Source organism: Serratia bockelmannii (assembly GCF_051803255.1).
Taxonomy (GTDB): Bacteria; Pseudomonadota; Gammaproteobacteria; order Enterobacterales; family Enterobacteriaceae; genus Serratia; species Serratia bockelmannii.
Genome location: NZ_CP196512.1, coordinates 229964 through 286486, shown reverse-complemented (window position 1 = coordinate 286486; position 56523 = coordinate 229964). Strand labels below are relative to the sequence as shown.

At 60.2% G+C, this 56523-nt stretch carries 53 protein-coding genes, 1 tRNA gene and 2 rRNA genes (2 of these 56 only partly in view); 12 read left to right on the top strand and 44 right to left on the bottom strand.

What is annotated here, in order from left to right; genetic code table 11:
* The 8 genes from ACSJLU_RS01335 to ACSJLU_RS01300 form a co-directional block, all read right to left on the bottom strand.
* Positions 1–525: ribosomal RNA gene (locus tag ACSJLU_RS01335) — 23S ribosomal RNA — on the bottom strand (it extends 2383 nt beyond the left edge of the window).
* A 234-nt stretch (positions 526–759) separates the two neighbouring features.
* Positions 760–835, bottom strand: a tRNA-Glu gene (locus ACSJLU_RS01330).
* Positions 836–974: 139 nt separating this feature from the next.
* Positions 975–2516, bottom strand: a 16S ribosomal RNA gene (locus ACSJLU_RS01325).
* The 16S and 23S rRNA genes sit together here with 1 tRNA gene alongside, the layout of an rRNA operon.
* A 399-nt stretch (positions 2517–2915) precedes the next feature.
* Positions 2916–3449 (bottom strand): menaquinone-dependent protoporphyrinogen IX dehydrogenase, encoded by a 534-nt coding sequence (gene hemG, locus ACSJLU_RS01320; protein WP_043137471.1) that lies wholly within the window; start codon positions 3447–3449, stop codon positions 2916–2918.
* Between the two features lie 21 nt (positions 3450–3470).
* Complete coding sequence (gene trkH / locus ACSJLU_RS01315; protein ID WP_025304932.1) at positions 3471–4922, bottom strand: Trk system potassium transporter TrkH; 1452 nt, start codon at positions 4920–4922, stop codon at positions 3471–3473.
* Between the two features lie 35 nt (positions 4923–4957).
* Entirely contained in the window at positions 4958–5572 is a 615-nt protein-coding gene (locus ACSJLU_RS01310; RefSeq protein ID WP_016929437.1) for an IMPACT family protein, read from the bottom strand.
* Complete coding sequence (pepQ, locus tag ACSJLU_RS01305; protein ID WP_025304931.1) at positions 5572–6903, bottom strand: Xaa-Pro dipeptidase; 1332 nt, start codon at positions 6901–6903, stop codon at positions 5572–5574. Before pepQ ends, ACSJLU_RS01310 begins: the two co-directional genes overlap by 1 nt.
* A gap of 112 nt (positions 6904–7015) precedes the next feature.
* A complete protein-coding gene (locus ACSJLU_RS01300) occupies positions 7016–8212 on the bottom strand; it encodes an MFS transporter (protein ID WP_043137482.1) in 1197 nt (398 codons plus the stop codon).
* A 233-nt stretch (positions 8213–8445) separates the two neighbouring features.
* Between ACSJLU_RS01300 and fadB the strand changes: the two genes are divergently transcribed.
* Both fadB and fadA read left to right on the top strand, forming a co-directional pair.
* Positions 8446–10635, top strand: coding sequence for a fatty acid oxidation complex subunit alpha FadB (fadB, locus tag ACSJLU_RS01295; protein WP_049203622.1), 2190 nt, complete (start codon positions 8446–8448; stop codon positions 10633–10635).
* A gap of 10 nt (positions 10636–10645) precedes the next feature.
* The gene (gene fadA / locus ACSJLU_RS01290; protein WP_025304928.1) at positions 10646–11809 is read left to right on the top strand and encodes an acetyl-CoA C-acyltransferase FadA; all 1164 of its coding nucleotides are present in this window, start codon (positions 10646–10648) and stop codon (positions 11807–11809) included.
* A 172-nt stretch (positions 11810–11981) separates the two neighbouring features.
* On the opposite strand, the gene fre is transcribed toward fadA, so the two are convergent.
* The 3 genes from fre to pepE form a co-directional block, all read right to left on the bottom strand.
* Complete coding sequence (gene fre / locus ACSJLU_RS01285) at positions 11982–12683, bottom strand: NAD(P)H-flavin reductase (RefSeq protein WP_025304927.1); 702 nt, start codon at positions 12681–12683, stop codon at positions 11982–11984.
* 50 nt (positions 12684–12733) lie between these two features.
* Positions 12734–14230 carry a 4-hydroxy-3-polyprenylbenzoate decarboxylase gene (gene ubiD, locus ACSJLU_RS01280; RefSeq protein WP_025304926.1) on the bottom strand — a complete coding sequence of 499 codons (1497 nt, stop codon included), beginning with the start codon at positions 14228–14230 and terminating at the stop codon, positions 12734–12736.
* A gap of 86 nt (positions 14231–14316) precedes the next feature.
* On the bottom strand, positions 14317–15042 hold the full coding sequence (gene pepE, locus ACSJLU_RS01275) for a dipeptidase PepE (protein WP_025304925.1): 726 nt from the start codon (positions 15040–15042) through the stop codon (positions 14317–14319).
* Between the two features lie 246 nt (positions 15043–15288).
* Here pepE and rfaH point away from each other — a divergent pair, with 246 nt between their 5' ends.
* On the top strand, positions 15289–15777 hold the full coding sequence (gene rfaH, locus ACSJLU_RS01270; protein WP_025304924.1) for a transcription/translation regulatory transformer protein RfaH: 489 nt from the start codon (positions 15289–15291) through the stop codon (positions 15775–15777).
* Positions 15778–15822: 45 nt separating this feature from the next.
* Here the strand turns inward: rfaH and hemB are convergent, their stop codons facing one another.
* The 12 genes from hemB to udp form a co-directional block, all read right to left on the bottom strand.
* On the bottom strand, positions 15823–16845 hold the full coding sequence (gene hemB, locus ACSJLU_RS01265) for a porphobilinogen synthase (RefSeq protein ID WP_025304923.1): 1023 nt from the start codon (positions 16843–16845) through the stop codon (positions 15823–15825).
* Positions 16846–16859: 14 nt separating this feature from the next.
* Positions 16860–17642, bottom strand: a complete 783-nt coding sequence (gene tatD / locus ACSJLU_RS01260; protein ID WP_197781277.1) for a 3'-5' ssDNA/RNA exonuclease TatD — start codon at positions 17640–17642, stop codon at positions 16860–16862.
* 53 nt (positions 17643–17695) lie between these two features.
* On the bottom strand, positions 17696–18466 hold the full coding sequence (gene tatC / locus ACSJLU_RS01255) for a Sec-independent protein translocase subunit TatC (RefSeq protein ID WP_004934456.1): 771 nt from the start codon (positions 18464–18466) through the stop codon (positions 17696–17698).
* A 3-nt stretch (positions 18467–18469) separates the two neighbouring features.
* Positions 18470–19015, bottom strand: coding sequence for a Sec-independent protein translocase protein TatB (tatB, locus tag ACSJLU_RS01250; RefSeq protein WP_025304921.1), 546 nt, complete (start codon positions 19013–19015; stop codon positions 18470–18472).
* 3 nt (positions 19016–19018) lie between these two features.
* Positions 19019–19282 carry a Sec-independent protein translocase subunit TatA gene (gene tatA, locus ACSJLU_RS01245; RefSeq protein WP_004934452.1) on the bottom strand — a complete coding sequence of 88 codons (264 nt, stop codon included), beginning with the start codon at positions 19280–19282 and terminating at the stop codon, positions 19019–19021.
* 80 nt (positions 19283–19362) lie between these two features.
* Complete coding sequence (gene ubiB, locus ACSJLU_RS01240; protein WP_025304920.1) at positions 19363–20994, bottom strand: ubiquinone biosynthesis regulatory protein kinase UbiB; 1632 nt, start codon at positions 20992–20994, stop codon at positions 19363–19365.
* Positions 20991–21599 (bottom strand): ubiquinone biosynthesis protein UbiJ, encoded by a 609-nt coding sequence (gene ubiJ / locus ACSJLU_RS01235; RefSeq protein WP_197813044.1) that lies wholly within the window; start codon positions 21597–21599, stop codon positions 20991–20993. Before ubiJ ends, ubiB begins: the two co-directional genes overlap by 4 nt.
* A gap of 13 nt (positions 21600–21612) precedes the next feature.
* Positions 21613–22368 (bottom strand): bifunctional demethylmenaquinone methyltransferase/2-methoxy-6-polyprenyl-1,4-benzoquinol methylase UbiE, encoded by a 756-nt coding sequence (gene ubiE / locus ACSJLU_RS01230; protein ID WP_025304918.1) that lies wholly within the window; start codon positions 22366–22368, stop codon positions 21613–21615.
* A 78-nt stretch (positions 22369–22446) separates the two neighbouring features.
* Positions 22447–23994: a DNA recombination protein RmuC gene (gene rmuC / locus ACSJLU_RS01225; RefSeq protein ID WP_342096814.1), complete on the bottom strand. Its 1548-nt coding sequence runs from the start codon at positions 23992–23994 to the stop codon at positions 22447–22449.
* A gap of 140 nt (positions 23995–24134) precedes the next feature.
* Entirely contained in the window at positions 24135–24665 is a 531-nt protein-coding gene (locus ACSJLU_RS01220) for a DedA family protein (RefSeq protein WP_342096813.1), read from the bottom strand.
* A gap of 79 nt (positions 24666–24744) precedes the next feature.
* A complete protein-coding gene (locus tag ACSJLU_RS01215) occupies positions 24745–25527 on the bottom strand; it encodes a tyrosine-protein phosphatase (protein WP_025304916.1) in 783 nt (260 codons plus the stop codon).
* 294 nt (positions 25528–25821) lie between these two features.
* Positions 25822–26583 carry a uridine phosphorylase gene (udp, locus tag ACSJLU_RS01210; protein ID WP_004934432.1) on the bottom strand — a complete coding sequence of 254 codons (762 nt, stop codon included), beginning with the start codon at positions 26581–26583 and terminating at the stop codon, positions 25822–25824.
* Positions 26584–27072: 489 nt separating this feature from the next.
* On the opposite strand from udp, the gene ACSJLU_RS01205 reads away from it, so the two are divergent.
* Positions 27073–27900, top strand: a complete 828-nt coding sequence (locus tag ACSJLU_RS01205; protein WP_025304915.1) for a dienelactone hydrolase family protein — start codon at positions 27073–27075, stop codon at positions 27898–27900.
* A gap of 84 nt (positions 27901–27984) precedes the next feature.
* Here the strand turns inward: ACSJLU_RS01205 and metE are convergent, their stop codons facing one another.
* Complete coding sequence (gene metE / locus ACSJLU_RS01200; protein ID WP_072070321.1) at positions 27985–30273, bottom strand: 5-methyltetrahydropteroyltriglutamate--homocysteine S-methyltransferase; 2289 nt, start codon at positions 30271–30273, stop codon at positions 27985–27987.
* Positions 30274–30363: 90 nt separating this feature from the next.
* On the opposite strand from metE, the gene metR reads away from it, so the two are divergent.
* Complete coding sequence (gene metR, locus ACSJLU_RS01195; protein WP_016929455.1) at positions 30364–31308, top strand: HTH-type transcriptional regulator MetR; 945 nt, start codon at positions 30364–30366, stop codon at positions 31306–31308.
* Between the two features lie 15 nt (positions 31309–31323).
* Here the strand turns inward: metR and ACSJLU_RS01190 are convergent, their stop codons facing one another.
* Positions 31324–32184 (bottom strand): carboxylate/amino acid/amine transporter, encoded by an 861-nt coding sequence (locus tag ACSJLU_RS01190; protein ID WP_025304913.1) that lies wholly within the window; start codon positions 32182–32184, stop codon positions 31324–31326.
* 151 nt (positions 32185–32335) lie between these two features.
* Here ACSJLU_RS01190 and ACSJLU_RS01185 point away from each other — a divergent pair, with 151 nt between their 5' ends.
* Positions 32336–32665 (top strand): hypothetical protein, encoded by a 330-nt coding sequence (locus tag ACSJLU_RS01185; RefSeq protein ID WP_127146909.1) that lies wholly within the window; start codon positions 32336–32338, stop codon positions 32663–32665.
* Here ACSJLU_RS01185 and ACSJLU_RS01180 read toward each other — a convergent pair.
* The 12 genes from ACSJLU_RS01180 to ACSJLU_RS01125 form a co-directional block, all read right to left on the bottom strand.
* Positions 32646–33602, bottom strand: coding sequence for an AEC family transporter (locus ACSJLU_RS01180; protein ID WP_025304911.1), 957 nt, complete (start codon positions 33600–33602; stop codon positions 32646–32648). The genes ACSJLU_RS01185 and ACSJLU_RS01180 overlap by 20 nt on opposite strands.
* A 60-nt stretch (positions 33603–33662) precedes the next feature.
* Entirely contained in the window at positions 33663–34400 is a 738-nt protein-coding gene (gene ugpQ / locus ACSJLU_RS01175) for a glycerophosphodiester phosphodiesterase (RefSeq protein WP_025304910.1), read from the bottom strand.
* A complete protein-coding gene (locus tag ACSJLU_RS01170; RefSeq protein ID WP_043137521.1) occupies positions 34400–35470 on the bottom strand; it encodes a sn-glycerol-3-phosphate import ATP-binding protein UgpC in 1071 nt (356 codons plus the stop codon). Before ACSJLU_RS01170 ends, ugpQ begins: the two co-directional genes overlap by 1 nt.
* Before the next feature lie 5 nt (positions 35471–35475).
* On the bottom strand, positions 35476–36321 hold the full coding sequence (ugpE, locus tag ACSJLU_RS01165) for a sn-glycerol-3-phosphate ABC transporter permease UgpE (RefSeq protein ID WP_025304908.1): 846 nt from the start codon (positions 36319–36321) through the stop codon (positions 35476–35478).
* Positions 36318–37205 carry a sn-glycerol-3-phosphate ABC transporter permease UgpA gene (ugpA, locus tag ACSJLU_RS01160; RefSeq protein WP_015376293.1) on the bottom strand — a complete coding sequence of 296 codons (888 nt, stop codon included), beginning with the start codon at positions 37203–37205 and terminating at the stop codon, positions 36318–36320. The genes ugpE and ugpA overlap by 4 nt, the downstream gene beginning before the upstream one ends.
* 78 nt (positions 37206–37283) lie before the next feature.
* Positions 37284–38603: a sn-glycerol-3-phosphate ABC transporter substrate-binding protein UgpB gene (gene ugpB / locus ACSJLU_RS01155; RefSeq protein WP_049209367.1), complete on the bottom strand. Its 1320-nt coding sequence runs from the start codon at positions 38601–38603 to the stop codon at positions 37284–37286.
* A gap of 187 nt (positions 38604–38790) precedes the next feature.
* Positions 38791–39978 (bottom strand): PLP-dependent aminotransferase family protein, encoded by a 1188-nt coding sequence (locus tag ACSJLU_RS01150; RefSeq protein ID WP_025304906.1) that lies wholly within the window; start codon positions 39976–39978, stop codon positions 38791–38793.
* Positions 39979–40022: 44 nt separating this feature from the next.
* The gene (gene livF / locus ACSJLU_RS01145) at positions 40023–40724 is read right to left on the bottom strand and encodes a high-affinity branched-chain amino acid ABC transporter ATP-binding protein LivF (RefSeq protein ID WP_025304905.1); all 702 of its coding nucleotides are present in this window, start codon (positions 40722–40724) and stop codon (positions 40023–40025) included.
* Between the two features lies 1 nt (position 40725).
* Entirely contained in the window at positions 40726–41496 is a 771-nt protein-coding gene (livG, locus tag ACSJLU_RS01140; protein ID WP_025304904.1) for a high-affinity branched-chain amino acid ABC transporter ATP-binding protein LivG, read from the bottom strand.
* Positions 41493–42776, bottom strand: coding sequence for a high-affinity branched-chain amino acid ABC transporter permease LivM (locus ACSJLU_RS01135; RefSeq protein ID WP_025304903.1), 1284 nt, complete (start codon positions 42774–42776; stop codon positions 41493–41495). Before ACSJLU_RS01135 ends, livG begins: the two co-directional genes overlap by 4 nt.
* Positions 42773–43699: a high-affinity branched-chain amino acid ABC transporter permease LivH gene (livH, locus tag ACSJLU_RS01130; protein WP_342096812.1), complete on the bottom strand. Its 927-nt coding sequence runs from the start codon at positions 43697–43699 to the stop codon at positions 42773–42775. Before livH ends, ACSJLU_RS01135 begins: the two co-directional genes overlap by 4 nt.
* A gap of 117 nt (positions 43700–43816) precedes the next feature.
* Positions 43817–44932 (bottom strand): branched-chain amino acid ABC transporter substrate-binding protein, encoded by a 1116-nt coding sequence (locus ACSJLU_RS01125; protein WP_025304902.1) that lies wholly within the window; start codon positions 44930–44932, stop codon positions 43817–43819.
* 405 nt (positions 44933–45337) lie between these two features.
* Here ACSJLU_RS01125 and panM point away from each other — a divergent pair, with 405 nt between their 5' ends.
* The 3 genes from panM to ACSJLU_RS01110 are packed head-to-tail and all read left to right on the top strand — an operon-like array spanning position 45338 to position 49006.
* Positions 45338–45730, top strand: coding sequence for an aspartate 1-decarboxylase autocleavage activator PanM (panM, locus tag ACSJLU_RS01120; RefSeq protein WP_049209366.1), 393 nt, complete (start codon positions 45338–45340; stop codon positions 45728–45730).
* Positions 45727–46944, top strand: coding sequence for a DUF3142 domain-containing protein (locus tag ACSJLU_RS01115; protein WP_342096811.1), 1218 nt, complete (start codon positions 45727–45729; stop codon positions 46942–46944). Before panM ends, ACSJLU_RS01115 begins: the two co-directional genes overlap by 4 nt.
* Before the next feature lie 43 nt (positions 46945–46987).
* Positions 46988–49006, top strand: coding sequence for a hypothetical protein (locus ACSJLU_RS01110; RefSeq protein WP_342096816.1), 2019 nt, complete (start codon positions 46988–46990; stop codon positions 49004–49006).
* 63 nt (positions 49007–49069) lie between these two features.
* Here ACSJLU_RS01110 and rpoH read toward each other — a convergent pair whose 3' ends face one another.
* The 4 genes from rpoH to ftsY form a co-directional block, all read right to left on the bottom strand.
* Entirely contained in the window at positions 49070–49927 is an 858-nt protein-coding gene (gene rpoH, locus ACSJLU_RS01105) for an RNA polymerase sigma factor RpoH (RefSeq protein WP_004934345.1), read from the bottom strand.
* 317 nt (positions 49928–50244) lie between these two features.
* Positions 50245–51198, bottom strand: a complete 954-nt coding sequence (gene ftsX / locus ACSJLU_RS01100; protein ID WP_025304898.1) for a permease-like cell division protein FtsX — start codon at positions 51196–51198, stop codon at positions 50245–50247.
* On the bottom strand, positions 51188–51859 hold the full coding sequence (gene ftsE / locus ACSJLU_RS01095; RefSeq protein ID WP_004934337.1) for a cell division ATP-binding protein FtsE: 672 nt from the start codon (positions 51857–51859) through the stop codon (positions 51188–51190). Before ftsE ends, ftsX begins: the two co-directional genes overlap by 11 nt.
* Before the next feature lie 5 nt (positions 51860–51864).
* The gene (gene ftsY, locus ACSJLU_RS01090; protein ID WP_439041050.1) at positions 51865–53445 is read right to left on the bottom strand and encodes a signal recognition particle-docking protein FtsY; all 1581 of its coding nucleotides are present in this window, start codon (positions 53443–53445) and stop codon (positions 51865–51867) included.
* A 242-nt stretch (positions 53446–53687) separates the two neighbouring features.
* On the opposite strand from ftsY, the gene rsmD reads away from it, so the two are divergent.
* Positions 53688–54308 (top strand): 16S rRNA (guanine(966)-N(2))-methyltransferase, encoded by a 621-nt coding sequence (rsmD, locus tag ACSJLU_RS01085; RefSeq protein ID WP_042783457.1) that lies wholly within the window; start codon positions 53688–53690, stop codon positions 54306–54308.
* Positions 54298–54570, top strand: a complete 273-nt coding sequence (locus tag ACSJLU_RS01080; protein WP_004934327.1) for a DUF1145 family protein — start codon at positions 54298–54300, stop codon at positions 54568–54570. The genes rsmD and ACSJLU_RS01080 overlap by 11 nt, the downstream gene beginning before the upstream one ends.
* Positions 54571–54573: 3 nt before the next feature.
* Here ACSJLU_RS01080 and ACSJLU_RS01075 read toward each other — a convergent pair whose 3' ends face one another.
* The gene (locus ACSJLU_RS01075; RefSeq protein ID WP_025304895.1) at positions 54574–54930 is read right to left on the bottom strand and encodes a DUF2500 domain-containing protein; all 357 of its coding nucleotides are present in this window, start codon (positions 54928–54930) and stop codon (positions 54574–54576) included.
* A 159-nt stretch (positions 54931–55089) separates the two neighbouring features.
* On the opposite strand from ACSJLU_RS01075, the gene ACSJLU_RS01070 reads away from it, so the two are divergent.
* Positions 55090–55716: a lysoplasmalogenase gene (locus ACSJLU_RS01070; RefSeq protein WP_380827907.1), complete on the top strand. Its 627-nt coding sequence runs from the start codon at positions 55090–55092 to the stop codon at positions 55714–55716.
* A 40-nt stretch (positions 55717–55756) separates the two neighbouring features.
* Here ACSJLU_RS01070 and ACSJLU_RS01065 read toward each other — a convergent pair whose 3' ends face one another.
* Together ACSJLU_RS01065 and ACSJLU_RS01060 are read right to left on the bottom strand one after the other, a co-directional pair.
* Positions 55757–56134, bottom strand: a complete 378-nt coding sequence (locus ACSJLU_RS01065) for an AprI/Inh family metalloprotease inhibitor (protein WP_025304893.1) — start codon at positions 56132–56134, stop codon at positions 55757–55759.
* 54 nt (positions 56135–56188) lie between these two features.
* On the bottom strand, positions 56189–56523 hold the 3' end of the coding sequence (locus ACSJLU_RS01060) for a serralysin family metalloprotease (protein WP_025304892.1). It continues 1129 nt past the right edge of the window; 335 of the gene's 1464 nt are visible here — the last part of the coding sequence; its start codon lies beyond the right edge, outside the window; it ends in the stop codon at positions 56189–56191.

Sequence of the window (56523 nt, the reverse complement as noted above, 5' to 3'; positions counted from 1 at the left end):
ACGTACACGGTTTCAGGTTCTATTTCACTCCCCTCGCCGGGGTTCTTTTCGCCTTTCCCTCACGGTACTGGTTCACTATCGGTCAGTCAGGAGTATTTAGCCTTGGAGGATGGTCCCCCCATATTCAGACAGGATGTCACGTGTCCCGCCCTACTCATCGAACTCACGACCTGTGCATTTTAGTGTACGGGGCTATCACCCTTTGCTGCGCGACTTTCCAGACGCTTCCACTAACACACAAGCCGATTCAGGTTCTGGGCTCCTCCCCGTTCGCTCGCCGCTACTGGGGGAATCTCGGTTGATTTCTTTTCCTCGGGGTACTTAGATGTTTCAGTTCCCCCGGTTCGCCTCATGCCACTATGTATTCATGACATGATAGTGTGTCGAAACACACTGGGTTTCCCCATTCGGGTATCGCCGGTTATAACGGTTCATATCACCTTACCGACGCTTTTCGCAGATTAGCACGCCCTTCATCGCCTCTGACTGCCTAGGCATCCACCGTGTACGCTTAGTCACTTAACCTCACAACCCGAAGATGTTTCCATCGTTCGTGCTGCAAACATTTGAGAGACTCTATGACAGGTTACTCTTCATCCCAGTACATCTACGGAGGGATAAATTTCAGCCGTCATGTTTCAATTTTCAGCTTGTTCCAGATTGTTAAAGAGCAATATCTTAAACATGACTCGCAAGTCATCTTTAAGATTTTTTCGGTTATCGCTAACCGGTGATAATGTCTTTCACTCATTATCGGAATGGCGTCCCCAAGGGGATTCGAACCCCTGTTACAGCCGTGAAAGGGCAGTGTCCTAGGCCTCTAGACGATGGGGACACGAAAATCCGATTAAACTGAATAACTTAATCGGTTCGTATCAGCATGAATGACTCATGGCATCAACAGGTAGCGCTTTGCTCGTTACTTTTCATCAGACAATCTGTGTGAGCACGCCACTCGAAGCAATATCTTTAGGTAAGGAGGTGATCCAACCGCAGGTTCCCCTACGGTTACCTTGTTACGACTTCACCCCAGTCATGAATCACAAAGTGGTAAGCGCCCTCCCGAAGGTTAAGCTACCTACTTCTTTTGCAACCCACTCCCATGGTGTGACGGGCGGTGTGTACAAGGCCCGGGAACGTATTCACCGTAGCATTCTGATCTACGATTACTAGCGATTCCGACTTCATGGAGTCGAGTTGCAGACTCCAATCCGGACTACGACATACTTTATGAGGTCCGCTTGCTCTCGCGAGGTCGCTTCTCTTTGTATATGCCATTGTAGCACGTGTGTAGCCCTACTCGTAAGGGCCATGATGACTTGACGTCATCCCCACCTTCCTCCAGTTTATCACTGGCAGTCTCCTTTGAGTTCCCGGCCGAACCGCTGGCAACAAAGGATAAGGGTTGCGCTCGTTGCGGGACTTAACCCAACATTTCACAACACGAGCTGACGACAGCCATGCAGCACCTGTCTCAGAGTTCCCGAAGGCACCAAAGCATCTCTGCTAAGTTCTCTGGATGTCAAGAGTAGGTAAGGTTCTTCGCGTTGCATCGAATTAAACCACATGCTCCACCGCTTGTGCGGGCCCCCGTCAATTCATTTGAGTTTTAACCTTGCGGCCGTACTCCCCAGGCGGTCGATTTAACGCGTTAGCTCCGGAAGCCACGCCTCAAGGGCACAACCTCCAAATCGACATCGTTTACAGCGTGGACTACCAGGGTATCTAATCCTGTTTGCTCCCCACGCTTTCGCACCTGAGCGTCAGTCTTCGTCCAGGGGGCCGCCTTCGCCACCGGTATTCCTCCAGATCTCTACGCATTTCACCGCTACACCTGGAATTCTACCCCCCTCTACGAGACTCTAGCTTGCCAGTTTCAAATGCAGTTCCCAGGTTGAGCCCGGGGATTTCACATCTGACTTAACAAACCGCCTGCGTGCGCTTTACGCCCAGTAATTCCGATTAACGCTTGCACCCTCCGTATTACCGCGGCTGCTGGCACGGAGTTAGCCGGTGCTTCTTCTGCGAGTAACGTCAATTGATGAACGTATTAAGTTCACCACCTTCCTCCTCGCTGAAAGTGCTTTACAACCCGAAGGCCTTCTTCACACACGCGGCATGGCTGCATCAGGCTTGCGCCCATTGTGCAATATTCCCCACTGCTGCCTCCCGTAGGAGTCTGGACCGTGTCTCAGTTCCAGTGTGGCTGGTCATCCTCTCAGACCAGCTAGGGATCGTCGCCTAGGTGAGCCATTACCCCACCTACTAGCTAATCCCATCTGGGCACATCTGATGGCAAGAGGCCCGAAGGTCCCCCTCTTTGGTCTTGCGACGTTATGCGGTATTAGCTACCGTTTCCAGTAGTTATCCCCCTCCATCAGGCAGTTTCCCAGACATTACTCACCCGTCCGCCGCTCGTCACCCAGGGAGCAAGCTCCCCTGTGCTACCGCTCGACTTGCATGTGTTAAGCCTGCCGCCAGCGTTCAATCTGAGCCATGATCAAACTCTTCAATTAAAAGCTTGATTTGCTTCCACTCGAGAAGCGATGCTCAAAGATTTACTGCATGAATTTTACTTCAGTTAGTCACTCTTCAAGACTTGATATTTTTTTGCATCCGAAGATGCTGGATATCGTCTTGTGGAGTGCCCACACAGATTGTCTGATAAATTGTTAAAGAGCAGTGAGTTAGTCGCTTTCGCTTGCTAACTCGAGGTGGCGTATATTACGCTTTTCACCCGGAGAGTCAAGCGTTTATTTCGCTTTTCTCTCGCTGACCCGGCGGCTTGTCAGTCGTTGTTCCCGGTCAGTGGAGGCGCATTATAGGGAGTTCTCGGCGGGCCGCAACCCCTAAATGCAAAAAACTTTTCAAGCGCGGATTTTTTCGGCAAAACGCTGGCCAAACCCGCGTTTTTGTCACTTTTCGTACTGGATCTGGCTAAATTCCTGGGCAAAGCGGTCGACCTGTTGCCAATCTGTGTACTCCACTTCCTTACTGGTATCCGTTTCACCGCCCGTCATACGCATAATGAATTGAATCATGATGCGATCGAACCAGCGATAGCGCGGATAACGCAATGCGCCGGCAAACACCGCGCACTGTTTTGGCTGCCACGGCGAAGCCAACAGGAACTTGCGGGTATAGGCGTTGGTTTGTGGCGAACGCTTTTCCGGTTTGCGCGCGGTCAGGTTGACGGCAAAGAATGCGCTCGGCATCCGATTCAACTGCTCAGCATGACGCTTGACGAATTTATCCAGCGCCGGGTTAAAGTGCCCGTAACGGATAGAAGCGCCGATCATCACCTGCTGATACTGGTTAAGATCGACCTGTTCTGCCTGCAGCAGATCGATCACCTCACAACGCAGCGTGTCCTGCAACTTGCTTGCTATATAAGAAGCGATAGCACGTGTTTGCCCGTCACGGCTCGAATAAAGTATCAATGCCTTCATGGCCTACTCCTTATATCAGGCTTACTCACGCCAGAAGGTTGGCGTGAACAGCACCAGCAATGTAAACACTTCCAGGCGCCCGAACAGCATCGTCACCACCAGGACCCATTTGGCCGCCGCCGGCATCGTGGTGAAGTTATCCGCCACTACGCCCAGACCGGGGCCGAGGTTATTGAGCGTTGCCGTCACTGCGGCGAACGCGGAAAAGTCGTCAACGCCGGTGGCAATGATCGCCAGCATGCTGACGATAAACACCAGCGCATAAGCAGAGAAGAATCCCCACACCGCCTCCAGAATGCGTTCCGGCAGCGCACGGTTGCCCAATTTGATGGTATAGACCGCGTTGGGGTGCACCAGCCTTTTCAACTCGCGCGAACCTTGCAGGTACAGAAGCAGGATACGGATCACCTTCAGGCCGCCGCCGGTCGAGCCGGCGCAACCGCCGATGAACGCCGAGCACAGCAACAACATCGGCAGGAACAGCGGCCACTTGGCGATGCTGTCGGTCGTGAAACCGGCCGTAGTCGCCATCGATACCACCTGGAAGAACGCCTGATTGAGCGTTTCCATACCGCTCTTATAGACGCCATGTCCCCAGAGCACCAACGTACACACCACCACCAACGTCAACTGAACGAAGATAAACATGCGGAATTCAGGATCGCGCCCATACACCTTCAGGCTGCGGCCGCTCAGCAAAGCGAAGTGCAGGCCGTAGTTACAGCCGGAAATCAGCAGGAACACGGCGATGATGGTGTTGATGGTCGGGCTGGCGTAATAACCGATACTGGCGTCGTGGGTAGAAAAACCGCCGATGGCGATGGTCGAGAAACTGTGGCCGATGGCATCGAACACCGACATCCCAGCCCCCCAGAGCGCCAGCGCACAGGCGACGGTCAGCAACACATAGATTAGCCACAGGGTTTTAGCGGTTTCGGCGATGCGTGGACGCATCTTGTTATCTTTCAGCGGCCCGGGCATTTCCGCCCGATACAGCTGCATGCCGCCGACGCCGAGTATCGGCAGTATCGCCACCGCCAACACGATGATCCCCATGCCGCCCATCCATTGCAGCATTTGGCGATAGAAAAGAATAGCCTTCGGCAACGAGTCCAGCCCCACCAGCGTCGTTGCGCCGGTGGTCGTCAATCCCGAGAAGGATTCAAAGAAGGCGTCGGTCAGCGACAAATTGGGCCGTTCCGAAAACAGGAACGGCAATGCCCCCACGCTGCCCAGCACGGTCCAGAACAGCACGACGATCAGGAAGCCTTCACGCGGCTTCAGCTCGTGTTTTTGCTTGCGGTTCGGCCACCACAGCATCAGCCCGATGGTCAGCGCCACGAAGAACGTTTGGCTGAACGCGCGCCCCGCCCCATCGCGATAAATCAATGCCACCAGGCCGGGAATAAACATCGTCCCGGAGAACAGGATGACCAGCAGACCAACGATACGGGTTATGGCGCGAAAATGCATTTCAGCACGATCCTTAGCAATTCAATTGGGAGGAATTATTGCGAAATGGGGGTTAATTGCAAATTACCGCGACTGAGATCACGCAATTTATTCCCAAACAGCTCGACCTCGGTGGCCGGCAACGCCAGATGCAGCACGACGGCGGCACCGTATTCGCCCTGCAGGATCCGACCTGCGGTTTGCTGCAGCAAGTTCTCCACCAGCGCCAACTGCGCATAGTCGCACTGCAAGATATATTCGGCTTCCGGCACCTTTTCTACCAACACCAGCTGCTTCAACGCCTGTTGAACACCGTTGCCATAGGCTTTCACCAGCCCGCCGGTGCCCAACTTGACGCCGCCATAGTAACGAACGACCACGGCGGTCACTTCGCCGATACCGCTGCCCATCAGCTGCGCGAGGATCGGTTTGCCAGCGGTGCCCGACGGTTCTCCATCGTCGGAGAACCCCAGCTGCTGTGAGTCATCGGGGCTACCGGCGACGAAGGCCCAACAATGGTGCCGCGCCGCCGGGTGCTCATCCCGCACCTGCTGAATAAACGCCTTTGCCGCTTCTACCCCGCTGGTTGGCGCCAGCAGGGTGATAAAACGGCTCTTCTTTATTTCTTCGGTAAAGCGGGTTGCTTCCGCCGGTATCGGGTACGGCCGCATCAGGCCAGGTTCAGATCGCGCGTCATGTTCTCGATACGCTTTTCATGGATCACGATGTTGTCTTCGATGCGAATACCGCCATACGGTTTCAGCGCATCGATGCGATCCCAGGCGAAGTGCTGCTTGAACTCACCGCTGCGCCACGGCGCCAACAGAGATTCGATGAAGTACAGACCCGGCTCGATGGTCAACACCATGCCCGGCTGCAACACGCGGGTACAACGCAGGAACGGATACTTGGACGGCGCCGCCAGATGGGTGCCTTGCTCATCCTGCATAAAGCCAGCGGCGTCGTGCACCTGCAGGCCCAACGGATGGCCCAACCCGTGCGGCAGGAACGGCGTGGTGATGCCCGTTTCAACCATCGCCTCTTCGCTGAGGCCATTCACCAGTTTGTGATTCTTGAGCAACTTGGCGATGCGCTGGTGCATCTGCACATGGTAGTCGGTATAGCGCACGCCGGTTTTAATGGTGTCGATCAGCGCCAGCTGTTCACTATTGAGATCTTTCACCAGATGAGCGAACTCGCTGCCGCTTTGCGCCGCATAGGTACGCGTCAGATCGGCGGCGTAGCCGTTATATTCCGCCCCGGCGTCGATCAGAAAACTCAGGGACTCGGCCGGCGGCTGATGATCCAGCTTGGTGTAGTGCAGCACCGAAGCGTGCTCGTTCAACGCCACGATGTTGTCGTAAGGCACATCGGTATCGCGGTGGCCGGTCGCCGTCAGGTAGGCCAGATTGATGTCGAATTCGCTCATGCCGGAGAGGAAGGCCTCATGCGCGGCACGATGGCCGGTTACCGCCGTCTTCTGCGCTTCGCGCATGCAGGCCAGCTCATAGCCGGTTTTAATCGAACGGTGGAAATCCAGGTAGTTCAGCACCGCTTTCGGGTTGATGTTTTCCGAAGGGATGCCGAGATCGCGGGCGCGCTGTTGGGCATAACCGATATAGCCGACACGCTCGCGCTGCGGCGGCAGCTGCTGGGCGATGGCGTCGGCGTTGGCCAGCGGCATCAATTCAAGGGATTTGGTCCAGAAACTGTCCGGCAGCGGCTCTACGCTGTGCCAGTAGTCAACCGGGGAGTAGAACCACAGCTTCGGCTTGTTGACGCCATCTATCCACAACCAGCAGTTCGGCACCGACGTCACCGGCACCCAGGCTTTGAAATGCGCGTTCACTTTGAACGGATAGCTATGGTCGTCCAAAAATACCTTTTGCAGTTCCCCGGAGTGAATCAGCAGCGCATCCAACTTGTTGCGCTCCAGCACTTCGCGCGCGCGTTTTTGCAGCTCTGCCAGGTGGTCGTTATACAAAGAAGCCAGCGTTTCCATCACAGTACCCTTATGCCTTAGCACGAAAGAAGTCATCTTAACACAGCGCTCCGACGCTCCAACCTCATCGCGTTGGGCATGCGGAGCAGCTCGCAATTCCCTGCAAATGCCGTTACATCCGCAGCTTAACCATTAACCAGCCGCCCAAACCGAGCAGCGCTATCGCCAGCGCCCACAGGCCATGGTGTTCCAACAACACCGCACCGGCCGCGGCGACGCCCGCCAGACACTGCTGCAGAAAGCCGCACAGCGCCATCGCATAGGCACCGTACTCTTTGGCGTCGCTGACCGCCATCGCCATGCTGTTGGGAAACAGCACCGCCTGGCCAAAAATGGTCAGGCAATACAGCGCAATGAACAGCGCCATACCGGAAAGGCCGGCCAGGACGCCGCTCCACCACAGCAGCAGGATCGCCGCCGTCGCCAGCGCCACGATGCCGCTGCCGGCCTGCATCAGTTTTTTCCCGCCGAGACGCGCCACCGTACGGTTCACCGTCAGCGCCCCGCTGAAGTAGGCGACGCCGATCACCAGCCCCAGGGCGCCGAACGCCGTGACGTTGAGACCAAACCCCTGCTGCATGACGAACGGACTCACTTCCTGCAGTGTCACCGTGGTGGCAAAACCCAGCCCACCGACGCAGGCCGGCCAAAAAAATCCCGGCCGCCGCAGGATGGCGAAGTAGGTGGCCGCCATCGCCGGACGTGGCCCACGAGCGCGCCCTGCCTCCAGCGGCAGCGTCGCCATCAGCGCCAGAATGGCCAAACCGGTGGCGCCCATCAAGACGAAGCCCATCTGCCAGTGTGAATATTGGCTGAGCAGGCCGCCGACGAACTGGCCGCCGCCCAGCGCGGTGATAAAAGCGATGGAGAGCACCGACAGCCGTCGCGCCAGCTCGTCACCGCTCCAGTTATCCCGCACGATGATACGCGCGATGATCGCCGCACCGCCGGCACCCACGCCCTGCAGCGCACGCAGCGTCAGCAATTGGGCGCCGTTGCTGCACAGCGCCAACAGCCCGCTGCAGCCAATGAAAAGAAACAAAGACAGCGTCAGGGGCGCGCGGCGGCCAAAGCGATCGGCGGCCGCGCCCCAAAACAGCACCGGCAAGGCGGCGCCGATGACGAAGATTGAAATGGACAGCTCGGTGGCACGCCGGCTCATCGCCAGCTCCCGCATCACCGTTGGCAGCGAAGGCAAATACACGGTCGTCGCCATTTGCGCCATAAACACCAACAGACACGCCAGCGCCATGGTTCTGGCGGGAATGCTCCACAAGCCGCTGCGTTTAACACAAGCCGCCTTAGTCATGCGTAACCTCGTCTGAATGTTCATTCGCTGCGAGCAAGTGTATGAGTGCCGACACACTCCAGCAAATGCCGATAGCACATAAAATATAACTTCGTTTCAAATCAAAAAACTAACTTGGCGACATGTGATCCGACCAGCAAATATGCAATCTCTCATTTGCATATTTTTAACATAAAAACCACACTCCTCTTCATCTGGTCATACCAGATCATACGCTGATTCAGGAGATAGACATGCTCTACCAAGGCGAAACATTACAACTGCACTGGCTCGATAACGGCATCGCCGAGCTGGTGTTCAACGCATCAGGCTCGGTCAACAAGCTGGACACCCGCACCGTCGCCAGCCTGGGTGAAGCGCTCACCGTGCTGGAAAACCAACCTGAGCTCAAGGGGTTGCTGCTGCGCTCCTCCAAAGCCGCGTTTATCGTCGGCGCCGATATCACCGAATTCCTTTCTCTGTTCGCCGCACCGGCTGAAAAGCTGCACGAGTGGCTGGTATTCGCCAACAACGTCTTTAACCGGCTGGAAGATTTGCCGGTACCGACCATTTCGGCCATTAACGGCTATGCACTCGGCGGCGGTTGCGAATGCATTCTGGCGACCGATTTCCGCGTCGCCTCACCGGACGCGCGCATCGGCCTGCCGGAAACCAAATTGGGCATCATGCCGGGCTTCGGCGGTTCCGTCCGCCTGCCACGCCTGCTGGGTAACGACAGCGCGCTGGAAATCATCGCCGCCGGCAAAGACGTCAGCGCCAAAGACGCGTTGAAAGTCGGCCTGGTGGATGCGGTGGTAGCACCGGAAAAACTGGCCGAAGCGGCGCTGAAAATGCTGCAACAGGCGATCGACGGCAAGCTGGACTGGCGCGCCGCGCGTCAACCTAAGCTGGAGCCGCTGAAGCTCAGCCCGATCGAAGCGGCAATGAGCTTCACCACCGCCAAAGGCATGGTGCTGCAGACCGCCGGTAAACATTACCCGGCACCGATGACCGCGGTGAAAACCATTGAAGCCGCCGCCAAGCTGGGCCGCGATGAGGCACTGAAACTGGAAACCGCCAGCTTCGTGCCGTTGGCACGATCCAACGAAGCGCGTGCGCTGGTCGGCATCTTCCTTAACGATCAGTTCGTGAAAGGCCAGGCGAAAAAGCTGGCCAAGAATGTGGACGCGCCGAAACAGGCGGCGGTGCTGGGCGCCGGCATCATGGGCGGTGGCATCGCCTACCAATCGGCGCTGAAAGGCGTGCCGGTGATCATGAAGGACATCAGCGACAAATCACTGACGCTGGGCATGAACGAAGCGGCCAAGCTGCTCAATAAGCAGCTGGAACGCGGCAAACTGGATGGCCTGAAAATGGCGCAGGTGCTGTCGACCATTCAACCAACGTTGGACTACGCCGGCATCGAGCGCGCGCAGGTGATCGTCGAAGCGGTCGTGGAGAACCCGAAGGTCAAAGCCGCCGTACTGTCGGAAGTGGAAAACCTGATCGGCGAAGAGACCGTTCTGGCGTCGAACACCTCGACCATTCCGATTAATCACCTGGCAAAATCGTTGAAGCGCCCGCAAAACTTCTGCGGCATGCACTTCTTTAACCCGGTACACCGCATGCCGCTGGTTGAAATCATCCGCGGCGAACAAACCAGCGACGAGACCATTGCCAAAGTGGTGGCCTACGCCAGCCGCATGGGCAAAACGCCGATCGTGGTGAACGACTGCCCGGGCTTCTTCGTCAACCGCGTGCTGTTCCCATACTTCGCCGGTTTCAGCCTGCTGCTGCGCGACGGCGCCGACTTCCGTCAGATCGATAAAGTGATGGAAAAACAGTTCGGTTGGCCGATGGGCCCGGCCTACCTGCTCGACGTGGTGGGCATCGACACCGCACACCACGCGCAAGCGGTAATGGCCGCCGGCTTCCCGGAGCGCATGAGCAAAGACTATCGCGATGCCATTGACGTGATGTTCGACAACCAGCGCTTCGGTCAGAAAAACCAGCTGGGCTTCTACCGCTACAGCCAGGACAACAAAGGTAAGCCGCGCAAGGACAACGACGAGCAGACCGATGCGCTGCTGGCCGAAGTGAGCCAACCGCGCCAGACCATCAGCGACGAAGAGATCGTTGCGCGCATGATGATCCCGATGATCAACGAAGTGGTGCGTTGCCTGGAAGAGAAGATCGTCGCCAGCCCGGCGGAAGCCGATATGGCACTGGTGTACGGTATCGGCTTCCCTCCGTTCCATGGCGGCGCATTCCGCTACCTGGATACGCTCGGCACCGCCAACTACGTTGAGCTGGCCCAGCGTTACGCACACCTCGGCGCCCTGTATCAGGTGCCGGCCGGTCTGCGCGCCAAGGCCGAGCGCAATGAAAGCTACTACCCGGTGGCGACACCGCTGTCCGACGTCGCTACCCGCCAACCGGCATGAGGTCATAAAGATGGAAAACGTAGTTATTGTTGATGCCGTACGCACGCCGATGGGCCGCTCCAAGGGTGGCGCCTTCCGCCAGGTGCGCGCCGAAGATCTCTCCGCTCACCTGATGCGTGAAGTGTTGAGCCGTAACCCGGCGCTGGACGCCGCCGAGATCGATGACATTTACTGGGGCTGCGTGCAGCAGACGCTGGAGCAAGGCTTCAACATCGCCCGCAACGCCGCACTGCTGGCCGAAATCCCGCACCGCGTGCCGGCGGTGACCGTTAACCGCCTGTGCGGCTCTTCGATGCAGGCATTGCACGACGCGGCGCGCGCCATCATGGTTGGCGACGCACACGTCAGCCTGATCGGCGGCGTGGAACACATGGGCCATGTGCCGATGAACCACGGCGTGGATTTCCATCCGGGGCTGAGCCGCAGCGTGGCAAAAGCCGCCGGGATGATGGGGCTGACCGCCGAAATGCTGGCCAAGATGCACAACATCAGCCGCCAGATGCAGGATGAGTTTGCTGCCCGCTCCCACCAGCGCGCACATGCAGCGACGCTGGCGGGTTACTTCAAAAACGAGATCATTCCGACCAACGGCCACGACGCCGACGGCGTGCTGACCCGTTACGATTTCGATGAAGTCATTCGCCCGGAAACCACCGTCGAAAGCCTGTCGGCCCTGCGTCCGGCGTTCGATCCGGTCAACGGCACCGTCACCGCTGGCAGTTCTTCCGCCCTGTCGGACGGCGCTTCCGCCATGCTGCTGATGAGCGAGTCGCGCGCCAAAGCACTCGGTTTGAAGGCCCGCGCCCGCATTCGCTCGATGGCGGTCGTCGGCTGCGATCCTTCCATCATGGGCTACGGCCCGGTGCCGGCCAGCAAGCTGGCGCTGAAACGCGCCGGTCTGAGCGTGCAGGACATCGATCTGTTCGAACTGAACGAAGCGTTCGCCGCCCAGTCGCTGCCGTGCATCAAAGATCTGGGGCTGATGGACAGTATCGACGACAAGATCAACCTGAACGGCGGCGCCATCGCGCTCGGCCACCCGCTGGGCTGTTCAGGCTCCCGCATCTCGACCACCCTGTTGAACAACATGGAACGTCGCGACGCACAGTTCGGTCTGGCGACCATGTGCATCGGCCTGGGCCAGGGCATCGCCACCGTATTTGAACGCGTTTAGCTGTGTCTATCTTGGGATGACCGCGTCACCACTTCAAATCGCGGCATCCCGCCAAGTTTAGTTGCCGTTCTTCCCGCCTGTCAGGGGCGGGTTTTTTATGCCTGAAGTTTGCCGGCGCCCAAATAAAAACGGGGCGACCCTCGGCCACCCCGTTCACTGCGTATCGCCTCGGTCAGATAAACGAAAACGCGTCGCCAAACATATGCGCTTCCTGCGCGCCGCGCTCGGCGCAGAAACGCTCACGGGCGATTTTCGCCATCTCGAAACGCCCGGCGATGTAGATGTCGTGCTCCGCCAGCGTACCGAAATCCTGCAGCACCGCGCTGAGCACGGTACCACTGCGGCCGCGCCATTCGGCTTCCGGCTGCTCGACCACCGGGATCACCTTCAGATTCGGATGCTGCAACGACAGCGCTTCCAGCTCGCTCAAATCGTACAGGTGCTTCAGCTCACGACCGCCCCAGTAGATTGAAATGTCGCGATCGGGCTGCTGCTCCAGCGCGGTCAACAAGATTGAACGCGCGTAAGAGAAACCGGTGCCGCCGGCGATCAGCACCAGCGGACGGCTGCCCTCTTCCCGAAGCCAGGCGTCGCCATGCGGCACGTCAACGGTGATCGCCTGCTCTTTCAGGATGCGATCCATCACCGCCATGGCGTACAGATTCAGCTCCGAAGCACCGATATGCAGCTCGATGTACTCTTGCTGCGTCGGGGTTGATGCCAGCGAGAACGGGCGCTTGTCGCGCTCGTCCATCACCACCATCAGATATTGCCCTGCCTTGAAAGAAAACGGCTGCTCGGGCACCAGACGTACCCGATAAACCGTATCGGTAATGGCCTCTACCGAGGTCACTTTACAGCTCAATATTGTCATGCGTTCCCTCTGTCGGGTCATCAATGCAAAGCTGAGAACAGAGCCTGACGCTACAGCGTCGGTTCCCTGTCACTGAAGATTGCGAGCTCATCCCAGATTTCGTCGACGCGCGCACGTACCTTTTCATCCATCTGAATCGGACGGCCCCATTCGCGATCGGTTTCACCCGGCCATTTATTGGTGGCGTCCAGCCCCATCTTCGAACCCAGACCGGAAACCGGCGAGGCGAAGTCCAGATAGTCGATCGGCGTATTCTCCACCAGAACGGTATCCCTTGCCGGATCCATTCGTGTGGTGATCGCCCAAATTACGTCGTTCCAGTCGCGCGCATTGACGTCGTCATCGCAGACGATAACAAATTTGGTGTACATAAACTGCCGCAGGAACGACCAGACGCCCATCATCACGCGTTTAGCGTGGCCGGCGTACTGTTTTTTCATGGTCACTACCGCCAGGCGGTACGAGCACCCTTCCGGTGGCAGATAGAAATCGACGATTTCCGGGAACTGTTTTTGCAGGATCGGCACGAACACTTCATTCAGCGCCACGCCCAGGATCGCCGGCTCATCCGGCGGGCGGCCGGTATAGGTCGAGTGGTAGATCGCGTTGCGGCGCTGGGTGATGTGGGTGACGGTGAACACCGGGAACTGGTCGATTTCATTGTAGTAACCGGTGTGGTCGCCGTAGGGGCCTTCCGGCGCCATTTCACCCGGCTCGATATAACCTTCCAGCACGATTTCGGCGCTGGCTGGCACTTCCAGATCGTTGGAAAGACACTTGACCACTTCGGTTTTATTGCCGCGCAGCAGCCCGGCAAAGGCATATTCAGACAGGGTATCCGGCACCGGCGTAACCGCACCGAGGATAGTGGCGGGATCGGCGCCCAGCGCCACCGCAACCGGGAAACGCTCGCCGGGGTGCGCCTGGCACCACTCCTGATAATCCAGCGCGCCGCCGCGATGCGACAGCCAGCGCATGATCACTTTATTCTTGCCCAGCACCTGCTGACGATAGATGCCGAGGTTTTGCCGTTCCTTATGCGGGCCACGGGTCACCGTCAGCCCCCAGGTGATCAGCGGCGCGGCGTCTTCCGGCCAGCAGTGCATCACCGGAATACGGCCCAGATCGACATCCTCACCCTGCCATACCTGCTCCTGACAAGGCGCGGACCCCAGCACCTTGGTCGGCATGTTCAGCACCTGCTTGAACTTCGGCATTTTGTCGAACAGATCGCGGAAGCCTTTCGGTGGCTCCGGTTCTTTGAGAAACGCCAGCAGTTTGCCGACTTCGCGCAGCGCGCTGATGTCTTCCTGCCCCATGCCCATCGCCACGCGATTGGCGGTGCCGAACAGGTTGCACAGCACCGGCATGTCGTACCCTTTCGGGTTTTCAAACAGCAATGCCGGGCCGCCTGCCCGCAGGGTGCGATCGGCAATCTCCGTCATTTCCAGGTAAGGATCGATCGGCTGGCTGATGCGTTTTAGTTCCCCTCTCTTCTCCAGCAACGAGAGGAAATCGCGTAAGTCACGGTATTTCATGCTGATCATTATAACGGCCTGTGGGGAGGGCATTATAAGCCCTCTTCACGGTTGTTGCTGCAATTTTGTTAACGCCGCCCGCTGCCGGGTGGCTCTCAGCCGCAGTTGAACGGCACCAGCGCAGCCAGCGCGCGCGTATCCTGATATTCGCGCGTCTCCTCGCCATGGCGGAACACCTTGAAGCCCTGCCCATTAGCGCTGAAGTAACGCAGCGCATTGCCTTCAACATGCAGCAGGCTGCCTTCCCGCAGCGCCACCACCGATTCGCTCGGGTTGATCGCGCAGAACTCCGCCAGGCGCTCGTCACGGGTTTCGCCCATGTGGCCGCTGATGTGCGCGTCGATGTAATGCGGGTTGATCTGTACCGGGAACAGCCCCAGCGCCGACAGCACCACGCTGCAGCGCACCGGCATGTCATTGGTGGTGCGAATGCTCGGCGTGGCCACATTGCAACCGGCGCTCCAGCCGACGTAAGGCACTTCACGCTCGCGCACCGCGCGCTGGATAGGCACGATCAGGCCTTGCTCGTGCAGCATTTGGTTCAGCAACCAGGTATTGCCGCCGCTGACCAAAATGCATTCCGCCTGCGCGATCGCCGCCGCCGGTGAAGCGGCGTGGTGGATGCTGGTGACTTCGATGCCCAGCGTTTGCGCCAGTTCCTGCGCACGCTGGTCGTAGTCGTAACGGATCAGGGCGTAAGGGATAAAGACGGCGGATTTGATGCCACGACGCGCAATCATCGCCAGCAGTTGGCTTTTAGCGTACCCCAGCAGCTCGGCTTCACCAGACAGCTTGCCGTTGCTCAACAGAAACAGCTCCATTTCTTTCTCCCTCGGTCGAAAACGATGAATAGCGTCACAGCCGGTAGCGCAACGCCTTGCCATACTGTGACGGTAACAAATTTTTAGCCCTCTGTTATACCAGCGCCGTATCGATAAGTGTGTGACCCCTCGCTAATAGCCGCAGATTCATAGAGATAGGTGATGTTACACGCTGAAACTTGCATCACTATGTATCCGGAATAGCTTTTGATATGCTTACCGGCTGGCAGAAAGGCATGTGAAACTATGGAATCCTGGTATCTACTTTATTGCAAACGCGGTCAGCTGTTGCGAGCGCAGGAACATCTGGAGCGGCAGCAGGTAAACTGCCTCAGCCCGATCATCACGCTGGAAAAGATCGTGCGTGGTAAGCGCATCGCGGTCAGCGAACCCCTGTTTCCCAACTATCTGTTTGTGGAGTTCGACCCGGAGCGCATTCACACCACCACCATCAGCGCTACCCGTGGCGTCAGCCACTTCGTGCGTTTCGGCACGTTGCCGAGCGTCATCCCGAGCAAGGTGATCGATGAACTGCGCACGCACGCCTGCGAAACCTATGTCGATCCGGAAACCCCACAGCCGGGGGATACTGTTCTGATCGTCGACGGCGTGTTCGAAGGGCTGCAGGCGATCTACACCGAGCCGGACGGCGAGGCGCGTTCCATGTTGTTGCTGAACCTGATCAACAAGCAGGTCAGTCAAAGCATCGACAACCGACAGTTCCAGAAGATGTAATGCAAAAGGCGCCCTCAGGCGCCTTTTTGTTGGCTCATGTTCCGCTTAGCGGCGCATCGCGTCGTCGTGCAGCCACTGGGCGACACGCTTGGCGAAGTAGGTCAGCACGCCGTCGGCGCCGGCGCGTTTGAAGCACATCAACGACTCCATCACCGCAGGTTGCTCCTGCAGCCAGCCGTTCTGAATCGCCGCCATGTGCATGGCGTACTCGCCGGACACTTGATAAGCGAAAGTCGGCACACCGAAGGTATCCTTCACGCGGCGCACCACGTCCAGGTAAGGCATGCCCGGTTTCACCATCACCATGTCCGCACCTTCCTGCAGATCCTGCGCAATCTCCTGCAGCGCTTCGTCACTGTTGGCCGGATCCATCTGATAGGTTTTTTTGTTGCCGCCCTTCAGGTTGCCGCTGGAACCCAGCGCATCGCGGAACGGACCGTAGTAGCAGGAAGCATACTTGGCGGAGTAGGCCATAATCTGGGTATTCACCAAACCCTGCAGTTCCAGACGATCGCGGATCGCCCCGATACGGCCGTCCATCATGTCGCTCGGCGCCACGATTTCTGCGCCTGCTTCGGCATGAGACAGCGCCTGACGCACCAGAATGTCTTTGGTCACGTCGTTAATCACGTAGCCCTGCTCATCGATCACTCCGTCCTGCCCGTGGGTGGTGTAGGGATCGAGCGCGACGTCGGTCAGAATGCCCAGCTCAGGCACCGCGTCTTTCAGCGCGCGCACCGTGCGCTGTACCAGCCCTTCTGGGTTATAGGCTTCTTCCGCATGCAGCGATTTCAGACCCGGTTCGATCACCGGGAACAGGGAGATTACCGGCACGCCGAGTTTGGCGATGGTTTCCGCTTCCTTAATCAGCAGATCGATCGTCATGCGCGATACGCCCGGCATCGAGGCCACTTCTTCCTGGCGGTTACTGCCTTCCATGACAAACACCGGATAAATCAGGTCATTGACCGTCAGTTGGTTCTCGGCGACCAGGCGGCGGCTGAAGTCATGACGGCGCACGCGGCGCATACGACGACCAGGGAAGGTACCCGGAAATGCATAGCTCATAGTTTTCTCCTAGCTCAAACCAGCCGGAATAGCCGGCGGGCGTTCTCATCGGTTTTTTGCCCCAGCCATTGCGGCTCTTCCTGTCGCCAGACGGCGACCTGATGCACGATATGGGGCAGGAAACAGGGTTCGTTGCGGCGAGATGCGGGTTTAGGCTGTAAATCCCGGGGCAACAGATAAGGGGCGTCCGTTTCCAGCAGTAGACGCTCGGCCGGGATCTGCGGCAACAGGGCACGCAACTCCAGGCCGCGCCGCTCGTCGCAGACCCAACCGGTAATCCCGATCGACAGGCCTAGCGACAGGCAGCTTGCTAATTCTTCGGCGGTGCCGGTGAAGCAGTGCACCACGGCCGCGGGCAGTTTATCCAACCACGGCGTCAGTAGCTCGGCAAAACGTGCGTGTGCGTCGCGGCAATGAAGAAACACCGGCAGTGCCAACTCCGCCGCCAGCGCCAGTTGCGCAATGAACGCCGCTTCCTGCTGCTCCGGCGTCGAGAAGTTGCGGTTGAAATCCAGACCGCATTCACCGATCGCCACCACTTCTGGGCCGGCGGCCAGGGCATAAATCTGCTCGGCGCTGTGTACATCCCAGCTGCTGGCGTTATGCGGATGCACACCGGCGGTGGACCAGCAATAGCCCGCATGCTGCTGCGCCAGTTTGGCGGCCTCGCGGCTCTCAGGCAGATCGGTGCCGGTAATCAACATCCCGGTAACACCCGCCGTGCGAGCGCGCTCCACCACGGTCTCGCGGTCTTTGGCGAATTGGCTGCTGGTGAGGTTAACGCCGATATCAAACATGGTTTTTTCCAAAGCAAAAGCCGCCCAATGGGCGGCTTAGCAATCAAGATGGATCAGGGGGCAGGGGGTTCGTCACCCTCGTCTTCTTCTTCCGCCTGTGGACGACGTTTTCCGGTATAGAAGCGAGCGAAGAACACCCCCACTTCAAACAGCAGATACATCGGTATCGCCAACAGGGTTTGCGAGAATACGTCCGGCGGCGTCAACAACATGCCGACCACAAACGCGCCAACCAACACATACGGCCGTTTTTTCTTCAGATCTTCCGGCGAGGTGACGCCACTCCAGCACAGCAGAATGATGGCGACCGGCACTTCGAAAGCGACGCCAAACGCCATAAACAGCGCCATGACGAAATCGAGGTAGTTTTTGATATCGGTCGCAATGGTCACCCCCATTGGCGCGGTCTTGGCGAAGAAACCGAAGGCCAGCGGGAACACGATGAAGTAGGCGAAAGCCATGCCGAGGTAGAACAACAGGCTGCTGGACACCAGCAGCGGCATCATCAGGCGGCGTTCATGCTTGTACAGCGCCGGCGCGATGAATGCCCACACCTGATACAGGATCATCGGCGCAGAGACGAACACCGAGACGATCATGGTCAGCTTGATCGGCGTAAAGAACGGCGACGCCACGTCGGTAGCGATCATGCTCGCCCCGGCCGGCAGCTGCTTGAGCAGCGGCGCAGAGACCAACTGGTAGATGTCGTTGGCGAAAAACACCAGCACCACGAACACCGCCAGCACGCAAATAATCGAGTTAAGCAGCCGCTTGCGCAGCTCTATCAGGTGACTGATAAGGGGTTGGGTATCTTCAACAGCCATGTATTAACGATCGCCACTAGGTTGGTGAGACGCTGGGGTTTTATCCGCAACAGGTTCGACAGGAGCAGGCACGGTTTCCACCGGCGCTTTAGCCGGTTGCGCCGCCACGACGGCTTCAGGTTCCACTGCCGGTTTTGGCACCGCGGCGGGCGCGCTGGCGCTGGTTGCCGCTTCCGCCGGCGTCACGCCGTCGTGCAAAGCTTCCGGATCGATGGCCTGCGGGTTATGAATGGTGTTCGCCAGCTCTTCTTTCTCGCCCCGGTAGGTGCGTTTCAAAGATTCCGTCGCGTCTTTCAGCTCATCCATCGACGCCTTCAACTCCGGTGTCAGGTTCTGCAGGCCGGCCTGTTCGGCTTTTTTCAGGCTGTCCTGCAGCTCCTGCAGCTTCAGTTCCTGAGACAGTTCGTGCTGCACCGAGGCCGCCAGCGAGCGCAGCGCGCGGATCCAGCCCGATACCGTTCTGACCGCAACCGGCAAACGTTCCGGCCCCAGAACAACCAGGCCGATCACCAGCACCAGCAGCAGCTCACTAAACCCAATGTCAAACACGGTTTATACCTGCTCTTTGTTCTTCGACTCTTCCGGTTTCACTTCCGGCTGCTTATCGGTAATAGGCTTGGCCGAGAAGTCAGCATCATCCAGGCTGCTTTTTTCAGCCGTATTGGGGGTCGACGGCGTATCGTCGCCGATCGCTTTTTTGAAGCCCTTGATCGAGGCGCCGAGATCGGAGCCCAGCGTGCGCAGTTTTTTGGTACCGAACAGCAGCACCACGATCACTGCGATGATCAACAATTGCGTAATACTAATACCGCCCATTTTAATTACCTCTAATTTTAAAGGGTCTTTTAAAGCCAGCCCGCATTATAGAGCCGACTTTACCAGAGTAACGAATTAAATCAGGTGGTTCGCTTCCAGCCAATCACCCAGCATACGATGCCGGCGGCCATCATCCAGGCGGGAAACACCTCGATTTGCCCCAGCAGCAACAGCGTGCCGCTTACCAACAGTGTAGCGCCAACGCCGAACAAATAACGTGACTGCCCCTGACGAACCCGCTGAGCCTGCATCTGGTTGGTCAGCTTATCAACGCTTTGTTGCAACAGTTTATGCTGCTGCAGGCTATCGTAAAACAGCTCGGGCAGTTCGGGCAGTTTCTCCGCCCAGAACGGCGCTTTCTCTTTCAACGCACGCACCACGGCGGGAATGCCGACCTGATCGCGCAGCCAGCTCTCGAGGAACGGCTTGGCGGTGGTCCACAGATCCAGCTGCGGGTAGAGCTGACGTCCCAGTCCTTCAACATACAGCAAGGTCTTCTGCAATAACACCAGCTGTGGCTGCACTTCCATATTGAAGCGGCGCGCGGTGTTAAACAGATTCAGCAGCACGTTGCCGAAGGAAATCTCCGCCAGCGGCTTCTCGAAAATCGGTTCGCACACGGTGCGGATAGCAAATTCGAAATCTTCCACGTTGGTGTCACGCGGCACCCAACCGGAGTCGACGTGCAGTTCCGCCACCTTGCGGTAATCGCGGTTGAAGAAGGCGATGAAGTTTTCCGCCAGATAGCGTTTGTCATCCTTGTTCAACGAACCCACGATGCCGCAGTCGATGCCGATGTAGCAGGGATCTTCCGGATGTTCGTAGCTGACGAAAATATTACCGGGATGCATGTCCGCATGGAAGAAGCTGTCGCGGAAGACCTGGGTAAAGAACACCTGAACGCCACGTTCCGCCAACAGTTTCATGTTGGTGCCCTGCTGCTCCAGCGTGGCGATGTCCGAGACCGGAATGCCGTAGATACGCTCCATCACCAACACGCTTTCGCGGCAGTAGTCGGAGTAGACTTCAGGCACGTACAGCATCGGGCTGCCGTCGAAATTGCGACGCAGCTGAATGGCGTTGGCCGCTTCACGCAGCAGATTCAATTCGTCCAGCAGGGTTTTCTCGTACTCGCGTACCACTTCGCGCGGACGCAGGCGGCGGCCGTCCGGCAACAGCTTCGGCACCCAACCGGCCAGCCGGTACATCAAGCGCACATCGGCTTTGATAATCGGCCCGATATCCGGTCGGATCACCTTCAGCACCACTTCCTGGCCGGTGGTTTTCAACCGCGCAGTATGCACCTGCGCGATCGAGGCAGAGGCCAGCGGCTGCTGATCGAAGTCGTCGAACCAGGCTTCCAGCGGGCCGCCCATCGCCAGCTCGATATGCTTGCGCGCCAGCGCACCGTCGAAAGGCGCCACCCGATCCTGCAGCAGCGTCAGCTGATCGGCAATGTGCGGCGGGAACAGATCGCGGCGGGTCGACATCATCTGGCCGAATTTGATCCAGACCGGCCCCAATTCCTGCAGCGCCAGCCGCAGACGTTCGCCCAGCGGTTTGTCCTTGTGCCGATTAGGCATCCAGAACAGCAACCGGCGGCCGAAGCGCAGCGGCAGCGTCAAACGCATTGTCGGGATCAGCTCGTCCAGCCCATAGCTGAGAAAAACGCGGACGATAAAATACAAACGACGCAGTTCGCCTGGGGTCATCGCTTGCCCTCCAACTTATCCATGCGGGCAATCAGCGCTTCCGCGCCGCGGGCGAGCGCATCCACTTCTTCATTGAACCACACCACTTCCAGCGGCCCCGGCGCCAGACGCCACTCTTCAGTCAGCGCCTCAGCCATGTCTTGCTGCCGACGCATCAATCCGGCCTTGAGTAACGAAGCGCCTTTGCCCAGCGCCTGCGTAATGCCCTGAGCGGCGATATCGCCGACATAAGGCGCCAGCCATTCCGCCGGATCCCACTCCGCCAGATCGAGCAGGCCAACCAGCTGTTGCACCACCTGAATATCGCCTTCCACCGTCAATTCGCCGCTGCGCATCAGCACTGGCAACTGCTGGCGATCGCGCAGCTTCAGTAAGGCGGGAATGCGGCTGCGCACGGTGCAATCGGCACTGTCTTCAGACTGCCCCAGCACGTCCACACGCAGTTCGCTGAACATCAGCACCAGCGGTGAAGCCAACTCTTCCAGTTCGATGCGCAGCACCTTGCCCGCCAGGCGTTGGCGAGCGGCTTTCATGCTGCGATCGCGAAACAGCAGGTTATTCAGCGAGGTTTCCAGCGCACCGGTCAGCAGAGGGGTAAACAGCATCGGCATCTCCCTCTCAGAACTTGAAGCCGCGATGCAGGGCGACAATCCCACCGGTCAGGTTGAAATAGGTGACGTTTTCAAAACCGGCGTTGCCCATCATGCCTTTCAGGGTTTCCTGATCGGGGTGCATACGGATCGATTCCGCCAGGTAACGGTAACTGTCCGGATCTTTCACCACCAGCTCGCCGATCTTCGGCAACACATGGAAGGAGTAGGCATCATAAGCCTTGCTCAGCGGAGCCAGCAGCGGCTTGGAGAATTCCAGCACCAACAGGCGCCCGCCCGGCTTCAGCACGCGGAACATCGAGCGCAGCGCTTTGTCTTTGTCGGTCACGTTACGCAGGCCAAAGGAGATGGTGATGCAATCGAAGTAGTTATCTGGGAACGGCAACGCCTCGGCGTTGGCCTGCACGTAATTGATATTGCCGACGATGCCGCGATCGCGCAGCTTCTCCCGCCCCATCTTCAGCATCGAATCGTTGATGTCCGCCAGCACCACCTGCCCCTGCTCGCCGACCATGCGGGAGAACTTGGCCGCCAGGTCGCCGGTACCGCCGGCCAGATCCAGCACGCGCTGCCCACGGCGCACGCCGCTGCAGTCAATGGTGAAACGCTTCCAGATACGATGGATGCCGAACGACATCAGGTCGTTCATCACGTCATACTTTGCCGCTACCGAATGAAAAACGTCCGCCACCATGGCCTGTTTTTCGTCTCTAGCGACGGTGCGAAAACCGAAATCGGTGGTTTCCTGCGGTTGATCTGCCATTGTCCTGCCTGCTATTCAGTCAATTTTGTGTTGATGAGTGTACCAGAAGCCTGGGGAATACCCCACCTCGCCACGGCCTCAGCCGTGCGAAACGAAGCCCGGCTCCCCGGCGGTATCGTCATCGTCTTTCGTCTGCGGCAGCGCGGCGACATCATCGTCGTTCGCCTCTTCCGCGTCATCGTGTTGCGCGCCGGCTTGCTGCGCCAGCAGCGGGTTGATCGGCCGTTTGACCTCAACCCCCAGCGCGCGGAAACCTTCAATTTGGCCGATAAGATTACCACGGCCTTCGCTCAGTTTGTTCATCGCCTGACGATAACTGCCCTGCGCCTTGTCCAGGCTCTGCCCCAGCACGGACATATCGTCCACGAACAGCCGCATCTTGTCATACAGTTTCGCCGCGCGATCGGCGATGCGCTGGGCATTTTGGCTCTGATGCTCATAACGCCACAGGTTGGTGATGGTACGCAGCGCCACCAGCAGCGTGGTCGGGCTGACCAGCATGATGTTGTGCTTGAGCGCTTCGCTGATCAACTCCGGCTCGCGATCGATAGCCAGCAGGAAGGCGGGCTCGACCGGAATGAACATCAGCACATAGTCCAGCGAGCGCAGCCCCGGCAGTTGCTGATAGTCCTTGCGGCCCAGCATGCGGATGTGGCCGCGCAGCGAGGCGATATGTTCGCTCAGCGCCGCCTCGCGCTCCGCCTCATCCTCGCCGTTGAAATAGCGCTCGTAGGCGATCAGCGACATCTTGGCGTCGATCACCACATCCTTGCCCTGCGGCAGGCGTACGATCACATCGGGCTGCATGCGGCTCTGGTGATCCACCCGCACGTTGACCTGCGTTTCATACTCATGCCCTTCGCGCAGGCCAGAGGCTTCCAGCACCCGGCTCAGCACCACCTCGCCCCAGTTGCCCTGCGTTTTGTTGTCGCCTTTCAGCGCCTTGGTGAGGTTGATCGCCTCGCGCGCCATCTGCGCGTTCAACTGCTGCAGATTGCGTATCTCGTGCGTCAGCGTGTGGCGCTCCCGCGCCTCCTGGCCAAAGCTGTCCTGAACCTGGCGGCGGAAACCGTTCAGCTGTTCGCGCAGCGGCAGCAGTAAACGATCCAGGCTTTGCTTATTTTGCTCGTCCACCTTGCGGCCGCTGTGTTCAAAAATGCGGTTGGCGAGATTTTCAAACTGGGTGGTGAGGCGCTGTTCGCTGTTGATCAGCAGGCGTTGCTTCTCCTCCGCCGCCATACGCGTCTCTTCCAGACGGATGGTGACTTCGCGCAGCTCGGCCTCCTGCGCGCTGTTAACCTCGCGCTGGGCGCGCAGCTCCTGATTGAGCAGTTCGCATTCGTTGCGCCAATGATTGAGCTGTTGCAGCTTCTCATGTCCGGCCGCCAGCTGGCTGTGCAGGTTGCGCAGCTCCAGCTCGCTCTGGCGCGACTGCTGTTCGTGGCGCTGCAGGGCCTCCTGCCGCACGGCCGTTTCCTGCTGCGCCTGCTGCAATGCTTGCTCCAGCAACCGCAGTTCGGTTTCATGTTGCGCATTCGTCTGCTGCACCCGCAGACTGGCGATCAGCCACCCCAACAGCATGCCGATCGCGACGCCGCCAATCCCATAAATCAGACTGGTATCCACCCTGCCTCCTGTTGCACCTTGCCGTTCCGGCGTTTCGCACGCCCATTGCCCGTCACGTTAAGGGGAGGCTGTATGGATGTCCAGCCTGATTTTGCCCGCCGCGCACAATATTGCGCGGCGCTACGCAATTTAGCGAGAAATCAGCCCAGCCACTGGCTGAGCCACTTGATGCCGAACGCCCCCGGCGCCAGAATGCCGAACGCCCAGATCATCGCCGACGTGACGTTGGCCAGTTGGAAATAGCGCTGCGGCATGCCGCAAATGCCGCCCACCAGCGGCACCACGGCGCGCAGCGGGCCGAAAAAGCGGCCGATGAAAATGCCCAGCACGCCCCAGCGCTCAAAGAAGGCATGGCCGCGCGCCAGCAGCTGCGGATTGCGCGACAGCGGCCACATATGGGCCACGCGATCCTGATAGTGATAGCCGATCCAGTAAGAGAGCCAGTCGCCGAAAAACGCCCCGGCGGCGGCGGCGACCCAAATCGGCCAAAAGGCGATGCCGCTTTCGCCGATCAGCGCGCCCAGCGCCAGCAGGATCACCGTGGCCGGCAGCAGCAGCGACAAAAACGCCAGCGACTCACCGAACGCCAGGAAGAAGATGATGGGAATGGCCCAGCCTTCGTGCTGACGCACGACGTCACTGACCCAGTTGATAACGTCATTGAGGCTCAATGCAGGGCTCCTGATACGCGATGGTTCGCCGCCTAGGGTAAGCCGGGGCGAGTTAAACCCCGGCTAAACACGCGGCAATTTACTCGAGGTAGAACGCCTGCAGCGCTTCGCGCTGGGCCGCGCCCAGGCCGTATTCCGCTTCCAGCCAGCGGTCAGTGGAGCCGTATTGCTGGCGGATGCAGCCCAGCGCCGTCATCAGGAACTCCTCGCGCGCGCTGAGCACGTAGGCGAATTGCTCCAGCGCCGCCGCATTCAGCTTGATAGACAGCTGATCCAGCATCTGCTCGCGGAAAGTGGCCAGCGTGGTTTCAGTCAGCAGATAGTCTTCCAGCACCGTCGCTTCGTCGGCGCCCAGCGCGAACAGCACCAGCGCCGAACCGACCCCAGTGCGATCCTTGCCGACCGCGCAGTGCTGCACGATCGCGCCGCCGCCAGGGTTGCTCAACAGCTGCGCCAGCCGCTGATAGGCCGCATTGCCGAACGGCAGGCGGCGATACAGCTCCAGCATGAACGCCCGGGCGTCGAAAGCGGCCAGCGTTTCGTTGGTGAGCTTTTCCAGGTTGGCGTTAACTTCGCTGCTCAGCGGGTTAGCCGGCACGTGGTGATAGTCGGCGCCATTCCACAGAATATCCGGTTTGGCCTGCACTTCGTCGGCATCGCGGTAGTCCAGCACGGAACGTACCGGCACTCCAGCGAGGAAAGTGCAGTCGCTTTCCGTCAGCCGTTCGAGAGAACCGGAGCGGAACAGCAGGCCGCGTTTGATGCGGCGCCCGTCGGCCACGCCGTTGCCGCCGAAGTCACGGAAGTTAATGCCGCCGTCGAGCGGCGCAAGCGAAGGATGAAGCAGGATCTGGGCGGTCATAAACGTCCTCGTTGTTTTTGTTATGACAACGCGCGGCAGCCATCGGCGCAGCGCTGAGGAGTATCACCGTAACAGATTCGCCGCGAATGGAAAAACGGGCCGCGTCAGCGGCCCGTTCAGTTCGTTGACAAAGGAGGAAAAAACGCGGTTTTTCCTCCTTTGTGGTCATCAGCCGAAAATCAATGAATTGATTTTCCCTGTTTGTTATCCGCAGCTCTTTGCAAACCCGGCAATGGCATGAGGTTTGTCATCAACCTCAACGGGCCGCGTCAGCGGCCCGTTGAGGGGAGGTGATTACAGCAGACGGCGGGCGGCATCCACCACGATCTGCACCGCTTTGCTTTCCGTGTTTTTCATGGTTTCGGCGTTCGGGATCTCTTGCTGGGTGCGGTTAACGATCACCCCAGCCACCATGCCGGCGCGCAGGCCCTGGCTGGCGCACATGGTCAGCAGCGTGGCGGATTCCATTTCATAGTTCATCACGCCCATCGCCTGCCACTCTTCCATCGAGCCTTTAAAACGGCTGACCACGCGGCCGGAGTAGGTGTCGTAACGTTCCTGGCCCGGGTAGAAAGTATCGGAAGAAGCGGTCACGCCAATGTGGGTGGTCGCGCCGCTGGCCTTGGCCGCTTCCACCAGCGCAGTGGTGCAGGCGAAGTCCGCGACCGCCGGAAACTCCATCGGCGCAAAGTGCAGGCTGGCACCGTCGAGGCGTACCGCCGCCGTAGTCACCAGCACGTCACCGACGTTGATATTGGCCTGAATGGCGCCGGTGGTGCCGATGCGCAGGAAGGTGCGAATGCCCAGCTGCGCCAGCTCTTCCACCGCGATAGAGGTAGACGGGCCGCCGATACCGGTGGAGCAGACGATCACCGCCTTGCCGTCCAGCTCTGCGCGCCAGGTGGTGAATTCACGATGGGAGGCCAGATGCACCGGATTTTCCATCAGCTTGGCAATCTTCTCTACGCGCTGCGGATCGCCCGGCACGATGGCAAGCTGGGCCCCTTGTAAATCGTTCTTGGTGAGGCCGAGATGAAAAACATCAGACTGAGACATACGAGACTCCTCATGGATCATGTTTATTGGGAGGAACAAAAAAGCACTCTACTGAAAATCGCCGCTTAATTTCGTGACGATAGTCACTATGAAAAGAGAAACAAATCACATGCTACATATTTTTTGTGATTTTTATCACGAAAAAAATCACTATGACGCATCCAGAACGCACCGCTAAATCTCAGTCTAGCCGACAAACCTTGCCGCTCCCTGCCCGTTGGTTGCCGACTGAAACTATTTAGCTCATCAATTCGAAATACCCCCATCTTATCGGTTGCTTAGGGACAAAAAAGCCCTCTAACGCACCTTATGGCACTTACGTGGGCCAAAACGCGTAATAACATGATAAAAAGCGCTTAAAAATGCCGCAAAGCCAGATAATTAGCCGTTTTTTATCGACTTGTCCGAAAGTGCGCCACGCAGCGCCAATAATGGGTAATCTTTCCTATAGTTAATCTCAGCGCTTTTTTCTATTGCACGGAGACCGCAATGAAAACCGAACATGTGATGACATTAGAACAGGCTCAGGGGGGATTCGCCCCGGCCGCCGCGCCGTTGGCCGCCTCCGCGATTATCACCGACGAACAGGGCATTCACGCCGGGCAAACGACCATCCCTTCTCAGGGCGACGCGCTGCCGGCCTATGTCGCCAAACCCGCCGACCATAACGGCCCCTTCCCCATCGTGCTGGTGGTACAGGAAATCTTCGGCGTCCATGAGCACATTCAGGATCTGTGCCGTCGCCTGGCCAAGCAGGGCTATCTGGCAATCGCGCCCGAGCTCTATTTCCGTCAGGGCGACGCCAACGACTACACCGATATCGGCGAACTGTTCCAGCAGTTGGTGACCAAGGTGCCGGATCGTCAGGTGCTGTCGGATCTGGATCACGCCGCGCACTGGGCTATCCGCCACGGCGGCGACGCCGGCAAGCTGGCGATCACCGGTTTCTGCTGGGGCGGCCGCATTACCTGGCTGTACGCGGCGCACAACCCGCAGTTGAAGGCGGCGGTCGCCTGGTACGGCAAACTGGTCGGCGAGAAAACGCTGAATTCACCGAAGCATCCGGTCGATGTCGCCACCCACCTGTCAACGCCGGTGCTGGGGCTGTATGGCGGGCAGGACAGCGGCATTCCGCTGGAGACGGTGGAAACCATGCGTCAGGCGATCCGCGCCGCCAACGCCGAGGCCGAAATCGTGGTATATCCTGGCGTCGGGCACGCATTCAACGCCGACTATCGCCCCAGCTACAACGCCGAAGCGGCGGAGGACGGCTGGCAGCGCATGCTGGCGTGGTTCGCCCAGCACGGCGTCAAATAATTTCCCGCGCATAAAAAAGGGCGCCGAAGCGCCCAATCATCACACCAGTAAATCTATAAGCGGCGGTTTACCCGCCGCACGGTATCACGCGTGCTCGCGTAGGCGCTGCGCCGCCAATACCATGTTGGCCAGCGACTGCCGGGTTTCCGGCCAGCCACGGGTTTTCAGGCCGCAATCCGGATTGACCCACAGACGTTCCGCCGGGATGTTCTGCGCCGCTTTACGCAGCAACGCTTCAATCCATTCCACGCTCGGCACGTTCGGCGAGTGGATATCGTAGACACCCGGCCCGATTTCGTTCGGGTATTCGAACTCTTTGAAGGCTTCCAGCAGATCCATATCGGAACGCGAGGTCTCGATAGTGATCACATCGGCGTCCAGCGCGGCGATGGAGTCCATGATGTCGTTGAACTCGCAGTAACACATGTGGGTGTGGATCTGGGTGTCATCCTGCGCCACGGCGGCATTCAGTTTGAAGGCGTCCACCGCCCAATTCAGGTAGGCGGCCCAGTCGGATTGGCGCAGCGGCAGCCCCTCGCGCAGCGCAGGCTCGTCGATCTGGATGATGCCGATACCGGCTTTTTCCAGATCTTCCACCTCGTCGCGCAGCGCCAGCGCAATCTGCTTGGCGATCACTTCGCGGGTCACGTCTTCACGCGGGAACGACCAGCACAGGATGGTCACCGGCCCGGTCAACATGCCTTTTACCGGCTTGTCGGTCAGCGACTGGGCGAATTTGGCCCATTCGACGGTGATGGCTTCCGGGCGGCTGACGTCACCGATGATGACCGGCGGCTTCACGCAGCGGGAGCCGTAGCTCTGCACCCAGCCATTCTGGGTAAACACGAAGCCGTCCAGGTTCTCGCCGAAATATTCCACCATGTCATTGCGCTCGGCTTCACCGTGCACCAGTACGTCAAGCCCGAGGCGCTCCTGCTCGACGATCGCCTGTTTGATGTGCTCACCGATGCTGGTGCGGTAGTTGTTGCCGTCCAAACGGCCCTGTTTGAAGTCCAGACGCAGGCCGCGGATCTCGGTGGTCTGCGGGAACGAACCGATGGTGGTGGTCGGCCAGGCCGGCAGGTTGAAACGCTCGCGCTGCGCCCTGGCGCGCTCGGCGTAAGCGCTGTGGCGTTCGCTGTCCTGCGCGGTGATCGCGGCCAGCCGGCGCTCAACCTGTGGGTTATGCACGCGGCTCGACTGACGGCGGGCGCGGATCGGCGCGCTGTAGGCGTCCAGTTCAGCCTGTTTCGTCGTGTCAGGCGCGTTCAGCGCCGAGCTTAATAGCGCCAGCTCGGCGCATTTTTGCAGCGCGAAGGCGAACCAGCTTTTCACTTCTTCGTCCAGACGGCTTTCCACGCTCAGGTCGATCGGACTGTGCAGCAGTGAACAGGAGGAGCCAATCCACAGCGGGCGGGTGCCCACCAGCGGCTGCAGACGTTCAAACCAGCGGCTCAGATCGGCGCGCCAAACGTTGCGGCCGTTGATCACCCCCAGCGACAGCAGCCAGTCTTGCGGCAATGCGGCGCTCAGCGTGGCGATATCGTCATGACCAGCGACCAGATCGACATGCAGCCCCTGCACCGGCAGCGTGCGAATGGTGTCGAGGTTGTGGCCTACGCTGTCGAAATACGTGGTCAACAGCAGCTTCACCTGCCCCTGCAGCGCGTCGTAAGCCGGTTTGAACGCGTCCAGCCAGGCTTGCGGCAGCTCCAGCACCAGCGCAGGCTCGTCAATTTGCACCCACTCGACGCCGCGCTTCGCCAGCTCGGCCAGCACCTGCTGGTAAACCGGCAGGATCTCTTTCAGCAGCGACAGGCGGTCGAACGGCTCGCCCTTCACTTTCCCTAACCACAGATAAGTCACCGGGCCAAGCAGCACCGGCTTGATGCGATGGCCGAGCGCCAGCGCTTCATCCACTTCGTCCAACAGCTGAGTCCAGCCCAGTTTGAACTGCTGGCCTTGCTGGAATTCGGGCACCATGTAGTGATAGTTGGTGTTAAACCATTTGGTCATTTCCGCCGCGGCCGCCGGCTCGCCGGTCGGTGCGCGGCCACGGCCGATGCGGAACAGCGTGTCCAGATCGATCGAGCCATCCGCATTCTGATGGCGCGCCGGCACGTTGCCCAGCAGCAGGCTGGTGGTCAACACATGATCGTACCAGGCGAAATCGCCGACCGGCACCAAATCCACCCCGGCCTGCTGTTGCTGTTGCCAATGACGAGCGCGCAGCTCGCGGCCAACCGCCAACAGCTCTTCCTGCGTTGAGTTGCCGGCCCAGTAGCTTTCCTGAGCTTTTTTCAGCTCACGTCGTAGCCCAACGCGAGGAAAACCCAGTGTGTGATTCAAAATTGCCATCGTCATATTCCCCATTTAGCCGTCCAGATGTTTACACATCCATAATCAGCAGGTACTGTATTAACCACAAGCGCAATTTATTCACTGTCAATGTGAAGGACTCTCATGATCGAACTGAAACATTTACGGACGCTGCAGGCCCTGCGCAACAGCGGTTCGCTGGCGGGGGCGGCGGCCCAACTTCACCAGACGCAGTCTGCCCTGTCGCACCAGTTCAGCGATCTTGAACAACGTCTGGGCTTCAAGCTGTTCGTGCGCAAGAGCCAGCCCTTGCGCTTCACCGCCCAGGGCGAGATCCTGCTGCAGCTGGCGGAGCAGGTCCTCCCGCAGATCCAACAGGCGCTGCAGGCCTGCCACGAGCCGCATCAGACCACGCTGCGCATCGCCATCGAATGCCACAGCTGCATTCAGTGGCTGACGCCGGCGCTGGACAACTTCCGCCAGCGTTTCCCGCAGGTGGTGATGGACTTCACCTCCGGCGTCACTTTCGATCCGCAGCCGGCCCTGCAACAGGGCGAGCTGGATCTGGTGATGACGTCGGATATTCTGCCGCGCAGCGGCCTGCACTATTCGCCGATGTTCGATTTCGAGGTGCGTCTGGTGCTGGCGCCGGATCATCCGCTCGCCGGCAAGCCGCACATCGAGCCGGAAGACTTGAGCGATGAAACACTGTTGATTTACCCGGTGCAGCGCCAACGGCTGGATATCTGGCGGCATTTCCTGCAGCCGGCGGGCGTCAACCCGGCATTGAAGAACGTCGATAACACGCTGCTGCTGATCCAGATGGTATCGGCGCGGATGGGGATTGCGGCGCTGCCGCACTGGGTGGTGGAGAGTTTCGAACGGCAGGGGCTGGTGGTGACCAAAACCCTGGGTGACGGCCTGTGGAGCCGCCTGTACGCCGCCGTGCGCGACGGTGAACAGCGCCAGGCGGTGACCGAAGCCTTTATCCGCTCGGCCCGCCAGCACGCCTGCGATCATCTGCCGTTCGTGCGCGACGCCGCACGCCCTGGCGCGACCGGCGCCAAAGCGTTGGCGGCCGGCGTATAAACTGCCGGCCCCCGTTTAGCCGAGCTGCTTCGGCGCCACCCAGCGTCGATGCACCCACAGTGAAGCGACGATCACCGCCCCGCCGATGATAAAGCTCGGCCAGTGCGGCTGCTGCTGCCAGATGGCCAGATTGACCAGCAGCCCGGCCGGCACATGCATGTTGTTCATGATGCCGAGCGTGCCGGCATCGACCTGCGTCGCGCCATAGTTCCACATGAAGTAACCCAGTCCCGACGCCACCACGCCCAGCCAGATCAGCACGCCCCACTGCAGGTTGGTGGTTGGCAGCTGCTGCGGGTTACCCCACAGGAACCAGGCCACCACCGCCACCACCGCCGCCCCCAGGTAGAACCAGGAAAAGGCGGTGTGCTGCGGCAAGGGGTGCACTTCCATCAGGCGCTTATAGCCGACCATGCCGATGGCGAAGCTGATATTCGCCGCCTGCACCAACAGCAGCCCCCACCAGAAGTGTTCACTCAGTTGGTGATAGCGAATGATCGCCGCGCCCAGCACCGCCAGCAGCGCGCTGAAGACGTAGCCCCAACGCAGGCGTCGGCCGCTCAGCAAGTCGTAGATCAACGTGATATACAACGGCGTCAACACGGTGAACAGCAGGAATTCGGGTACCGTCAGGTAGAGATAGGCGCGGAAGCTGAACAGGTACATGATGCCCAGCTGGAAGGCCCCCACCAGCATATACAGCAGGATCACCTTGAGTTTGATGTTGCGCCAACGCAGAAACGGCAGAAACACCAGCGCCGCCAGCCCGATGCGCACCAGCGCCGAGAATCCGCTGTCGACGTGGCCCGCCAGGTACTCGCCAATCAGGCTGAAAGAAAATGCCCACAGAATGGTGGTTATAACCAAAAGCAGCACGATGGGTTCACCCTAAAAAGACCGAAAGGGCGATTGTAACGGAAGATGGACGCCTAAGGGGATGAAAGGCAGTTTACATCTGAACAAAAGACAAACTACCGACAAAATTTCACCGTTGGGTTAGGCTTAATAAAAAGGCGAGGTAACCATCATGAAAACGTCTCACATTCTGTTCGCTCTGCTGTTGCTGCCTGGGTTGGCGGCGGCGGCCAACGGCGTAACCGACCTGCGCTCACAGCAGCAGTTACTCAACCAAAACAACCAGCAAGCGCAGCAACAGCGCCTGTTGAACAACCGGCAGATGGATCAACGCCGCCTGCAGCAGCAGCGACAGTTCGACAATCAGCGGCAACAGCTGATGCAAACCACGCCGAACGGCGGGCAGTTGCTGCCTAACAGCAACCAGCCGCGCGATCCGTTCAACCGCACCGCACCGGCGGTGCCGCAGGCGCCGATGCCGGCTATGCCCGCACGCCCATAACGGTGAGGATCAGCGGCGTGGTGATCGCCGCCAGCACGGTAGACATCACCAGGCTGGTGGCGGCCGGGCCGGTGAGCGTATTGAACTGGCGCGACATCAGGTAGACGTTCACCCCCACCGCCATCGATCCAAGTAGCACAACAACGCGGGTTTCCATCGGCGGCAGATCCATCATCCAGGCCAGCAGCCAAATCACTAGCGGCTGCACCAGCAACTTCAGCACGCAGATGGCGCTGCTCAGCTGCCAGCCTTCGCTGATGCGGTACTCGGCAAGCCCCATGCCAAGCACCACCAGCGACAGCGGCGCCGCCACCTGGCCGAGCATGCTGACCGGTCGATCGACGAAGTCCGGCAGCGGCAAGCCGGTCAGGCTAAACAGCGTGCCGGACAAAATGCCGACGATCAGCGGGTTGGTCAGCACGCTGCGCGCGGTTTTAGCGAAACCACTCAACGTCGGCGAGCCGTTGCGCGCCCATTCGATCGACACCGTCACCAGCGTCCACAGGATCAGGCCGTTGAACACCAGCACCAGCGCCACCGACGGGATCGCCGCCTGCCCCAGCATTACGCTGGCGATCGGTAAACCGAGCATCACGTTATTGGAGAAAATACCGCCTAACGCAAACACCGATCCGGCGACGCCATCCAACCGGAAGAGGTGCCGGGCGACCAGGCGGCCAAGCACAAATACGATCAGGCAGCTGCCAAAGAACGCGATCAGCAGCCGGGCGTCGACCGCCGGGCGCTGCGAGAAGTCGCACATCATGCGAAACAGCATGGCGGGCAAGGCGAGGGAAAACACGAAGCGCGTCAGGCCATCGGTGATGCTGGAGGGCCATTTCCCCCAGCGAATCAGCCCATAACCCAATGCGATCAGGACGAACAGCGGTAAAGACAGCACGATCTGGTGCCACAGTGACAGGATAAAGCCAGGCATCGCATTCCTTCCGGTGGTGCGGCGGCAAGGCTTGTCGTCGCGGGATTCATCGGCGCCGGATTAAAAAGCCGGGCCAATCAAATCTATCCGGTCGGTGCAAATGCAGTCAACGCCCCAGTCGAGCAGCAGGCGCGCGCGATCCGGTTGGTTGACGGTATACACCAAAATACGCAGCCCGGCGTCTTTCAACGCTTTCACCCGCTCGGCGGTCAGCGCTTTGTGGTCGATATGCAGCGAGACGCAGTCCAAGCGTTCGGTCAGCTCGCGCCAGTTGTCGTCCCAGGCCTCCAGCAGCAAGCCGCGCGGCAAATCCGGCACGGTGCGCTGCGCCGCCGCCAGCGCTTCTACCGAGAAGGAAGAAAGCAGCGGATCGGTCTGCCCTTGCCACAGCAACCGCGCCGCCAGCGCCACCACCCGGCCGGTTTCATCGTCGCTGCCGGTGGTCGGTTTGATCTCGATATTGGCCATCAGGCCGTGTTCCCGGCAGCGTTCCGCCACCTCCGACAGCAGCGGCAACCGCTCGCCCTTGAAGGCCGAGCTGTACCAGTTGCCGGCGTCCAGCTGCACCAGTTTGTCCCACGGCAGCTCGCCCGCCACGCCCCAACCGTTGCTGGTGCGATCCAGCGTGTCGTCGTGCAGCAGGAAAATTTGCCCGTCCTGCGCCAGCTTGGCGTCGAACTCGATCATCTTGTGGCCGTGGCGCGCGCCGACGTCGATCGCCGCCAGGGTATTTTCCGGCGCCAGAGAACCGCCGCCGCGGTGGGCGACAATATGAGGGTAAGGCCAGGGTCTTGTCATCAATCCATCCGTAATCCGCTGTGGGTGTCAAAGAAGTGCAGCGCCTGAGCAGGCAGCTGCAAATATAGCGTACTGCCCGCCGTCGGCAAGGTTTCATGCGACAGCCGCGCGATCACCCCGTGACCGCCCCACTGGCCGTGCGCCAGATTGTCGGCTCCCAGCAGTTCCAGCGTCTGCAGCTGCAGCGGCACGCCCTGGCCTTGCGCCACCAATTGAATATGCTCCGGCCGAATACCCAGCGTCAACGGCCGCCCCGCCCACTGCGGCTTGGCCGCCGGCAACGGCAGCGTCATGCCGTCCGCCAACAGCAGCTGGCCGCCGTCGGCGCTCAGGGTGCCGGGCAGCAGGTTCATCGCCGGCGAGCCGATAAAGCCGGCGACGAACAGCGAAGCCGGCCGTTGGTACACTTCACTCGGGGTGCCGATCTGCTCTGCCACGCCCTTATTCATCACGATCACCCGCTGCGCCAGCGTCATCGCCTCCACCTGGTCGTGAGTCACGTACAGGCTGGTGGTTTTCAGACGGCGGTGCAGCTGTTGCAGCTCCAGGCGCATCTGCACCCGCAGCTTGGCGTCCAGGTTGGACAGCGGCTCATCGAACAGGAATACCGCCGGTTCGCGCACGATGGCGCGCCCCATCGCCACCCGCTGGCGCTGGCCGCCGGAAAGTTCGCGCGGTTTGCGCTTGAGCAGCGGCTCCAGCTCCAGGATGCGCGCCGCTTCCTCCACCCGCTGGCGGATATGCTCCTTGCCGAAACCGCGGATCTTGAGGCCGTAAGCCATGTTGTCGTACACGCTCATGTGCGGATAGAGCGCGTAGTTCTGGAACACCATCGCGATGCCGCGATCCTTGGGCTCCAGATCGGTCACGCGCCGGGTATCGATATAGATATCGCCGCTGGTAGTGCGCTCCAGCCCGGCCACCATACGCAGCAGCGTAGATTTGCCGCAGCCGGACGGGCCGACCATCACGATGAATTCACCGTCCGCCACGTCGAGGTCGATCTGTTTGATCACCGGCGTTTTACCGTCGTAAGACTTGGTGACCGCCTGTAGTTTTAATCCTGCCATCGTCGTTATTTCTCGCTATCAACCAGACCGCGCACAAACCAGCGCTGCATCAGAAGCACCACCGCCAGCGGTGGCAATAAAGTTAGAATCATCGCCGCCATCACCTGGTTCCACTGGGTCGGCGCGCCGGAGGTGGAGATCATGCTCTTGATGCCCGCCACCGCGGTGCCCATCGAAGCGTCGCTGGTGATCAGGATCGGCCACAGATATTGGTTCCAGCCGTAGATAAAGGTGATGACAAACAGCGCCGCCAGATTGGTTTTCGACAGCGGCAGCACGATGTCCCAGAAGAAACGCATCGGCCCGGCGCCGTCGATGCGCGCCGCCTCCAGCAGCTCATCCGGCAGCGTCATGAAGAACTGGCGCAGCAGGAAGGTAGCGGTGGCCGAGGCCATCAGCGGCAGCGTCAGGCCGGTATAACTGTCCAGCAGGTTGAGGTTGGAGATCACCTCCACCGTCGGGAAAATGCGCACTTCCACCGGCAACATCAGGGTGAGGAAAATCAGCCAGAAAAACAGGCTGCGCAGCGGGAAACGGAAATACACGATGGCGTAAGCCGACAGTACCGACACCGCGATTTTGCCGCAGGTGATCGCCAACGCCATGATCACGCTGTTGAGCAGCAGCAGCGAGAACGGCACCTTGAGGTTGCCCACGCCGCCCTGCCAGATATTGCGAATGTTCTCCCACAGGTGGCCGCCGGGCACCAGCGTCATCGGCACCTGAAACACCTGTTTGTCATCCAGCGTGGCGGCGACAAAGGCCACGTACAGCGGGAACAGCACCACCAGCACGCCGATAACCAGCATCACATGGCTGAAGATGTCCAGCCCGCGTCGATTCTCAATCATTGATAGCGCACCTTACGTTCAACGAAGCGGAACTGGATCACCGTCAGGCCGATCACCAACAGCATCAGGATCACCGACTGTGCGGCGGAGCTGGAGAGGTCCAGCCCGGCGAAGCCTTCGCGGTAGATCTTGTAGATCAACGTGGTGGTGGACTGCACCGGCCCGCCGCCGGTGGCGGCGTCGATCACCGGGAAGGTATCGAAGAAGGCGTACACCAGATTGACCACCAGCAGGAAGAAGCTCACCGGCGCGATCAGCGGCAGCACCAGATGGAAGAAGCGCCGCACCGGGCCGGCGCCGTCGATGGCTGCCGCTTCCACCAGCGAACGCGGGATAGACTGCAGCGCCGCGAGGAAAAACAGGAAGTTATAGCTTATCTGCTGCCATACCGAGGCCAGCACCACCAGGAACATCGCCTGGCCGCTGTTTTGCGCATGGTTCCAGTTATAGCCCAGCCCGTTGAGGAAATGGGTGATCAGCCCCAGGCCGGGGTTGAACAGAAAGATCCACAATACCGCCGCCACCGCCGGCGCCACCGCGTAGGGCAGGATCATCAGCGTGCGATAGAGGCGGCTGCCGCGCAGCACGTAGTCCACCAGCGCGGCGAAGAACAGCGAAACCGCCAGCCCGATGCCCGCCACCAGGAAGCTGAAGATCAGCGTGGTGTAGAACGAGTCGAGGTAGTAAGGATCCTGGAACAGCTGTTTAAAGTTATCCAGCCCGACAAACTGGCTGGAGAGGCCGAACGGATCGAGGCTCTGCACCGAATACCACAGCGCTTCGCCGGCGGGCCATAAAAAGAAGACGGCGGTAATCAGCAGCTGCGGCAGCACCAACGCATAGGGCAACCAGCTGCAGCCGAAACCGGGACGGGAAGATGACATAGCAGTTAAACCATTGATCGGGTAAGGAAGGATCGGCGTGAAGATGCGAGCCCGGTCTGTCGGGCTCGCGACGCAGGGTTACTTGGTCGATGCTTCGAAGCGGCGCAGCAGCACGTCACCGCGCTGTACGGCGGCGTCCAACGCCTGCTGTGGCGTTTTCTTGCCGGTCCACACGCCTTCCAGCTCCTCATCCACCACGCTGCGGATCTGTGGCATGTTGCCCAGGCGCAGGCCCTTGGTGAACGGCAACGGCGGCTTGTTCAGCATCTGGCGAGTGGCGACGTCGGCACCCGGGTTCTTGTCGTAGAAGCCCTGCTGCTTGGTCAGATCGTAAGCCGCGGTGGTGATCGGCAGATAGCCGGTCTTCTGGTGCCATTCGGCCGCGATTTCCGGCTGCGCCAGGTACTGCAGGAACTCGGCCACGCCCTTGTAGGTGGCGGCGTCTTTGCCGTTCATCACCCACAGACTGGCCCCGCCGATGATGGCGTTCTGCGGCGCGTTTTTCGCGTCGGCGTCGTACGGCATCATGCCGACGCCGTAGTTGAATTTGGCGTAGTGCTTGATGTCCGCCAGCGAACCGGAAGAGGCGGTGGTGATGGCGCAGTCGCCGTTATAGAACTTCTCGGTGGATTCGTCTTTGCGGCCAAAGTAGGTAAAGTCGCCCTTCTTGTTCATCGCCTCCAGCAGCGCGATGTGCTTGACCTGCAGCGGTTGGTTGAACTCCAGCTTGGCGTTGGTGCCGCCGAAACCGTTGTTTTCACTGGCGAACGGCACGCCGTGCCAAGCGCTGAAGTTCTCCAGCTGGATCCAACCCTGCCAGCCGCTGGCGTAGCCGCACTTCATGCCGGCCTCACGCAGCTTGGCGGTATCCGCCGCCAGCTCCTGCCAGGTTTTCGGCGGCTGGTCCGGGTTTAGGCCGGCCTTTTTGAAGGCATCTTTGTTGTAGTACAGCACCGGCGTGGAGCTGTTGAACGGCTGCGACAGCAGATGTCCGCTCTTGTTGTCGGTGTAATAGCCGGCCACCGTCGGCACGAACACCGACTCGTCGAAGTTGATGCCGGCCTCTTTAAACACTTCATAGACCGGTTTGATGGCTTTGCTGGCCATCATGGTGGCGGTGCCCACCTCGTAAACCTGCAGGATCGCCGGCGCCTTGCCGGAGCGGTAAGCAGCGATGCCCGCCGCCAGGCTCTGTTCGTAGTTGCCTTTATAAACCGGCACAATCTTGACGTCGCTGTGCGACTGATTGAAGCGATCCGCCAGGGAATCCACTTCCTTACCCAGTTCACCTTCCATTGAATGCCAGAACGGGATTTCTGTCGCCGCCAGCGCCTGAGTGCTGACCGCCAGGGTCAACGCGACGCACAGCGTGGTTTTGCGAATAGCGTAGGTGAGCATGCCTAACTCCTGAAAAAGCTGGTGTAAAAGCGCGTGAGCGAAAAGAATCAGTTTTTTGTTCGGAAGCTAACATGCCATGCGCGGATGACAGAAAAATAACCGTTATATGACAGCCACATGACGGCAAGGTGAAGTGAAGATGGCGGTTTGATGTCGGCGGCGGGCATGGGCTCCGCCGCCGCGAGGATTACAGCGAACGGCGCAGGCGCGCCACCGCTTCTTGCATCTGCTGCTCGGTGGCGGTGGCGAACGACAGGCGGAAGGTTGAACGATCCGGGTTGTCGGAGAAGAAGTATTCCCCCGGCACGAACACCACACCCTGCTGCAAGGTCGTGTTCAGCCATTCGGTAGCGTTGAACGGCTGGCGGAAGCGCGCCCACAGGAACATGCCGCCCTTCGGCTTATCGAAGGTGATGTAGTCGCCCAGCTCCTGCTCCACCAAACCGGCCAGGATCTCGCCCTTTTGCTTGTAAGCGGCGCGGATCTTGTCGATCTGCGCCGGCAGGCGATCCAGGCCGAGATAGCATTCGACGATGCTCTGCGACAACGCGCTGGCGTGCAGATCCGCCGCCTGTTTGATGATCGCCACTTTGTGCAGCAGGAACGGCGGCAGGATCGCCCAGCCCAAGCGCAGGCCCGGCGCCAGGATCTTGGAGAAGGTCGAGGTATAGATGATGTGGTCAGTGTTGCCCAGCACCTGCTGTGACACCTGATGCAGCGTCGGGTGGCGCTCTTCGGTGAAACGCAATTCGCCGTACGGATCGTCTTCGATGATCAGGAAGTTATGTTCAGCAGCCAGCTTCACCAGCAGTTCACGGCGCGCGGCGCTGAGGGTGATGCCGCTGGGGTTGCCGAAGTTCGGCACCACGTACACGCCCTTGATGCGCTGGGTTTTCAGCAGCTCGGCCAGCTCTTCCACCACCATGCCGTCGCTGTCGGACGAGACCGACATGATGTTGGCCTCCGCCAGCTCCAGCGTTTGCAGCGCCGCCAGGTAGGTCGGGCGCTCCACCACGAACACATCGCCGGGATTGACGATGGCGCGCATCACCAAATCCAGTGCCTGCTGTGAGCCGGCGGTGACCATTACCTCTTCCGCGCCAGCGGTGACGCCGCGCTCGGCGCACAGCGCGCAAATGCGCTCACGCAGCAGCGGGCTGCCCTCGGTCAGGCCATACTGGAATGCGCTTTTCGGCTGTTCGGTGATCGCCTGCTGGGTGGCGATGCTCAATCCTTCGAAATCGAACAGCGCATCAGAGGGGATGCCGCCCGCCAGCGAAATGACGTGTTCCATCTTGCTGTGCTTAAGCAATTCACGGATGGCCGAACTTTTTACGTTAACGATGCGCTGCGCGAGTAACCCTTCTGTCTTCATTTCTTCTTCTCGTACCTGATTATTTTAATTCGTAGGGGGGCGGATTAACCGCCCAGATACGCCGACCTCACTGCTTCGTTGGCTAACAATGCAGCCCCCGTATCTTCCAACACCACGCGGCCGTTTTCCAGCACATAACCGCGGTCCGCCAATTTCAGCGCCTGATTGGCGTTTTGCTCCACCAGGAAGATGGTCATGCCCTCTTCCCGCAGTTGCTGAATGATGTCGAAAATCTGCTGGATAATGATCGGCGCCAGCCCCAGCGAGGGCTCGTCGAGCAGCAGCAGCTTCGGCTGACTCATCAGCGCGCGGCCGATGGCCAACATCTGCTGTTCGCCGCCGGACATGGTGCCGGCACGCTGGCTTCGGCGCTCCAGCAGGCGCGGGAACAGCGTGAACACCCGTTCAATGCGCTGTTGATACTGCTGGCGATCGGCGAAGAAGCCGCCCATCGCCAGGTTTTCTTCCACCGTCATGCGCGAGAAGACGCGCCGCCCTTCCGGCACGATCGCCACCGCTTCGCGCATGATGCGCGAGGTTTGCCACTGGGTGATGTCCTGGTCCTGAAAGACGATGCTGCCTTCGCTGGCGCGCGGTTCGCCGCACAAGGTGCCGAGCAACGTGGTTTTACCGGCGCCGTTGGCGCCGATTAACGTCACGATTTCGCCCTGACTTATCGTGAGACTGACCTGATGCAGCGCCTGAATTTTGCCGTAATGGGCGGATACCTGATTGAATGACAACATATTATTCTTCGCCCAAATAAGCCCGGATCACGTCCGGGTTGTTGCGGATCTCCGCCGGTGTGCCCTGCGCCAGCGGCGTGCCCTGATTCACCACGTAAATGCGGTCGGAAATGCCCATCACCAGCTTCATGTCGTGCTCGATCAGCAACACCGAGACCTTATGCCGATCGCGCAGCTCGACGATCAGGTGATCCAGCTCGTCGGTCTCTTTCGGGTTGAGGCCGGCGGCCGGTTCGTCCAGCATCAGCAGCTCCGGCCGGGTCACCATACAGCGGGCGATCTCCAGCCGCCGCTGCTGCCCGTAGGCCAGGTTGCCCGCCGAACGGTTGGCCATCTCCAGCAGGCCGACGCGCTCCAGCCACTCCGCCGCACGCGCCAGCGCCTCAGCTTCGGCGCGGCGGAAGGCCGGAGTTTTCAGCAGCCCGGCGAACACGCCGCTTTTCAGGTGCTGATGCTGCGCCACCAGCAGGTTCTCAATCACCGTCATTTCACGGAACAGCCGCACATGCTGGAAGGTGCGCACCACGCCCATGCGGGCGATGGCCTGCCCCGCCAACCCTTCCAGGTGGCGATCGCGCAATTTGATGGTGCCGCCGGTCGGGCGGTAAAAACCGGTCAGGCAGTTGAACACCGTGGTCTTACCGGCGCCGTTGGGGCCGATCAGCGACACGATTTCGCCTTCGTTCAGCGTCAGCGCCACATTGTTGACCGCCAGTAGCCCGCCGAAACGCATCGACAGGCCCTCTACCTGCAGTAAAGGTTGAACGCTCATGCCTGTTCCCCCTTGCCCGCGTGAATGTCCGCCGCCTGCAGCTTCAACTGCGGCCGTTTCATCGGCAACAGCCCCTGCGGCCGCCAAATCATCATCAGCACCATCAGCGCACCCAGCAGCAACATGCTGTACTCATTCAGATCGCGCATCAGCTCGCGCGACACCACCAGCAGGATTGCCGCCAGAATGACCGCGAACTGCGAGCCCATGCCCCCCAGTACGACGATCGCCAACACGAAGGCCGACTCGACGAAGGTGAAGGATTCCGGGCTGACGAACCCCTGGCGCGCGGCAAACAGCGTGCCGGCAAACCCGGCGAAAGCGGCGCTGATGGTAAAGGCGGTCAGCTTGATGCGCGTCGGGCTGAGGCCCAGCGAGCGGCAGGCGATCTCGTCTTCGCGCAGCGCTTCCCAGGCGCGCCCGAGCGGCATGCGCAGCAGGCGGTTGATGACGAACAGCGTCAGCACCACCAGCAGCAGCGCCACCAGGTACAGGAATACGATGCGATCGCTCGGATCGTATTTCAGGCCGAAGAAGTTATGGAAGGTATCCCAGCCGCCGTCGCGCAGGCTGCGGTTGAACTCCAGGCCGAAGAAGGTCGGTTTCGGGATCTGGCTGATGCCGTTCGGCCCGCCGGTGATCTCGGTATTGTTCAGCAGCAGGATGCGCACGATTTCGCCGAAGCCGAGCGTCACGATCGCCAGATAGTCGCCGCGCAGCCGCAGCACCGGGAAACCGAGCAGGAAGCCGAAAGCGGCGGTGACGATACCCGCCAGCGGCAGGCTCTCCCAAAAGCCGAGGCCGTAATAGTGATTCAGCAGCGCATAGGTGTAGGCGCCGATGGCGTAGAAACCGCCGTAGCCGAGCACCAGCAGACCGGACAAGCCCACCACCACGTTGAGGCCGAGGCCCAGCATCACGTAGATCAGCGTCAGGGTGGCGATATCCACCGTGCCGCGCGAGACCAGGAACGGCCAGGCGACCGCCGCGACGATGAGCAAAGCCGCCAGCAGCTTTTGCCGCGGCGTGGTGCCGTCGAAGCTCGGCAGCACGAACGCCGGGCCGGAGACTTTTTTCAATCCCTGCTGCAGCAGCGGGCGCAACAGCTGGAAGAAAAAGACGATGACGCAGCCGATGCCGATCCACATCCAGCGCACTTCCGCCGCGCCGTGCACCACCAGCTTGGTGCCGTCCAGGCTGAGCTGCATGCCCATCAGGAACGACGCCATCACGAACAGCACCGCCGTGGCGATCAGCGCATTGAGCAGATTGAGTTTCATACTTTCTCAACCTCCGGACGCCCGAGGATGCCGGTCGGCATGATCAGCAGCACCACGATCAGCAGCGCGAACGACACCACGTCTTTGTATTCGGTGCTCAGGTAGGCAGAGGTCAGCGCTTCCGCCACGCCCAGTACCAGGCCGCCAATCATCGCACCGGGAATGCTGCCGATGCCGCCCAGAACCGCGGCGGTGAAGGCTTTCATACCGGCCATAAACCCGATGTAAGGGTTGATGACGCCGTAGAACTGGCCGAGCAACACCCCGGCCACCGCCGCCATCACCGCTCCGATAACGAAGGTCAGCGAGATCACCCGGTCGGTGTTGATGCCCAGCAGGCTGGCCATCTTCAGATCTTCCGCACAGGCGCGGCAGGCGCGGCCCATGCGTGAATAGCGGATAAACAGCGTCAGCGCCAGCATCGCCAGGAAGGTCACGAGCCAGATGGTCAGCTGCATGGTGCTGATGGTGGCGGCGAAGCCGTTGCTTTCTCCCAGCACCCACTGGCCGGTCACCAAGCTAGGCAGCGCCAGATCGCGTGAGCCCTGCGTCAGGCTGACGTAGTTTTGCAGGAATATCGACATGCCGATGGCCGAGATCAGCGCAATCAGGCGCTTGGAGTTGCGCACCGGCTTGTAGGCCACCCGTTCGATGCTCCAGCCGTAGGCACTGGCGATAACGATCGAGACCAGGAACGCGGCGCCGATCAGCAGCCAACCGACGTCGATGCCGAGCATCATCAGGGCGGCGATAACGATAAAGGAGACATAGCTTCCGATCATGTACACCTCGCCGTGGGCGAAGTTGATCATGCCGATGATGCCGTAAACCATGGTGTAACCGATGGCGATCAATGCATAGGTGCTGCCCAACGTTAAACCGTTGAACATCTGCTGCAGAAAATAGAGGAATTGCTCTGACATACTCTGAACCCTTGGCTGCGAAACCCGCCGGCGCAGAACCGGCGGGTAAAGGGAGACGGGGCCGGCAAGCCGGCCCGCCGGGCGCAACAAGCCGCGCCCCACCCTAATCATTATGGCTTATTTGATCGGTGTGGACGTGCCGTTGGCATGCCATTCGAACACGCCGAACTCGAAGCCTTTCAGATCGCCCTTGTCATCCCAGGTCAGCGGCCCCATCACGGTCTCCACCGGCTTGCCGGTTTTCAGATCCTTGACGATGTCCGCCGGCTCCTGGCTGCCGCTGCGCTCCATGCCGGTGGTCAGCGACTGCAGCGCAGCATAGGTGGTCCAGACGAACGGGCCGGTCGGATCCAGCTTCTTGGCTTTCAGCGCATCGACGATCGGCTGGTTAGCAGGCACCTGATCGTAGCGTTTCGGCAGCGTCACCAGCATGCCTTCCGAGGCGGCGCCGGCGATGTTGGACAGCGAGGAGTTGCCCACGCCTTCCGGCCCCATGAAGCGAGTGGTCAACCCGGCCTGCTTGGCCTGACGCAGGATCTGGCCCATTTCCGGGTAGTAACCGCCGAAGTACACGAAGTCGATATTTTCTTTCTTCAGGCGCGCCACCAGGGTGGAGAAGTCTTTGTCGCCGGCGGTGATGCCTTCGAACATCGCCACTTCGGTGCCCTGTTTTTTCAGGCTGTCGCGCACCGAGCGCGCCAGGCCTTCGCCGTATTGCTGCTTGTCGTGCACCACGGCGATGCGCTTCGGCTTGATGTCGCTGAGGATGTATTTGGCGGCGGTCGGGCCCTGATCCGAATCCAGGCCGGTGGTGCGCAGGATCATCTTGTAGCCGCGGGTAGTCAGATCCGCGTTGGTGGCCGCCGGGGTAATCATGATCACGCCTTCGTCTTCATAGATATCGGACGCCGGCTGGGTGGATGAGGAGCACAGGTGGCCGATCACGTAGCGAATACCGTCGTTGATCACCTTGTTGGCGACCGCAACTGCCTGTTTCGGGTCGCAGGCGTCGTCGTATTCCACGCCGACCAGCTTGTCGCCCTTGATGCCGCCCTTGGCGTTGATGTCGGCAATCGCCTGGCGCGCGCCGGTAAACTCCATGTCGCCATACTGCGCGACCGGGCCGGACATTGCCCCGACGATCGCCACCTTGATGTCTTTCGCCATGGCCGCCTGGCTCATGGCCATCGCAATACAACCCGCCAGCAGTGCCTTACCTGTTGTTAATTTCATCCGCAAATCCCCATCTGTCGTTGTGAACGTACCTGTTGTGTTTGCCTGCGCCCGATCGTTATTGACCGCTTTTGTTATAAGTAATAATGATTTAGGCGTTTTGTCGGCATTATTTTCTAATAAGACTTTATTTTTCATGCCATTAAACAGGAATTTTCTTCTGCAAATCAACTTCATCTGGCAGAAACAAGCGGTGTAAACAGGATAAAATTCGAATTAAATCTGCGCTCTTTACCTTGAGGCGTAGTGCGTTGTGCTGGTTAACAATCCGTTTACTAACTATTTACTCGGAAAATGCCCCGTGCAAAAAACATATTGCACAGTAATCGTACAGAAAAACTTACACAACGCTCTGCACAAGATCTATTACACTGTCGACATCATTTAGCTGCGCGGAAATTCTGCATGAAACTGACCATCGAGCGCCTGACCGCGCTGTCCCCGCAAGACCTTATCGACCTCGGTAAAATTTGGCCGCACCAGCAGCCGGAACAGTGGCAAGGCTGGCTGAGCGACGGCAAGGCGCTGTTTGCCGCCCGCTTCAACGAGCGTCTGCTGGGCGCGGTGAAAATTGCGCTGCAGGACGACCGCGCCGAACTACAGGATCTGCTGGTACGCGAAGTGACGCGCCGCCGCGGCGTCGGTCTTTATCTGGTGCAGGATGCACAGCGTCAGCTGCCGCAGGTCGCCCACTGGCAGCTGTCGACCGCCGGCCTGGCGCCGCGTGAACGTGGGGAAGTCGATAACTTCATGCGCGCCTGCGGCTTCGCGCCGCAGGGCGATCTCTGGCAAAAATGAAACGCCGGCTGGCGGCGCTGGTCTTGATTGCGCTGGGGTTGGCGGCCTGGTTCGCCGGGCGCCAGCAGGCGCTGCGCCTGGCCTCAGGCTGGGATCAGCAGGTTTATGTCTGGCAGCGAGTTTGGACGCCGCAGCACGCCGATGCGCTGGCGAGCAGCCGCGATCTGTTCGGCGCGCTGCGGGTGCTGGCGCTGCAGGTGCATCCGCGTGAAGGCTGGCGGGAAATCCCGGCCGATCTCAGCCTGCTGAAGCAGGACGGCCGCCCGCTCTGGCTGGTCGCACGCCTCGACGGCCAGCTGCCGCAACTGGACCAAGAAGCCATTATCCAGCGTCTGCTGGCGATCACCCAACGCTGGCAGGCGGCCGGGCTGCCCGTCACCGGCGTCGAGATCGATCATGACGCCGCCACCGCCCGCCTGCCGGGCTACCAACGCTTTCTACAGCGGCTGCGCCAACGGCTGCCCGCCGCTTTGCAACTCGGCATCACCGCCCTGCCGGCCTGGATCGGCTCACCCAACCTGCCCGGCGTACTGCAACAGGCCGACAGTTCCGTCCTGCAGGTGCACGCGGTGCTCTCGCCGCAGCAGGGGCTGTTTGACGGCCCCTTGGCGCTGCGCTGGGTGCGGCAGTACGCTGCCGCCACACCGAAGCCGTTTCGCGTCGCGCTGCCGGCCTACGGCATGGCGCTGCTGGGGTTTGATGCGCAGGGCGCGCAGGTGGAGAGCGAATCTGCGCTGCGCGTGGCGGGCAACGGCCGCGAGCTGACGGTCGCGCCGCAGCAGATCGCCGATTTTCTGCAAACGCTGGCGCAGCAAACGCCGCCCCGGCTGCGCGGCATTCTCTGGTTCCGCTTGCCGCTGGCGGACGATCGGCGCGCCTGGTCGCTCGCCACGCTGCGAGCGGTGATCGAGCACCGGCCGCTGAACGTCGACTGGCAGGTAAAATTTAGGCCTCAGCCACAGCAAAACGGGCTGTATGATCTGATAATTCATAACAACGGGCCGGTGGATGCCCCGCTGCCGCAAGAGGTGGTCATCCGCGCCGACGACTGCCTGGCGGCGGACGCGGTCGGCAACTACCGGCTGGAATCCGCACCGCAACGGCAACGCTTTATTCGCATCAGCGGCGACCAGCTGCGCGCCGGGCAATCCCGGCCGCTGGGCTGGCTGCGCTGCCAACAACTGACGCCAGGAGGCACCCTTGTCACACCTTGATACGCGCGCGGCACGGAACACCCGCCGCCTTCTTCCGCTGGCCATGCTGATCGGCGCCGCGCTGGCGCTGCCGCTGAACGGCTATGCCTGCGGCCCGGATTTTCCTAACCGGCTGCTGATCGACCGCAACGGCACCCTGCTGTATATGCCGGAGGGCAATTTCGCCTTCGAAGCCGGCCGGCTGGTGCCGATGGATAAACAGTTGCCGCACTGGCAAGCTCCGCCGCCGCCGATGCCGCCGAAACCGATGCCGCAATCGCCGGAAACGATCGCGATCGGTAAAATGCGCGCAGCCAAAACGGTGGAAGAGGCTGACGCCGTCAATACGCAGGGGTTGTCCAACGCCGCGCGTCTCTATCAACTGGGCGCCGTCGCTTTCGCCAGCCACGATCCGCGCGCCACAGACTATTTCCAGCAGGTGCTGAAGCTACCGGCCGCCGAGCAGAGCGACTGGGGACTGCGGGCGCAGTATTCGCTTGGCCGCGTCCTGATGGCTGACCACGGTACACCGGTGAATGAATCCGGTGAAGCAGTTCCCGCCGCCGAGCATCCGCCTAAAGCCGAACTTGAACAGGCGCTGACGGCATTCCAGCAGGTGATCGACCGGGTGAAAAGCGGCGCCGCCGATCCCGAACAGTTGGCATTGAGCAGCCTTGGGCAGCAGGCGCGCATCCACCTGTGGCTGGGTGACGTCGCCCCCGCCGCCCACCTCTATGCGCAACAGGCGGCGCAGGGCGATCCGAACGGCGGGCAGTCGCTGCAGTACGTCTCCAGCCTCCTGGTCAACCCCGACCATTTGTACACGCTGAAACAGATTATCGGCGATCCGTTGATCCAGCAGTTGGTGACCATTGAGCTGTTCGCGCGCAGCGGCAACCTGCAAATGGCGGATACCGACGGCAACGGCCGCTCCGCCCAGATCATCAGCCAGATCCTGACGCTGCTGGACGGCTCAGTGAAAAGCGGCTTCGCCGGCAGCGATCGGCTGGCGGCGTTGGCTTACCGTTCGGGGCAGTACCCGATGGCGGCGAGCCTGCTGAAAAACGCCGGCGACAGCGGCCTGGCGTGGTGGCTGCGCGCGAAAATGGCGCTGCGCGACGGCGACGTGAAAGCCGCCACTGCCGCCTACGCCAAGGCGGCAAGCGCGTTCCCCGCCGACGAAAGCTGGGGTGAACAACGCAACGCCGACTTCGTCGCAGAAACCATCGTGCCCGAGTGCCGGGTGGCCGGCGAACAGGCCATCCTGGCGCTGAACCGCGGCGACTATCTGCAGGCGATGGACCTGCTGTATCGCGGCAAAGCGCTCTACTGGGCCGACGTGGCCGACGTGGCGGAACGGGTGCTGACCGTCGATGAGTTGAAAGGTTTTGTCGATAAGCACGCACCGGCGCCGACGACGCCGCTCAAGCCGGTTAATCCGGACGACTACGGCGGCCAGCAGATCACGCCGGAAGTGCAGCTGCGCGAACTGCTGGCGCGGCGGCTGATGCGCGCCGGACGAGCGCCGGAAGCGCTGGCCTATTTCGATATCCCCAACTACCGGCAAGCGGCGCAGCAGTTCGCCGACGAACTGAAGGCCGCCAAGGACAAATCCGCCGCGCCGCTGACGCGCGCGCAGGCTTACTATCGCGCCGCCAACCTGCTGCGCGCCCAGGGGCTGGAGTTTACCGGGTATGAGATGACGCCGGATTACGCCATCTATGGCGCCGGCTATTCCTATCTGGGGGATGCGTTCGATACTCGCGAGCTGAAGCATAAAAGCTGGATCGACAGCGCAGAAGCGGCGCGCGCCAAGGCGGCGCTACCGGAGGAAGACAACCGTTTCCTGCACTATCGCTGGCAGGCGGTGGGGCTGGCGCAACAGGCGGCCGATCTGCTGCCGCCGAAGAGCCAGGCCTATGCCGCCGTGCTATGTAACGCTGCCAGCTGGGTTATCAAGCGTGATGCCAAAACCGGCCGTGCGCTTTATCAGCGCTATATCAACACCGGCACCCGTTATCCGTGGGCGGCGAAATTCGGCTACGACTGCCCGGCGCCGGACTTCACCGCCGTGGCGCCATAACGCCGAATTTCAGGCACTAAAAAGCCCGGCTTGCCGGGCTTTTTTATCGAATCTCGCATCGACTCAGGCTTCGATCGCCATTTTGAGTTTCTTCATGGCGTTCTTTTCCAGCTGACGCACGCGTTCGGCGGAAACGCCGTACTGATCGGCCAGCTCCTGCAGCGTCGATTTGTTGTCATCATCCAGCCAACGGGCGCGGATGATATGCTGGCTGCGCTCGTCCAGACCTTCCAGCGCATAGGCCAGTTTGTCTGCGGCGTTGCTTTCCCAGTTATCTTCCTCGATGCCTTCGGCGAAGTCCGAGCTTTTGTCCTGCAGGTACAGCACCGGCGCCATCGACTGGCCATCGCGGGCCTCGTCGTCCGGAGTCGGATCGAACGTCATGTCCTGCGCCGCCATGCGAGATTCCATCTCGCGCACGTCTTTGCTGGTTACGCCCAGCTCGCGGGCCACCAGTTCCACTTCGTCCTGGTTGAACCAGCCCAAACGCTGTTTGGTTTTGCGCAGGTTAAAGAACAGCTTGCGCTGCGCTTTGGTGGTCGCCACTTTCACGATGCGCCAGTTGCGCAATACGTACTCGTGGATTTCCGCCTTAATCCAATGCACCGCAAAGGAAACCAGACGCACGCCGACTTCAGGGTTGAAGCGGCGAACGGCTTTCATCAGGCCGATATTGCCTTCCTGAATCAGATCCGCCTGCGGCAGACCATAGCCTGAATAGTTGCGGGCAATATGAGCGACAAAGCGCAGGTGAGACAGGATGAGCTGCTTAGCGGCATCCAGATCGCCCTGATAATGCAGCCGTTCAGCCAGCTCCCGCTCTTCCTCTGCCGTCAGCATCGGATAGGCGTTGGCTGCCCGGATATAGGCTTCCAAGCTACCTTGGGGTACTAAGGCTAAAGTTTGCATTTCTTTGGTCATTCAAACCCTCTCTATGAGAATACAAAATCATGCAGGTGATTATTACAGCGGGGAAATGATTGATTCTACGGCAGTTGCTGAAGCAAAAGCGGTTCCACACGCCGGGCACCTTAACATTTGCTGCAATTTTTGACCGTACTCCGCCCTAAAAGTTCACCCTTTTTTGCAAGCATTGTCGCTGACAATACGTGACGAGGGTGAAGGCCGATAGGGAATTTGTGCGCTAAGAAGAGAGGGGTGGTGCTGACTTCGCTTGAGGTCACTCTTCTCCCGCAACGCGATCAAAAGCAGCAGGAGAAGAGTATACCAAAAAAATCTTACTGTGGTGTAAATCGGCGTAAATGTTGCACCGTCGCCAGCCAGGCGGCGATCCAGCCGATCATCGCGGAGATGATCAGCAGCAACAGCGCCTCATCCCAGCCCAGCCCGTGCAGGGTGAAGGTGGTGCCGAATACCTTGGCGACCCCGACGACCACCGACTCCAGCTGCCACACCAGCGCGCCGGAGAGCACCAGCGACAGCAGCGCGCCGGCAAAGCCCAGCATCGCCCCGCCGTTGAGGAACGGCCGCAGAATAAAGCCGTCGGTAGCGCCGATCAGCTTCATCACGTTGATGGTGTCGCGACGGCTGAAGATGCTCAGACGCACGCTGTTGCCGATCACCAGGAACACCGCCACGATCATCAGCACGCCGATGATCGCCGCGATCTGGCCCGCCAGCCCGGTCAGCGCCGCCAGGCGGGCAAACCAGCTGTCATCCATGCGCACTTCTTCCACGCCCTGCACCGCCGCTACGCGATCGCGCAGGGTGTTGAGGGTGTCCGAACTCTGGAAGCTCATCTTCGGCGTGACGATCGCCACCGCCGGCAACGGGTTCTCTTCCAGCATGTCCAGCGCGCCGCCAAAGCCCGACCAGTTGCGGAACTCGCCGCGCGCTTCTTCACGCGACAGGTAGTTCACCTTCTCCACGCCGGCTTCCGCCTTGATGGCGTCGAGCACTTTCAGCGCCGCGTCGTCATCGAGCGATTTATCCAGGTAGACCGTCAGTTGCGGCGTCGGGTACCACTGGCTGGCCGCGGTGCTGACGTTTTTCCACACGATGTAGCACACGCTCGGCAGCGTCAGGGAGATGGCGATCACCATCACCGTCAGCAGCGTCGCCAACGGCTGGCGCAGCATGTCTTTGATGGCGTTCATCCAGGCGTAACGCCACTGTTCGCGCCAGCCGCCGCGCAGCGCCTTGCTCTTGGCGGTTTTTGCGTTATTGGCCATGGTGAGCGCCCCCCTGCATGCGGCCCTGGCTCAGCGTCAGGATGCGGTAATTGCGACGGGCGATAAGCCCGGTGTCGTGCGTCGCCATCAGTACGGTCACGCCGACGCGGTTGAATTCTTCAAACAGGCGCAGAATGCCTTCCGACAGCGCATCATCCAGGTTACCGGTCGGTTCATCCGCCAGCAGCACCGCCGGCTTGTTCACCACCGCGCGGGCGATGCCCACGCGCTGCTGCTCACCGCCGGACAGCTGAATCGGGAAGTTTTTCGCTTTATCCAGCAAACCGACTTTGTCCAACGCGGCGGAAACGCGGCGGCGGATATCTTCGGTGCTGGCGCCGGCGATGATCAGCGGCATCGCCACGTTGTCATACACCGTGCGATCCAGCAGCAGGTGGTGATCCTGGAAGATCATGCCGATCTGCCGACGCAGGAACGGCACCTCGCGGTTTTTCAAACGGCTGATGTCGTGCCCGCCAAACCAGATGTGGCCGGCGCTGGGCCGTTCGATACCGCAAATCAGTTTCAGCAGGGTACTTTTCCCCGCGCCGGAATGGCCGGTCAGAAACGCCATTTCCGCCGGGCGCAGATGGAAATCAACCCCCTGCAGCGCTTGCCGTCCGCCCAGATAAGCTTTACTGACCTGTTCAAAGCGAATCATCCGTATTAATCCTCTCGGGCAAAAAGTGCCTCAATAAAATCGTCAGCCTTAAACGGCCGCAAATCTTCGATGCCTTCCCCGACGCCGATATAGCGGATCGGGATACCGAACTGATCGGCGATGGCGAAGATCACCCCGCCCTTGGCGGTACCGTCCAGTTTAGTCAGCGTGATGCCGGTTAAGCCCACGGCCTCATTAAATAATTTCGCCTGACTGACCGCATTCTGGCCGGTGCTGGCATCGAGCGTCAGCATAACCTCATGGGGGGCCTGGTCGTCCAGTTTTTTCATGACGCGGACGATCTTCTTCAGCTCTTCCATCAGGTGCGATTTATTCTGCAGACGGCCGGCGGTATCGGCGATCAACACATCGATGCCGCGCGCCTTGGCGGCCTGCACCGCATCGAAGATCACCGAAGCGGAATCCGCGCCGGTATGCTGCGCCACCACCGGAATGCGGTTGCGTTCGCCCCACACCTGCAGCTGCTCCACCGCGGCGGCGCGGAAGGTATCCCCCGCCGCCAGCATCACCGACTTGCCTTCCGCCTGGAACTGACGCGCCAGCTTGCCGATGGTGGTGGTTTTACCCACGCCGTTCACGCCGACCATCAGGATGACATACGGGGTTTTACCGCTGACATCCAGCGGCTGATCGACCTTGGCCAGAATTTCGGACATTTCCTCCTTCAGCTTGCCGTACAGCGCTTCAGCGTCTTTCAGCTGCTTGCGGCTGGCGTGCTGAGTCAGGGAGGTGATGATCTTGCGCGTGGTCTCCACGCCGACGTCGGCGATCAGTAGCTGTTCTTCCAGCTCGTCGAACAGGTCGTCGTCGATCTTTTTACCGCGGAACAGCCCCATAAAGCCGGAACCGAGGTTTTGCTTGGTCTTCAGCAGGCTGCGTTTCAGGCGAGCGAAGAAGCCTTCTTTGGTCGGGCGTTCCTGCTCTTGCGCAGCGGCCGGCACCACAGGTTCAAGCGGCGCTTCTTCCGGCTCCGGTTCAGGTTCGACGATTGGCTCGGGTTCAACGACCGGCTCGGGTTCAACGACCGGCTCAGGCTCGACCACCGGCTCAGGTTCGACGACCGGCTCGGACTCAACCACCGGCTCAGGCTCGACCACCGGCTCAGGTTCGACGACCGGCTCGGACTCAACCACCGGCTCAGGCTCAACCACCGGCTCAGGTTCGACGACCGGCTCAGGCTCGACGACCGGCTCAGGTTCGACGACCGGCTCAGGTTCAACCACCGGTTGCTGCTGCGCCACCACTTGCTCGGTGACGCTGACGATCTCTTCAGCCAACGCTTGCGGCGCCGCCGGATGTTCAGCCGCCGCCGGCAGGTTTTCCGCGATTTGCTCGCCGGCCTGACCGTTATCCCACTCCCCCGGGGTGTCGACGGAGGCGGCAGGTTCAGATTCCTGGGCGGGGAGCTTGTCATCCAGCTTGGCGGCGGCCGGTTCAGCCGGCGTCTCCGCGGCCTGAGGTTCCGCCTGCTCTACCGGCTGCTCAGGTTGCTGTTGCTCTTCTTCCTTTTCCTTCTGGCCAAAGCCCAGCCAGGAGAAAAACCCACGTTTCTTATCTTTTGCCATGTTATGACTCTACTCCGTACCGAAGGCTCGCTTACCCTACATACCTGAAGGATATATGCTGACAATAATCCGCCGAGTCTATCACTTTCCCTCGCGCAGCAACACGCATCCGGCATGCTTTCCGGTGTGAAATCAGACAACAACGTTTTACCGTTCCCCCCGACGCCCGTCACCGGTAGAATAGGGACAACTTTTCGTTAACCTCTGCGGCCCCGCGCCGCAAAAGAAATCAAACAACGCTTATGACAAGACTCTCGCCACGGGCCGCGGCCAAAAAGCCGCCCCAGGCCGCAGCCGGACAGATCCGCATCATCGGCGGCCAATGGCGCGGCCGCAAACTCCCGGTGCCGAACAGCCCGGGGCTGCGCCCCACCACCGATCGGGTACGCGAAACCCTGTTCAACTGGCTGGCGCCGGTGATTCAGGGCGCGCGCTGCCTGGACTGCTTCGCCGGCAGCGGCGCATTAGGGCTGGAAGCGCTGTCGCGCTATGCCGGCAGCGCCACGCTGTTAGAATTCGAGCGGCCGGTGGCGCAGCAACTGGAAAAAAATCTGGCGCTGCTGCAGGGCAAAGGGGTAGTTATCAACACCAACGCGCTGAGCTGGCTGGCGGGCGACGGTCAACCGTTCGACGTGGTGTTCCTCGATCCGCCGTTTCGCAAAGGCCTGCTGGCGGAGACCGTCTTGTTGCTGGAGCAGCGGGGCTGGCTGGCCGACGAGGCCTGGATCTATGTAGAAGCCGAGGCGGAAAGCGCCGCGGCGGACGTGCCTGCCAGCTGGCAGTTGCACCGGGAGAAGGTCGCCGGCCAGGTGGCTTATCGCCTTTATCTTCGTTCGCAAGAGAAAACCGACCATGCTGATTAATCTGGGCCGCCTGCTGATGCTGTGCGTGTGGGGCTTCCTGCTCTCTAACCTGTTCCATCCGTTTCCCAAGCCGCTGAAGTATTTCATCGACGTGGCGCTGTTCTTTATGGTGGTGATGCACGGCCTGCAGCTGGTGCTGTTGAAATCCACCCAGCCGAAGGATCAGCCGATCAGCTACTGGCAAGAGGCCAAGATCTTTATCTTTGGCGTGTTTGAGCTGCTGGCCTGGCAAAAGAAACAGCCGCCCATCAAGAAAAAGTGACCGCTACGGCTGAACGGTGAACGAGACGAAGCGCGTGCCCTGCATGTTTAACGTGCCGTGCGCGCCTTTTTCTATCGGGTTGTACTGCCATTGCTTCAGCCGCAGCGTAATGTCTTCACCGCCCTGGTTCGGGCTGAACACCACCTCGTAATACATCGGCTCGTTGACCAACGGCTCGCGCTGCGGCGCACGGGTCTTGGCGACCGGGAAGCTCCGCTTGTCGCTCACCGTCACCTGCAGACTGCGCATCGGCGCACGATCGTTTTCCGCCTCCTGCTGGCGCTGTTTGAAGTAGCGTTGCGTGGCCAGCACGGCGATCAACGCAATGACGGCGACAAAAAATAACGGTGGCTTACTCATCGGTTTCCCATTTCCTTCACGGCCAAATCGGCGTAAACATAGCATTCTCAAGAAAGCATTGTCGATCGTCGGCAGGCTACCTACACTGAAATAAGAAGTGACATGGGTGACAGTTTGGAGCCGGTGGTTGCGGCTCCCTCCTACATAAGGATGACATCAATGAGTTGGCCGTTCCTTGCCGTATTCTTTTCCGGTTGGCTGTTCGTCGACGCCTCTTACCGCGGGCCGCGCTGGCAGCGTTGGGTGTTCAAACCCGTCACGCTGTTGCTGCTGTTGCTGCTTGCCTGGCAGGCGCCGGTGCTCAGCGCGGCGGGTTATCTGATCGTACTCGGCCTGCTGGCGACGCTGATCGGCGATGCGCTGCTCCTGCTGCCGCGCGAGCGGGTGCTGTACGCCATCGGCGCCTTTTTCCTGTCCCACTTGCTGTACACCCTGAGTTTCGCCAGCCAGATGACGTTCAGTCTGTTCTGGCCGCTGCCGCTGGCGCTGCTGGCGATCGGTGCATTGCTGCTAGCCACCCTTTGGACCCGGCTGGAAGAGATGCGCTGGCCAATCGTCACCTACGTGGCGATGGCGCTGCTGATGGTCTGGCTGGCAGGCGAGCAATATTTCCTGCGCAGCACCGATTTCGGCTTCTCGCTGCTGGCCGGCACCTCGCTGCTGCTGCTGGCCAACGTGGTTTGGCTGCTCAACCGTTACCGCTTCACCTTCCGCGCGGCGGACGCCATCGTGGCTTTCTGTTACTTTTCCGGCCACTTCCTGATCGTGCGTTCGCTCTACCTGTAGAGACCTGCCGCGGGTTCGGCGCGCCGAACCCGTTTCTTCATCAAGCCAGCGCTTTCAACGTCAGGGCATCACCCGCACCCAGCTGATTGCGGTACAGATCGCCGTCGCGCGAGAAGAACGCCAGCGTGCTGCCATCCGCCTGCAGCAGGGCGATGCCGTCCGGCGCCGGGCGCCAGCCCACCACCTCGGCCGCAAATACGCTTTGCAGACAACGCTGCCGATCCACCAGCTGGTAGCCGTTGGTCTCGCTTTGCTCATTGGCCAGAAACTCGATTTGGCATTGCCTTTCGCTGTCGGCTACCTGCCATTGCCCCGCCAGCGACTGCGCGGTCGGCAGCGCCAGACTGCCGGCCATCACCGCACTCGTCACCATCATGCCTCCCGCCGCCAGGGCGGCGCGCGTTAAAGTACCTTTCATACCGGCTCCCACATCACGCCCGGCCGAGACTGCGCCGGGCGCTCCGTTGCTGCGTTACACGATAAAGTCAGTGGCGACGTCTACCTGACCGACGATTTTCACCAGGAAGTCCGGCGCCTGATGCCCCCCGATGTTCACCGACAAATCGGTCACGTTGTTGGACGCGTTGTAGCTCAGCAGCGCTTCACCGGCCGCGCCGCTGAAGTGATCGACGAAGTGAATGAAGTCGCTGCTCTGCGCCTCTTTGTTGAAGAACGACAGATCAATCTTGTCGATCCCTTTCTGGAAGTCGCGGATCCAGTCTGAAGCGCCCGGGGCGGAATCGCTGGCGGCAGAGAACACGAAGATGTCTTTACCGGCACCGCCCCACAGCTCATCCGCCCCGCCGC

Excerpts from the sequence above, each read along its gene's own strand:
- hemG (WP_043137471.1), bottom strand. The coding sequence starts at position 3,449 with ATGAAGGCATTGATACTTTATTCGAGCCGTGACGGGCAAACACGTGCT.
- trkH (WP_025304932.1), bottom strand. The coding sequence starts at position 4,922 with ATGCATTTTCGCGCCATAACCCGTATCGTTGGTCTGCTGGTCATCCTG.
- ACSJLU_RS01310 (WP_016929437.1), bottom strand. The coding sequence starts at position 5,572 with ATGCGGCCGTACCCGATACCGGCGGAAGCAACCCGCTTTACCGAAGAA.
- pepQ (WP_025304931.1), bottom strand. The coding sequence starts at position 6,903 with ATGGAAACGCTGGCTTCTTTGTATAACGACCACCTGGCAGAGCTGCAA.
- ACSJLU_RS01300 (WP_043137482.1), bottom strand. The coding sequence starts at position 8,212 with ATGACTAAGGCGGCTTGTGTTAAACGCAGCGGCTTGTGGAGCATTCCC.
- fadB (WP_049203622.1), top strand. The coding sequence starts at position 8,446 with ATGCTCTACCAAGGCGAAACATTACAACTGCACTGGCTCGATAACGGC.
- fadA (WP_025304928.1), top strand. The coding sequence starts at position 10,646 with ATGGAAAACGTAGTTATTGTTGATGCCGTACGCACGCCGATGGGCCGC.
- fre (WP_025304927.1), bottom strand. The coding sequence starts at position 12,683 with ATGACAATATTGAGCTGTAAAGTGACCTCGGTAGAGGCCATTACCGAT.
- ubiD (WP_025304926.1), bottom strand. The coding sequence starts at position 14,230 with ATGATCAGCATGAAATACCGTGACTTACGCGATTTCCTCTCGTTGCTG.
- pepE (WP_025304925.1), bottom strand. The coding sequence starts at position 15,042 with ATGGAGCTGTTTCTGTTGAGCAACGGCAAGCTGTCTGGTGAAGCCGAG.
- rfaH (WP_025304924.1), top strand. The coding sequence starts at position 15,289 with ATGGAATCCTGGTATCTACTTTATTGCAAACGCGGTCAGCTGTTGCGA.
- hemB (WP_025304923.1), bottom strand. The coding sequence starts at position 16,845 with ATGAGCTATGCATTTCCGGGTACCTTCCCTGGTCGTCGTATGCGCCGC.
- tatD (WP_197781277.1), bottom strand. The coding sequence starts at position 17,642 with ATGTTTGATATCGGCGTTAACCTCACCAGCAGCCAATTCGCCAAAGAC.
- tatC (WP_004934456.1), bottom strand. The coding sequence starts at position 18,466 with ATGGCTGTTGAAGATACCCAACCCCTTATCAGTCACCTGATAGAGCTG.
- tatA (WP_004934452.1), bottom strand. The coding sequence starts at position 19,282 with ATGGGCGGTATTAGTATTACGCAATTGTTGATCATCGCAGTGATCGTG.
- ubiB (WP_025304920.1), bottom strand. The coding sequence starts at position 20,994 with ATGACCCCAGGCGAACTGCGTCGTTTGTATTTTATCGTCCGCGTTTTT.
- ubiJ (WP_197813044.1), bottom strand. The coding sequence starts at position 21,599 with ATGCTGTTTACCCCTCTGCTGACCGGTGCGCTGGAAACCTCGCTGAAT.
- ubiE (WP_025304918.1), bottom strand. The coding sequence starts at position 22,368 with ATGGCAGATCAACCGCAGGAAACCACCGATTTCGGTTTTCGCACCGTC.
- ACSJLU_RS01215 (WP_025304916.1), bottom strand. The coding sequence starts at position 25,527 with ATGACCGCCCAGATCCTGCTTCATCCTTCGCTTGCGCCGCTCGACGGC.
- udp (WP_004934432.1), bottom strand. The coding sequence starts at position 26,583 with ATGTCTCAGTCTGATGTTTTTCATCTCGGCCTCACCAAGAACGATTTA.
- ACSJLU_RS01205 (WP_025304915.1), top strand. The coding sequence starts at position 27,073 with ATGAAAACCGAACATGTGATGACATTAGAACAGGCTCAGGGGGGATTC.
- metE (WP_072070321.1), bottom strand. The coding sequence starts at position 30,273 with ATGGGGAATATGACGATGGCAATTTTGAATCACACACTGGGTTTTCCT.
- metR (WP_016929455.1), top strand. The coding sequence starts at position 30,364 with ATGATCGAACTGAAACATTTACGGACGCTGCAGGCCCTGCGCAACAGC.
- ACSJLU_RS01185 (WP_127146909.1), top strand. The coding sequence starts at position 32,336 with ATGAAAACGTCTCACATTCTGTTCGCTCTGCTGTTGCTGCCTGGGTTG.
- ACSJLU_RS01180 (WP_025304911.1), bottom strand. The coding sequence starts at position 33,602 with ATGCCTGGCTTTATCCTGTCACTGTGGCACCAGATCGTGCTGTCTTTA.
- ugpQ (WP_025304910.1), bottom strand. The coding sequence starts at position 34,400 with ATGACAAGACCCTGGCCTTACCCTCATATTGTCGCCCACCGCGGCGGC.
- ACSJLU_RS01170 (WP_043137521.1), bottom strand. The coding sequence starts at position 35,470 with ATGGCAGGATTAAAACTACAGGCGGTCACCAAGTCTTACGACGGTAAA.
- ugpE (WP_025304908.1), bottom strand. The coding sequence starts at position 36,321 with ATGATTGAGAATCGACGCGGGCTGGACATCTTCAGCCATGTGATGCTG.
- ugpA (WP_015376293.1), bottom strand. The coding sequence starts at position 37,205 with ATGTCATCTTCCCGTCCCGGTTTCGGCTGCAGCTGGTTGCCCTATGCG.
- ugpB (WP_049209367.1), bottom strand. The coding sequence starts at position 38,603 with ATGCTCACCTACGCTATTCGCAAAACCACGCTGTGCGTCGCGTTGACC.
- ACSJLU_RS01150 (WP_025304906.1), bottom strand. The coding sequence starts at position 39,978 with ATGAAGACAGAAGGGTTACTCGCGCAGCGCATCGTTAACGTAAAAAGT.
- livF (WP_025304905.1), bottom strand. The coding sequence starts at position 40,724 with ATGTTGTCATTCAATCAGGTATCCGCCCATTACGGCAAAATTCAGGCG.
- livG (WP_025304904.1), bottom strand. The coding sequence starts at position 41,496 with ATGAGCGTTCAACCTTTACTGCAGGTAGAGGGCCTGTCGATGCGTTTC.
- ACSJLU_RS01135 (WP_025304903.1), bottom strand. The coding sequence starts at position 42,776 with ATGAAACTCAATCTGCTCAATGCGCTGATCGCCACGGCGGTGCTGTTC.
- livH (WP_342096812.1), bottom strand. The coding sequence starts at position 43,699 with ATGTCAGAGCAATTCCTCTATTTTCTGCAGCAGATGTTCAACGGTTTA.
- ACSJLU_RS01125 (WP_025304902.1), bottom strand. The coding sequence starts at position 44,932 with ATGAAATTAACAACAGGTAAGGCACTGCTGGCGGGTTGTATTGCGATG.
- panM (WP_049209366.1), top strand. The coding sequence starts at position 45,338 with ATGAAACTGACCATCGAGCGCCTGACCGCGCTGTCCCCGCAAGACCTT.
- ACSJLU_RS01115 (WP_342096811.1), top strand. The coding sequence starts at position 45,727 with ATGAAACGCCGGCTGGCGGCGCTGGTCTTGATTGCGCTGGGGTTGGCG.
- ACSJLU_RS01110 (WP_342096816.1), top strand. The coding sequence starts at position 46,988 with ATGCTGATCGGCGCCGCGCTGGCGCTGCCGCTGAACGGCTATGCCTGC.
- rpoH (WP_004934345.1), bottom strand. The coding sequence starts at position 49,927 with ATGACCAAAGAAATGCAAACTTTAGCCTTAGTACCCCAAGGTAGCTTG.
- ftsX (WP_025304898.1), bottom strand. The coding sequence starts at position 51,198 with ATGGCCAATAACGCAAAAACCGCCAAGAGCAAGGCGCTGCGCGGCGGC.
- ftsE (WP_004934337.1), bottom strand. The coding sequence starts at position 51,859 with ATGATTCGCTTTGAACAGGTCAGTAAAGCTTATCTGGGCGGACGGCAA.
- ftsY (WP_439041050.1), bottom strand. The coding sequence starts at position 53,445 with ATGGCAAAAGATAAGAAACGTGGGTTTTTCTCCTGGCTGGGCTTTGGC.
- rsmD (WP_042783457.1), top strand. The coding sequence starts at position 53,688 with ATGACAAGACTCTCGCCACGGGCCGCGGCCAAAAAGCCGCCCCAGGCC.
- ACSJLU_RS01080 (WP_004934327.1), top strand. The coding sequence starts at position 54,298 with ATGCTGATTAATCTGGGCCGCCTGCTGATGCTGTGCGTGTGGGGCTTC.
- ACSJLU_RS01075 (WP_025304895.1), bottom strand. The coding sequence starts at position 54,930 with ATGAGTAAGCCACCGTTATTTTTTGTCGCCGTCATTGCGTTGATCGCC.
- ACSJLU_RS01070 (WP_380827907.1), top strand. The coding sequence starts at position 55,090 with ATGAGTTGGCCGTTCCTTGCCGTATTCTTTTCCGGTTGGCTGTTCGTC.
- ACSJLU_RS01065 (WP_025304893.1), bottom strand. The coding sequence starts at position 56,134 with ATGAAAGGTACTTTAACGCGCGCCGCCCTGGCGGCGGGAGGCATGATG.